This is a genomic window from Streptomyces sp. NPDC058246, from assembly GCF_042881985.1.
Lineage (GTDB): Bacteria > Actinomycetota > Actinomycetes > Streptomycetales > Streptomycetaceae > Streptomyces.
Genome location: NZ_JBHVWZ010000002.1, coordinates 340,178 through 397,848, shown reverse-complemented (window position 1 = coordinate 397,848; position 57,671 = coordinate 340,178). Strand labels below are relative to the sequence as shown.

At 71.4% G+C, this 57,671-nt stretch carries 43 protein-coding genes and 1 riboswitch (1 of these 44 cut by a window edge); of the genes, 19 read left to right on the top strand and 24 right to left on the bottom strand.

Features of this window, described 5'->3' with window-relative positions; translation table 11 throughout:
- A protein-coding gene (locus ACFVXA_RS04320) for an AAA family ATPase (RefSeq protein ID WP_389463268.1) crosses the window boundary here: on the bottom strand, positions 1-627 show its 5' portion. The gene continues 540 nt to the left of window position 1, outside the view; the window shows 627 of its 1,167 coding nt (coding positions 1-627); its start codon is at positions 625-627; its stop codon lies off the left edge, out of view.
- Positions 628-760: 133 nt separating this feature from the next.
- Between ACFVXA_RS04320 and ACFVXA_RS04315 the strand changes: the two genes are divergently transcribed.
- The gene (locus ACFVXA_RS04315; RefSeq protein ID WP_390023763.1) at positions 761-2,116 is read left to right on the top strand and encodes an SWIM zinc finger domain-containing protein; all 1,356 of its coding nucleotides are present in this window, start codon (positions 761-763) and stop codon (positions 2,114-2,116) included.
- A 51-nt stretch (positions 2,117-2,167) separates the two neighbouring features.
- A complete protein-coding gene (locus ACFVXA_RS04310; protein WP_390023761.1) occupies positions 2,168-3,790 on the top strand; it encodes a DUF5691 domain-containing protein in 1,623 nt (540 codons plus the stop codon).
- 203 nt (positions 3,791-3,993) lie between these two features.
- Here the strand turns inward: ACFVXA_RS04310 and ACFVXA_RS04305 are convergent, their stop codons facing one another.
- Positions 3,994-4,410, bottom strand: a complete 417-nt coding sequence (locus ACFVXA_RS04305; RefSeq protein WP_356131653.1) for a cobalamin B12-binding domain-containing protein — start codon at positions 4,408-4,410, stop codon at positions 3,994-3,996.
- 686 nt (positions 4,411-5,096) lie between these two features.
- On the opposite strand from ACFVXA_RS04305, the gene ACFVXA_RS04300 reads away from it, so the two are divergent.
- Together ACFVXA_RS04300 and ACFVXA_RS04295 are read left to right on the top strand one after the other, a co-directional pair.
- Positions 5,097-6,017 (top strand): alpha/beta fold hydrolase, encoded by a 921-nt coding sequence (locus ACFVXA_RS04300; RefSeq protein ID WP_362021826.1) that lies wholly within the window; start codon positions 5,097-5,099, stop codon positions 6,015-6,017.
- A gap of 231 nt (positions 6,018-6,248) precedes the next feature.
- Complete coding sequence (locus ACFVXA_RS04295) at positions 6,249-7,904, top strand: peptidoglycan DD-metalloendopeptidase family protein (RefSeq protein ID WP_390023759.1); 1,656 nt, start codon at positions 6,249-6,251, stop codon at positions 7,902-7,904.
- A gap of 52 nt (positions 7,905-7,956) precedes the next feature.
- On the opposite strand, the gene pcrA is transcribed toward ACFVXA_RS04295, so the two are convergent.
- Positions 7,957-10,446 carry a DNA helicase PcrA gene (gene pcrA / locus ACFVXA_RS04290; protein WP_390023757.1) on the bottom strand — a complete coding sequence of 830 codons (2,490 nt, stop codon included), beginning with the start codon at positions 10,444-10,446 and terminating at the stop codon, positions 7,957-7,959.
- A 392-nt stretch (positions 10,447-10,838) separates the two neighbouring features.
- Positions 10,839-11,011, top strand: a riboswitch (cyclic di-AMP (ydaO/yuaA leader).
- Between the two features lie 8 nt (positions 11,012-11,019).
- Here pcrA and ACFVXA_RS04285 point away from each other — a divergent pair.
- Both ACFVXA_RS04285 and ACFVXA_RS04280 read left to right on the top strand, forming a co-directional pair.
- Complete coding sequence (locus ACFVXA_RS04285) at positions 11,020-12,189, top strand: NlpC/P60 family protein (protein WP_383735855.1); 1,170 nt, start codon at positions 11,020-11,022, stop codon at positions 12,187-12,189.
- A gap of 282 nt (positions 12,190-12,471) precedes the next feature.
- Positions 12,472-13,452, top strand: a complete 981-nt coding sequence (locus ACFVXA_RS04280) for a tellurite resistance/C4-dicarboxylate transporter family protein (protein WP_390023755.1) — start codon at positions 12,472-12,474, stop codon at positions 13,450-13,452.
- A 4-nt stretch (positions 13,453-13,456) separates the two neighbouring features.
- Here ACFVXA_RS04280 and ACFVXA_RS04275 read toward each other — a convergent pair whose 3' ends face one another.
- Positions 13,457-13,810: a hypothetical protein gene (locus ACFVXA_RS04275; RefSeq protein ID WP_356801347.1), complete on the bottom strand. Its 354-nt coding sequence runs from the start codon at positions 13,808-13,810 to the stop codon at positions 13,457-13,459.
- Between the two features lie 397 nt (positions 13,811-14,207).
- On the opposite strand from ACFVXA_RS04275, the gene ACFVXA_RS04270 reads away from it, so the two are divergent.
- Positions 14,208-15,269: an NlpC/P60 family protein gene (locus ACFVXA_RS04270; protein ID WP_390023753.1), complete on the top strand. Its 1,062-nt coding sequence runs from the start codon at positions 14,208-14,210 to the stop codon at positions 15,267-15,269.
- A 150-nt stretch (positions 15,270-15,419) separates the two neighbouring features.
- On the opposite strand, the gene ACFVXA_RS04265 is transcribed toward ACFVXA_RS04270, so the two are convergent.
- Both ACFVXA_RS04265 and ACFVXA_RS04260 read right to left on the bottom strand, forming a co-directional pair.
- A complete protein-coding gene (locus tag ACFVXA_RS04265) occupies positions 15,420-16,193 on the bottom strand; it encodes a response regulator transcription factor (RefSeq protein ID WP_362021844.1) in 774 nt (257 codons plus the stop codon).
- Positions 16,190-17,479, bottom strand: a complete 1,290-nt coding sequence (locus tag ACFVXA_RS04260) for a PspC domain-containing protein (protein ID WP_362021847.1) — start codon at positions 17,477-17,479, stop codon at positions 16,190-16,192. Before ACFVXA_RS04260 ends, ACFVXA_RS04265 begins: the two co-directional genes overlap by 4 nt.
- Positions 17,480-17,775: 296 nt before the next feature.
- Here ACFVXA_RS04260 and ACFVXA_RS04255 point away from each other — a divergent pair, with 296 nt between their 5' ends.
- A complete protein-coding gene (locus ACFVXA_RS04255; RefSeq protein ID WP_390023751.1) occupies positions 17,776-19,263 on the top strand; it encodes a PspC domain-containing protein in 1,488 nt (495 codons plus the stop codon).
- Positions 19,250-19,474, top strand: a complete 225-nt coding sequence (locus tag ACFVXA_RS04250) for a hypothetical protein (protein WP_362021853.1) — start codon at positions 19,250-19,252, stop codon at positions 19,472-19,474. The genes ACFVXA_RS04255 and ACFVXA_RS04250 overlap by 14 nt, the downstream gene beginning before the upstream one ends.
- A 22-nt stretch (positions 19,475-19,496) precedes the next feature.
- Here ACFVXA_RS04250 and ACFVXA_RS04245 read toward each other — a convergent pair whose 3' ends face one another.
- Together ACFVXA_RS04245 and ACFVXA_RS04240 are read right to left on the bottom strand one after the other, a co-directional pair.
- Entirely contained in the window at positions 19,497-20,027 is a 531-nt protein-coding gene (locus ACFVXA_RS04245; protein WP_362021855.1) for a DoxX family membrane protein, read from the bottom strand.
- A 306-nt stretch (positions 20,028-20,333) separates the two neighbouring features.
- On the bottom strand, positions 20,334-21,659 hold the full coding sequence (locus ACFVXA_RS04240; protein WP_383735870.1) for a hypothetical protein: 1,326 nt from the start codon (positions 21,657-21,659) through the stop codon (positions 20,334-20,336).
- Between the two features lie 282 nt (positions 21,660-21,941).
- Here ACFVXA_RS04240 and ACFVXA_RS04235 point away from each other — a divergent pair, with 282 nt between their 5' ends.
- Entirely contained in the window at positions 21,942-22,814 is an 873-nt protein-coding gene (locus ACFVXA_RS04235) for a DUF4429 domain-containing protein (protein WP_390023749.1), read from the top strand.
- Between the two features lie 42 nt (positions 22,815-22,856).
- Here the strand turns inward: ACFVXA_RS04235 and ACFVXA_RS04230 are convergent, their stop codons facing one another.
- Positions 22,857-23,651, bottom strand: coding sequence for a class II aldolase/adducin family protein (locus tag ACFVXA_RS04230; RefSeq protein ID WP_362021862.1), 795 nt, complete (start codon positions 23,649-23,651; stop codon positions 22,857-22,859).
- Positions 23,652-23,815: 164 nt separating this feature from the next.
- Between ACFVXA_RS04230 and ACFVXA_RS04225 the strand changes: the two genes are divergently transcribed.
- Together ACFVXA_RS04225 and ACFVXA_RS04220 are read left to right on the top strand one after the other, a co-directional pair.
- A complete protein-coding gene (locus ACFVXA_RS04225; protein WP_383735874.1) occupies positions 23,816-24,334 on the top strand; it encodes a hypothetical protein in 519 nt (172 codons plus the stop codon).
- Positions 24,335-24,423: 89 nt separating this feature from the next.
- The gene (locus ACFVXA_RS04220) at positions 24,424-24,903 is read left to right on the top strand and encodes a pyridoxamine 5'-phosphate oxidase family protein (RefSeq protein ID WP_383735877.1); all 480 of its coding nucleotides are present in this window, start codon (positions 24,424-24,426) and stop codon (positions 24,901-24,903) included.
- Between the two features lie 18 nt (positions 24,904-24,921).
- On the opposite strand, the gene guaA is transcribed toward ACFVXA_RS04220, so the two are convergent.
- A complete protein-coding gene (gene guaA / locus ACFVXA_RS04215; protein ID WP_383735880.1) occupies positions 24,922-26,502 on the bottom strand; it encodes a glutamine-hydrolyzing GMP synthase in 1,581 nt (526 codons plus the stop codon).
- A gap of 448 nt (positions 26,503-26,950) precedes the next feature.
- Between guaA and ACFVXA_RS04210 the strand changes: the two genes are divergently transcribed.
- On the top strand, positions 26,951-27,235 hold the full coding sequence (locus ACFVXA_RS04210; protein ID WP_362021873.1) for a chorismate mutase: 285 nt from the start codon (positions 26,951-26,953) through the stop codon (positions 27,233-27,235).
- A 629-nt stretch (positions 27,236-27,864) separates the two neighbouring features.
- Here the strand turns inward: ACFVXA_RS04210 and ACFVXA_RS04205 are convergent.
- Positions 27,865-29,070, bottom strand: coding sequence for a hypothetical protein (locus tag ACFVXA_RS04205; RefSeq protein ID WP_390023746.1), 1,206 nt, complete (start codon positions 29,068-29,070; stop codon positions 27,865-27,867).
- Positions 29,071-29,277: 207 nt separating this feature from the next.
- Here ACFVXA_RS04205 and ACFVXA_RS04200 point away from each other — a divergent pair, with 207 nt between their 5' ends.
- Positions 29,278-30,273: an LAETG motif-containing sortase-dependent surface protein gene (locus ACFVXA_RS04200; protein ID WP_384399221.1), complete on the top strand. Its 996-nt coding sequence runs from the start codon at positions 29,278-29,280 to the stop codon at positions 30,271-30,273.
- An 85-nt stretch (positions 30,274-30,358) separates the two neighbouring features.
- On the opposite strand, the gene ACFVXA_RS04195 is transcribed toward ACFVXA_RS04200, so the two are convergent.
- The 7 genes from ACFVXA_RS04195 to ACFVXA_RS04165 form a co-directional block, all read right to left on the bottom strand.
- Positions 30,359-32,188: a GMC family oxidoreductase N-terminal domain-containing protein gene (locus ACFVXA_RS04195; RefSeq protein ID WP_383735888.1), complete on the bottom strand. Its 1,830-nt coding sequence runs from the start codon at positions 32,186-32,188 to the stop codon at positions 30,359-30,361.
- 34 nt (positions 32,189-32,222) lie between these two features.
- Positions 32,223-34,037: a succinic semialdehyde dehydrogenase gene (locus ACFVXA_RS04190; RefSeq protein ID WP_390023744.1), complete on the bottom strand. Its 1,815-nt coding sequence runs from the start codon at positions 34,035-34,037 to the stop codon at positions 32,223-32,225.
- 294 nt (positions 34,038-34,331) lie between these two features.
- Positions 34,332-36,104 (bottom strand): protein kinase, encoded by a 1,773-nt coding sequence (locus ACFVXA_RS04185; protein ID WP_390023742.1) that lies wholly within the window; start codon positions 36,102-36,104, stop codon positions 34,332-34,334.
- Between the two features lie 109 nt (positions 36,105-36,213).
- Positions 36,214-37,854, bottom strand: coding sequence for a serine/threonine-protein kinase (locus ACFVXA_RS04180; protein WP_390023740.1), 1,641 nt, complete (start codon positions 37,852-37,854; stop codon positions 36,214-36,216).
- Positions 37,855-37,930: 76 nt separating this feature from the next.
- Positions 37,931-39,580 carry a serine/threonine-protein kinase gene (locus tag ACFVXA_RS04175; protein WP_389463307.1) on the bottom strand — a complete coding sequence of 550 codons (1,650 nt, stop codon included), beginning with the start codon at positions 39,578-39,580 and terminating at the stop codon, positions 37,931-37,933.
- A 188-nt stretch (positions 39,581-39,768) separates the two neighbouring features.
- The gene (locus tag ACFVXA_RS04170) at positions 39,769-42,630 is read right to left on the bottom strand and encodes a protein kinase (RefSeq protein ID WP_390023738.1); all 2,862 of its coding nucleotides are present in this window, start codon (positions 42,628-42,630) and stop codon (positions 39,769-39,771) included.
- A gap of 170 nt (positions 42,631-42,800) precedes the next feature.
- Entirely contained in the window at positions 42,801-45,077 is a 2,277-nt protein-coding gene (locus tag ACFVXA_RS04165; protein ID WP_390023736.1) for a serine/threonine-protein kinase, read from the bottom strand.
- Positions 45,078-45,226: 149 nt separating this feature from the next.
- Between ACFVXA_RS04165 and ACFVXA_RS04160 the strand changes: the two genes are divergently transcribed.
- Positions 45,227-46,369 (top strand): serine hydrolase domain-containing protein, encoded by a 1,143-nt coding sequence (locus ACFVXA_RS04160; protein WP_389463245.1) that lies wholly within the window; start codon positions 45,227-45,229, stop codon positions 46,367-46,369.
- 184 nt (positions 46,370-46,553) lie between these two features.
- On the opposite strand, the gene ACFVXA_RS04155 is transcribed toward ACFVXA_RS04160, so the two are convergent.
- A complete protein-coding gene (locus ACFVXA_RS04155; protein ID WP_362021900.1) occupies positions 46,554-48,260 on the bottom strand; it encodes a glycerol-3-phosphate dehydrogenase/oxidase in 1,707 nt (568 codons plus the stop codon).
- A gap of 271 nt (positions 48,261-48,531) precedes the next feature.
- On the opposite strand from ACFVXA_RS04155, the gene ACFVXA_RS04150 reads away from it, so the two are divergent.
- Positions 48,532-49,740 (top strand): nucleotide sugar dehydrogenase, encoded by a 1,209-nt coding sequence (locus ACFVXA_RS04150; protein ID WP_362021903.1) that lies wholly within the window; start codon positions 48,532-48,534, stop codon positions 49,738-49,740.
- 162 nt (positions 49,741-49,902) lie between these two features.
- Positions 49,903-50,505, top strand: coding sequence for a hypothetical protein (locus ACFVXA_RS04145; protein ID WP_383735907.1), 603 nt, complete (start codon positions 49,903-49,905; stop codon positions 50,503-50,505).
- Positions 50,506-50,580: 75 nt separating this feature from the next.
- On the opposite strand, the gene ACFVXA_RS04140 is transcribed toward ACFVXA_RS04145, so the two are convergent.
- The 4 genes from ACFVXA_RS04140 to ACFVXA_RS04125 all read right to left on the bottom strand — a co-directional run bounded on the left by ACFVXA_RS04140 (position 50,581) and on the right by ACFVXA_RS04125 (position 55,163).
- The gene (locus ACFVXA_RS04140) at positions 50,581-51,705 is read right to left on the bottom strand and encodes a GuaB3 family IMP dehydrogenase-related protein (RefSeq protein WP_362021910.1); all 1,125 of its coding nucleotides are present in this window, start codon (positions 51,703-51,705) and stop codon (positions 50,581-50,583) included.
- A gap of 114 nt (positions 51,706-51,819) precedes the next feature.
- Positions 51,820-53,325, bottom strand: coding sequence for an IMP dehydrogenase (gene guaB, locus ACFVXA_RS04135; protein ID WP_362021913.1), 1,506 nt, complete (start codon positions 53,323-53,325; stop codon positions 51,820-51,822).
- Positions 53,326-53,719: 394 nt separating this feature from the next.
- Entirely contained in the window at positions 53,720-54,295 is a 576-nt protein-coding gene (locus ACFVXA_RS04130) for a sigma-70 family RNA polymerase sigma factor (protein WP_362021916.1), read from the bottom strand.
- A gap of 256 nt (positions 54,296-54,551) precedes the next feature.
- The gene (locus ACFVXA_RS04125) at positions 54,552-55,163 is read right to left on the bottom strand and encodes a response regulator transcription factor (RefSeq protein WP_003948568.1); all 612 of its coding nucleotides are present in this window, start codon (positions 55,161-55,163) and stop codon (positions 54,552-54,554) included.
- Between the two features lie 390 nt (positions 55,164-55,553).
- Between ACFVXA_RS04125 and ACFVXA_RS04120 the strand changes: the two genes are divergently transcribed.
- Entirely contained in the window at positions 55,554-55,883 is a 330-nt protein-coding gene (locus tag ACFVXA_RS04120; protein ID WP_362021918.1) for a WhiB family transcriptional regulator, read from the top strand.
- 133 nt (positions 55,884-56,016) lie between these two features.
- Here the strand turns inward: ACFVXA_RS04120 and ACFVXA_RS04115 are convergent, their stop codons facing one another.
- Positions 56,017-56,913, bottom strand: coding sequence for a LysR family transcriptional regulator (locus ACFVXA_RS04115; protein WP_362021922.1), 897 nt, complete (start codon positions 56,911-56,913; stop codon positions 56,017-56,019).
- Between the two features lie 80 nt (positions 56,914-56,993).
- On the opposite strand from ACFVXA_RS04115, the gene ACFVXA_RS04110 reads away from it, so the two are divergent.
- A complete protein-coding gene (locus tag ACFVXA_RS04110) occupies positions 56,994-57,662 on the top strand; it encodes an MOSC domain-containing protein (protein ID WP_383735914.1) in 669 nt (222 codons plus the stop codon).
- The last annotated feature ends 9 nt before the right edge of the window (positions 57,663-57,671 follow it).

Here is a 57,671-nt window from a genome sequence, read left to right as displayed (position 1 = left end):
CTCCGGTATCGGCAAGGTCTTTTCCGACAGGATCGTGATCAGCGTGTCCTGTACGTCGGCCGGGATGCGGGTCAGCTCCTCGACGCGGGCGGTCATGCCCTCGGCCATGGCCCGCATGACGGGACTCGGCACGAGCGCGTCGCGGCTGGGTCCGTGCGCGAGCAACTGCGCGTAGTTCCAGCCGTACCTGATGGCCTCCTCCGGCGTCCCGGCCGTGCCCTGCACGAGCAGCGTGGAGTCGCCGCTGACGGCCGCGGCCAGGTGCTCGGACACCCAGGTCTTCGCGGTGCCGGGCACACCGAGCAGGAGCAGTGCGCGGTCGGTGGCGAGCGTGGTGACGGCGACCTCGACGATGCGTCGCGGTCCCACGTACTTGGGTGTGATCACTGTGCCGTCCGGGAGGGTGCCGCCCAGCAGATAGGTCGCCACCGCCCACGGCGACAGCCGCCAGCGAGCCGGGCGGGGCCGGTCGTCCTGCGCGGCGAGCGCGGCGAGTTCGGCGGCGAAGGCGTCTTCGGCGTGCGGCCGCAGCACCTCGGCCGGCGTGTGGGCAGTCGCCCCCGCCCCCTGCCCCGCGGGCTCTCCCGCGGGCATGGGCACGGACGTCGGTTCAACGGACACGGTCATGGCTCGGTCCCCCTCCAGCTCGGCCGGTTCGGATCTGGTTCCACCGTGCACCACGCCACTGACAATGCGCTCTGACCTGCGCAAACGCCCCCACGAGGGCCGGTTGTCAGTGGCGGGATCTACCTTCGATGGCATGACTCAGCAGGCGGTGCGCTGGACAGCGGATCAGGTGCTGGCACTGGCCCCTGACGCCACGTCACGCAAGGCGGGGAGTGAACTGGGCGCGGCCGGGCCGTGGTCGGAGGCAGGCAGTTCCGAGGAGGGGACGGTATGGGGGCTGTGCAGGGGAAGCGGCGGCAAGCCGTATCGGACGGTCATCGACATCGCGGACTCCACCGGGCCCGCTTACCAGTGCAGTTGTCCGAGCCGGAAGTTCCCGTGCAAGCACGCGCTGGGGCTGTTCCTGCTCTGGGCGGGCGCGGACGGCACGGTGCCGCGGGGGCGGGCGCCGGACTGGGCGGAGCAGTGGATAGAGGGGAGAAAGCAGCGCGCGCAGGAGAAGAAAGCGGTGGGCGAGGCATCTGGAGCGGCGCCCTCGGGGGATCCGGCGGCGGCTCGGCGCAGGGCGGAGCGGCGGGCCGAGCGGATCACCGCGGGTGCGCTCGAGCTGGAGCAGCGGCTGGCGGACCTGCTGCGCGGCGGCCTCGCCTCGGCCGAGCAGGCGGGGTACGGGCTGTGGGAGGAGACGGCGGCCCGGATGGTCGACGCGCAGGCCCCCGGTCTGGCCGCGCGCGTAAGGGAATTGGGGGCGATCCCGTCGTCCGGTGCGGGCTGGCCGGTGCGGCTGCTTGAGGAGTGCGCGCTGCTCCACCTCCTCGTCCAGGGCTGGCTGCGCCGCGAGCGGCTGCCGGACGGCCTGGCCGCGACGGTCCGTACACGGGTCGGTCTCTCCGGCTCGGCGGACGGCCCGCCGACGCGCGACCGCTGGCTGGTCCTCGCCCAGTACGACACGTCGGACGCCCGCCTCACCACGCGCAGGATCTGGCTGTACGGCGCGGAGTCCGGCCGCACGGCCCTGCTCCTCTCCTACGGAGCGGCCGGCCGCGCACCGGAGCTTGCTTTGCCGGTGGGCCTGGCCGTCGAGGCGGAGGTGTCCTCGTACCCGGGCGCGGGACAGCTGCGGGCCGCGCTGGGCGAGCGGTTCGCGCCTCCCGCTCCCACCGAGATACGGCCACCAGGACTGACCACACCCCAGGCGGCCGCCCGCTACGGCGAGGCCCTGCGGGCCGACCCCTGGCTGGACTCCTGCCCGGTCACCCTGGAGAGGGTCGTCCCCGTCCCGGACGGCGACTCCTGGCAACTCGCCGACGCCGAAGGCGACTTCGCTCTGCCCCTGACATCCTCCGCCCGGTCCCGCCCCGACCTGTGGCGGCTCGTCGCCCTCTCCGGCGGCGCCCCCGTCACGGTCTTCGGCGAGTGCGGCCACCGCGGCTTCACCCCCCTGACGGCCTGGCCGGTGGGCACGGGGCACGCGGTGCCGCTGTGCTGAGCAGGCCGGCCACCACCCCATGACCACCTCCTCCGTACGGAAAGGACGCCCATGAACATGACCTCGGCCTCCGCAAGCGCGCCCGCGGGGGGCTCCTGGGAGGAACTCGTCACCGTGGCGATGCTCGGCACCGAGCGGCGTACGCCTCCGGGGTGGGCGCCGGGGCGAGAGGCACCGGTGGCACTGCTGGACGCGGCCGCCGTGGAGACGCTGCGGCGGCGGGCCGGAGTCCGGCCGGCACGGGCGGCGACCCCGCCGGAGCCGGCGGCGCGAGACCCCCGGGCCGCCCTGCCGCCGGCCGCGGCTCGCAGGCTGGCGATGCTGCTGGCGGACCGGCCCGGCACGGGAGGCGGGGGCCGCAGGGGGACGGCCCCGGACCTCATGGAGCTGCTGCCCCAGTGGCTCACCCTGGCGAACGCGCGCGGATTCGCCGCGCCCCCGGAGTCCCTGCCCGCGCTCCTCGACGCGGCCCGCGGGCGTACGGATCTGCGGGCCGCGGCGCTGGCCTTCGCGGGGCCACGGGCGCTCTGGCTGGCGCGGCTGAACCAGGAGTGGCGGTTCGCGCTGCGCTCCTCGCCGGGCGGTGGCTCCGCGCTGCCTGGTCCGGAGGATGCCGAGCGCGTACAGCAGCTGTGGCAGGAGGGGTTGTTCGCCGAGCGGGTCGCGCTGCTGTCGGCGATACGGGCCAAGGATCCGGACGCGGCACGCGAGTTGCTGGCCTCCACCTGGCCGACGGAGCGGGCCGAGGACCGGCTGATGTTTCTCGACTCGCTGCGGTCGGGGCTGTGCGCGGCGGACGAGCCGTTCCTGGAGCGGGCACTGGCCGACCGGAGCCGCAACGTACGGGCGACGGCGGCGGAGCTGCTGTCCGCACTGCCCGCTTCCGCGCTCGCGGCGCGGATGGCGGCGCGGGCCGGTTCGTGTGTGGCCGTCGACCGTACGCGGGACACGCCCACGATCGTGGTCGAGGCCCCGCACGAGTGCGACGGCGGCATGGAGCGGGACGGTGTGGTGCCGAAGGCTCCGGCGGGGCGGGGTGAACGGTCCTGGTGGCTCGGCCAGTTGGTCGAGGCGGCTCCGCTGGGGACCTGGCCGGAGCGGCTCGGGGGGCGTACGCCGGAGGAGGTGGTCGGGCTACCGGTGGCGGACGACTGGCGGGGCGAGCTGCATGCGGCGTGGTGCCGGGCGGCGGTGCGGCAGCGCGATCCCGGGTGGTCCCGGGCGCTCCTCGGGCCGCCCTCCGCGCCCGAGGCCGGGGGGCCGGGGGCGGTGTCACTGGCCGAGCGGTCCAAGCTGCTCGCCACCTTGAGCGCCGGGGAGCGGGCCGAGTGGGTGGCGGGGTTCATCGGGACGCACGGGTTGTCCGAGGCGTTTCAGCTGCTCGGGGTGTGTGCGGTGCCCTGGGCGGGCCCTTTGGGGCGGGCCGTGGTCGACGCGCTCAACATCGCTCGGGACGCCGGGAGTTACCCGTGGAGCTTCAGTGGGGTGATGGGGTTGGCCGAGCGGTGCCTCGATCCGGCGGAGGCCGGGCGATTGGATGGGCTGACATCCGTGCCCGACGAGTCGGAGGACGCGGCGCCGGGGGCCGGCGGCTACTGGGCCGAGGCCTTCCAGCGCCTGGTCACCACGTTGCGTCTGCGCGCGGCGATGGCCTCGGAGTTCGGGGAGTCGTAGGAGTTTCCCCCGCCGCCCCTACCCTCCGCGAACCCTCCCCGAAGCTCTCGGCTTCGTTCGAGCAGGGGCAACGCCATCGTCCCTGGGGGGGTCGGCCGCCCCCAGACCCCCCGCCTCGGCCTGGACGACCTCGTCCTCGAACGCCGTACGGGCTGAAAGTCTCCAGCCCCGGCCGGCGTTCGAGGAGTCCCGCCGGCCAGGTGTCACGCCCCCGCCGGCTGCCTCACATTCGCCCGCACCCAGTCGACGATCGAGGCCGTCGTGGCGCCCGGTGTGAAGATTTCCGCGACGCCCTTCTCCTTGAGGGGCGCGATGTCCGCCTCCGGGATGATGCCGCCGCCGAAGACCTTGATGTCCTCCGCGTCGCGCTCCTTGAGCAGGGCGATGACGGCCGCGAAGAGCGTGTTGTGGGCGCCGGAGAGGATCGAGAGCCCGATCGCGTCGGCGTCCTCCTGGATCGCCGTATCGACGATCTGCTCGGGCGTCTGGTGCAGGCCCGTGTAGATGACCTCCATACCGGCGTCGCGCAGCGCCCGCGCGATCACCTTGGCCCCGCGATCGTGGCCGTCGAGCCCCGGCTTGGCCACCACCACGCGGATCGGACCGGCTGCCACACCCATCACTGCCTCCATGAACCGACTACATCTACCTGTATCGACCACCGAACCACGGCCGTCGACGACGATTACGCCCTACGCATACAAATTCGACTACCGACACATATCGCACATTTCGCTGCTCACCGCACCGGATGTGCCGTGCGGCACGGGCGCCCCGCGCCATATCGGCCGGGGAAGTGAACGAACGTTATCGACAGCATCCCGCAACCGGCAGTTTCGCGGTGGACACCGAGGGGGAAATCACACACTGGGACAAGTTAACCGCGCTTCGCTCCGCGTCCCGCGGCCAGGCGCCGCGGGGAACCGCGGCACACGGGCCACGGCCGGAGCCTGCGCAAGGAGAGCCGCGATCAGGTGGCCGCACCACCGCGCCGTCCATGGGACACCGCGGCAGTGGGGCACATCGGCGACGGCACGACAGCGGGGAGCCACGCCAGCACGAGGACACCGGACGACGAGGACTCCACAAACGAAAGGACACGGCCGCCGCACAAGGCGCACCCCCGCGCAGACGGCCCGGAGCCGACATCGTCCTCGCCCCTCGACAGGGCGCCCGCCCCGTAGCGTCAACGGCGCATCACCCGCCGTAGGCGCACCGTCGGCCACCGCCGTCACCGCCACCGTGGCTGTCCGTGAGGGCACACGGGGGACAGAGCGGTCCTCCGCGTGCCGACTGGAGGTCGGCCATGAAGGTCACCAAGGCAGGGTTGCCCTTTCTCCCCCTCTGTCAGCGCCTGTTTCCGAGCAGTCTGGCGGGGCTCTCGGTGGCCCTCCTGAAGGCGACGGTCCTGGAGCTCGCGATCCTCGCCGGGCACCTCCTCCTCTACCCCTCCGGCATCACCTCCGAGCGCCGCGCCACGCTCGCGCTCCCCTCGCCCGACGCCACCAGGCTGCCCACCGAGGCCAAGCCCCCGGTCGTCCTGCTGCACGGCTTCATCGACAACCGCTCGGTCTTCGTCCTGCTGCGCCGCAACCTCGCCCAGCACGGCAGGCAGCATGTTGAATCGCTCAACTACTCGCCGCTGACGTGCGACATCCGCACCGCCGCCGAGCTGCTCGGCCGGCACATCGAGGAGATCTGCGAGCGCACGGGCCAGGACCAGGTGGACATCGTCGGCCACAGCCTCGGCGGACTGATCGCGCGCTATTACGTGCAGTGCCTGGGCGGCGACACGCACGTACGCACGCTGGTCACGCTCGGCACCCCGCACTCGGGCACCCGTGTCGCGCCACTGCTGAACGCGCACCCGATCGTCCGTCAGATGCGCCCGGGCTCCGAGGTGATCGAGGCCCTGCGGGGGCCCGCACCGGGCTGCCGCACCCAGTTCGTCAGCTTCTGGAGCGATCTCGACCACATCATGGACCCGCTGGAGACGGCCTGCGTCGACCACCCGGACCTGCTCGCGCAGAACGTGCGCGTGAGCGGCGTCGGCCATCTGGCCCTGCCCGTGCACCCCGCCGTCGCGGCGGGCATACGGCAGGCGCTCGACATGGACGAGTCGGATCTCCGGGCGGCCACACCGGACGCCGTCCAAAACGCCGTGGCGAACGCGGCGCAGAACGCCGTCCGGACCGGCCCCCAGACCGGCGGACTGACAGTGGCCTGACGGCGTCCTGGCAGCGGGGCAACAGGCGCCGCACAGCCGCCCAACACCCCCGCGACGTCGAACATTCATCGAACGCCAGGCCAAAGGCGTGCCTGTGCTCCCCCGAAACACGGCCGAATGCCCGTTTCCTGCGCCGGGGAAACCTGCCGAAGATTGTCGCGCCCGCGTACCGCCGGGTACAGTCACCGCACTGCTCTGCCAGCCCCTGTTGTCGAGGCGAAAGAGAAGTTGGTGAACGACCGTCACCCGTCGGGGACCGTGACTCCCCCGGCTCCGGCTTCCGATGCCGCCTCGACGCTCTACGCGTCGTACGGCGGGCAGGAAACCCAGTACGGCGACTTCACCACGTACGACGGCTACACCGCCACCGGTTTCGACACCGGGACCAACGGCACGGGTACGGGTACGGGCAGCTACGCGACCGCGAGCTTCGAGACCGACCCCCTCTTCGGCGACCTGCCGGGCAATGGCACGGGGGCGGCGCACGGCACCGGCTCGTACGACGCCACGCAATGGAGCACCGGCAGCCACCAGACGCTGAACTACGACCCGTACGCGGCGCAGCACCAGGCGGCGTACGACACCGGCAGCTACGGAACGACCCCGTGGGCGGCCGGTTATCAGCAGCTCGCCGACATCCCCGCGCAGCATCCGGGCCCCGACGGTTCGGGCCAGTGGGACGCGACCGCCTGGCTCCAGCCCGAGCAGCCGCTCGACGGGACCCAGCAGTGGAGCATGCCGACCCAGGAAACCGGCGCGTACGACGCCACGCAGTGGAATACCGCCGGCGCCCACGACCCGTACGAGGCCTACGAACACCCGCAGCCCGAGGCATACGAACAGCGGCAGCACCCGCAGCACGATGCCTACGAGCAGCAGCAGGCACAGCCGGATGCGTACGAGCGGCAGCATCCGCAGTCGGATGCCTACGAGCAGCAGCACTCGCAGCCGGATGCGTACGAGCAGCAGCCCGAGTCCTTCGACCAGCAGGCGACCGCCACCTTCGAGCAGGTCCCGTACGAGCAGACCGCCGCCGCGGAGGACGAGTTCGAGACCGCGGACGACGGCGGCGAGGACGACGGGCCGCCACTGCTCGAGGACAGGGAAGAGGTCGTCCCGGCCCCGCGCACCGCGTCGCGGTCCGCCTCCCGCTCCCGTCGCCGCACTCCCGCGAAACGTTCCGCTCTGCTGACCGTCGCCGTGCCCTCGGCCTGTGTGATGGGCGTCGCGGGGATCGCCGCCGCCTCGGTGGGCGGCATCGGCGGAAGCGACAGCAAGGACACCACGGCCAGCGCGGCCGACGCGAGCTCGGTGAAGCCGTCCGCCGCCAACAACAAGCTGGACACCCAGTTGCAGAGTCTCTCCGCGGGAGCGGACGACTTCGCGGACCGGGCCAGCCGGACGCAGGAACGTATCGACCTCAAGGCCCAGCAGGAGGCCGAGAAGCAGAAGGCGGCGGCGGAGGCGGCCCGCAAGGAGCGGCTGCGTCCGAAGTTCGTGCTGCCGGTCACGCAGAAGGGGCTCAGCGCCTACTTCGGCCAGGCGGGCATCAACTGGATGTCCGTGCACACGGGCATCGACTTCCCGGTCTCGTACGGTACGACGGTGATGGCCGCGACCGACGGGACCGTCCGCACGCAGTGGAACAGCGCGTACGGGAACATGGCGATCGTCACCGCGAAGGACGGCACGGAGACGTGGTACTGCCATCTCTCCAGCTACCGGGTCCCCTCCGGCACCACCGTGAAGGCCGGTGATCCCATCGCCTACTCCGGGAACTCCGGCAACTCCACCGGACCGCACCTGCACTTCGAGGTCCGGCCGGCCGGCGGCTCGGCGATCGACCCGCTGCCGTGGCTGCGCAGCCACGGCCTGGACCCGACGTAGGACGTCGGTCAGTCGCAAGGCGAACGCCGGGCCCCACCGTCCGCCGTAGCGGCTACAGCTTCTCCACCGGCGCGTACCGCAGCAGCAACCGCTTCGGCTTGGCCTCGCCGAAGTCGACCGTCGCCTCCGCGTTCGCCCCCGTCCCCTTCACGCCGACGACCGTGCCGAGGCCGAACTGGTCGTGCGTGACCCGGTCCCCCACGGCCAGCGAGACGACCGGCTTCTCGGAGACCCCGCGGCGCGTCGCGAATCCGGAGGCTCCCGAGGCGGCGGAACGCGCGCGGGAGGAGGACAGGGTGGCCGCGACACCCGAGGCCGGTCCGGACGGCATGGGAGCCGTCGCACCCGTGCGCTTCCAGTCCAGATGCGTGGCCGGGATCTCCTCCAGGAAGCGGGACGGCGGGTTGTACGAGGGCTGCCCCCACGCGCTGCGCATCGAGGACCGGGTGAGGTAGAGCCGCTCCCGCGCGCGCGTGATGCCGACATACGCCAGGCGCCGCTCCTCCTCCAGCTCCTTGACCTGTCCCAGCGCGCGCATGTGCGGGAAGACGCCGTCCTCCATGCCGGTCAGGAAGACCACCGGGAATTCGAGGCCCTTGGCGGTGTGCAGGGTCATCAGGGTGATGACGCCGTTGCCGTCCTCCTCGTCCGGGATCTGGTCGGAGTCGGCGACGAGCGCGACCCGCTCCAGGAACTCGGAAAGTCCGCCCGCACTCTCGCCCTCACCGGTCTCCTGCTCGAACTCCAGGGCCACCGCCGCGAGTTCCTGGAGGTTCTCGATACGGGTCTCGTCCTGTGGGTCGGTGGAGGCCTGCAGCTCGGCGAGATAGCCGGTGCGCTCCAGGACCGCCTCCAGGACGGTGGCCGGACCCGCGCCGGACTCGACGATCGTGCGGAGGTCCTCCATGAGCGTGTTGAACCGCTTGACCGCGTTCGTCGAGCGCGCCGCCATCCCGTACGCCTCGTCGACGCGGCGCAGGGCCTGCGGGAAGCTGATCTTCTCGCGCTGCGAGAGCGCGTCGATCATCGCTTCGGCGCGGTCGCCGATGCCGCGCTTGGGGACGTTCAGAATGCGGCGCAGCGGGACCGAGTCCTCGGGGTTGGCCAGCACCCTGAGGTAGGCCAGGACGTCCCGGACCTCCTTGCGCTCGTAGAAGCGGACGCCGCCGACGACCTTGTAGGGCAGGCCGACGCGGATGAAGATTTCTTCGAAGACACGGGACTGCGCGTTCGTACGGTAGAAGACGGCGACGTCGCCCGCCTTGGCCTCGCCCGCGTCGGTGAGACGGTCTATCTCTTCGGCGACGAACTGGGCCTCGTCGTGCTCGGTGTCGGCGACATAGCCCGTGATGTTCGAACCCGCGCCCGCGTTGGTCCACAGGTTCTTGGGGCGGCGGGATTCGTTGCGCTCGATGACCGCGTTGGCGGCGGACAGGATCGTCTGGGTGGAGCGGTAGTTCTGCTCCAGCAGGATCGTCGTCGCGTCCGGGTAGTCCTCCTCGAACTGGAGGATGTTGCGGATGGTCGCGCCGCGGAAGGCGTAGATCGACTGGTCGGCGTCACCCACGACACACAGCTCGGCGGGGCCGAGGTCGCCCTCGCGGGGCGGCTCGTCCTCGGCGCGGCCGCCGTGCGCGGGGCCGACGAGCTCCCTGACCAGGGCGTACTGCGCGTGGTTCGTGTCCTGGTACTCGTCGACCATGACGTGCCGGAAGCGGCGGTGGTAGTGCTCGGCGACGTCCGGGAAGGCGCGCAGCAGGTTGACCGTCGTCATGATCAGGTCGTCGAAGTCGAGCGCGTTGGCCTCGCGCAGGCGGGACTGGTACATCGCGTACGCCTGGGCGAGGGTCTTCTCGAAGCCGTCGGCGGCCTGGGCGGCGAAGTCCTCCTCGTCGATCAGCTCGTTCTTCAGGTTCGAGATCTTGGCGCTGAACGACTTCGGCGGGAAGCGCTTGGGGTCGAGGTCGAGATCACGGCAGACGAGCGCCATCAGACGCTTGGAGTCGGCGGCGTCGTAGATCGAGAAGGACGACGTGAAGCCGAGCTTCTTGCTCTCGCGGCGCAGGATGCGCACGCACGCGCTGTGGAAGGTCATCACCCACATCGCGCCCGCCCGCGGGCCGACGAGGTGCTCGACGCGCTCCTTCATCTCGCCCGCGGCCTTGTTCGTGAAGGTGATCGCGAGGATCTGGCCCGGGTGGACATCGCGCTCGGCCAGCAGATACGCGATCCGGTGCGTGAGTACGCGCGTCTTGCCGGAGCCCGCGCCGGCCACGATGAGCAGCGGGGAGCCGGAGTGCACCACGGCCGCGCGCTGGTTCTCGTTCAACCCGTCCAGCAGCGCCGCCGCGTCCACGGCGGGCCGGTGCGCGCCGTCGCGGTAGTACGCGTCCCGGTCCGGGGGCACGTCGAACTTCCCGCCGAACAGATCGTCCGGAACCGGCTCCGGTACGTGATCGTCCTCGGGCGGCGGGGGCTCTTCCTCATGGGCCCGGGAGGGCTTGAGGTCCGCCAGGAAGCTGTCATCAAAGAGGCTGCTCATCGCTCTCCGAGTCTAGAGCGCCCCACTGACACCCCGCCGCCACCCCGAAAACTCCGCACGTGCACGAGACGCGTACGAGCGCCGGTGACGCCGCCGGTGACGCCGCCGGTGTCCGCCGGCGACACCGGCGGACACCGGCCTCACCCTCCGAAATCGGCGCGTAACGGTCGGCGATCGAGCGGGAAGCGCCTCTCGATGAACAGCATCAACCAGGTCAATTCACTACAGAACACACCGGTCCACTCGCTCCGAGGGGTGCGCGGGGCCGGGGTCGCGAAAAAGGTCACGAAAATGTATCGGGCATATCGCACATCAACCTTCACAGGAGCCACACGAGTTGGCTAGCGTTCCGGTCAGGCCGCTCGACAGCAACCGGCGAACGTCGCCGGGCCGTGCGGCCTCCGCCGAGTTCGGCGTGCCCTCGCGGCAGCCGGAGCCGGGGACCCACCGACCTTGGGGTGAATCGGTCCAACTGCCTTGAGGGGCAAGGACCGTAGGGCAAACCTTCCGGAACCACCCGCCCGAACCCGACAGCTAACTCGGTAGGCGGATGACGGAAGGAGTCGCCCCCTCGTGGCGTCGCATCGCACATCGCGTCCTACGGGTACGCGCGTAGCAGGCATACGGACCCCCGCCGCCCTGGCGACGGCGGCCCTCACCTCGGTGGCCCTGCTTTCCCAGACGGCGAACGCCGCACCCTCGGCCGATCCCAAGCCGAGCCTCGAAGAAGTCGAGAAGAAGGTCAACGACCTCTACCACCAGGCCGAGACGGCCACCGAGAAGTACAACGCGACCAGGGAGAAGGCCGCCAAGCAGCGGCAGCGTGTCGACACGCTCCTCGACGACGTCGCGCAGCGCACCGAGAAGCTCAACACCGCGCGCGAGGAACTGGGTACGTTCGCGGCGGCGCAGTACCGCACCGGGGCCGCCGCCCCCGACACCGCGACCCTGCTGCTCGCCGACGATCCGCAGGACTACTTCGACCAGACCCAGCTGATGAGCCGTCTGACCACCCGCCAGAAGGCGGCCGTCGACGACTACGTCACGGAACAGGCCGCCACCACGAAGAAGCGTGCGGAGGCGTCCAAGAGCCTTCAGACGCTGACCACTTCGCAGAACGCGCTCAAGACGTCCAAGGCCGACGTCCAGCGCAAGCTCTCCGAGGCCCGCGAACTGCTCTCGGAGCTGACCGCCGAGGAGAAGGCGCGGCTCGCGGCGATCGAGAAGAAGAAGCAGGAGGCCGCCGAGCGCAAGGCGGCGGAGCTGGCGCAGCAGCAGGCCGCGGCCGCCGCGAAGAAGGCGGCCCAGGAGTCGTCGCCGTCGCCGGGCACCACGACCGGCTCGTCCGGCTCCACCGGCTCGACCGCCACCGACTCCTCGTACGCGACCAAGGCGGCGAAGGCGCTCGCGTTCGCCCGCGCACAGGTCGGCAAGCCGTACGTCTGGGGCGCGACCGGCCCGGACTCGTACGACTGCTCGGGCTTCACCCAGGCCGCCTGGAAGGCCGCCGGCGTCACGCTCCCGCGCGTCACCTACGACCAGGTGAACGCCGGCACGACCGTCTCCCTCGCCGACGCCCAGCCCGGTGACCTCGTCTTCTTCTACGACGACGTCAGCCACGTCGGCCTCTACATCGGCAACGGCATGATGATCCACGCGCCGAAGCCGGGGGCGTACGTCCGCGAGGAGTCGATCTACTACGACGGCACGTCGGCGATCCACAGCGTGGTGCGCCCGGCGTAGGCCACCTGGGCCGGTCGCGGGGCACGCGCGCGTGGGGCACATCGCGCTTCACGCGCGCGTGCGCCGGTGACTTCGTGGCCCATGCGCGCGGCGGTCGGCGTTTCGTGCCCCACGCGCGCGTGTCGGCGTTATCATGCCCACGCGCGCGCGTCGGCGTTATCGTGCCCACGCGCGCGTCGGCGTTTTCGTGCCCCACGCGCGGCGCGCGGCGGTCGGCGTTTTCGCGCCCCACGCGCGCGTGCCCCGCGGGTGACGCGATCGGAGATCCCTAGCATCGGGCGCATGTCAGCGATCTCCCAGCTCCGCGTCTGGTGGGCGCAGCGGCCGCCCGCCGCCGGTGCCGCCGTCATGGCCACCGGCATCGTCTCGGTCGGGCTGCAGATGACCGGCTACGAGACGCTGTCCCGTATCGCGCTGGCCATGGCGTCCGTCGCCTGGCTCGGGCTCGCCGCGGACTTCGTCGTCCGGCTGGCGCGGGATCGGGCCCGCTGGGTGCAGGAGGCGGGTACGCCGGCCGGGCTCACGGCCGTCGCGGCGACCACCGTGCTCGGGACGCGGCTGTCCGCGCTGGGCCGGCAGGAGCTCGCCGAGGCGCTGCTCGCGCTGTCGACCGCGCTCTGGCCGGTGCTGCTCTTCGTCGTCGTACGGCGCTGGAGGCGTCGTATGGCGGGAGGAGTGTTCCTCGTGTGTGTGGCGACGGAGGGCCTCGCGGTGCTGGGCGCCACGCTCGCCCCGGCCGTGGGCGCGCAGTGGCTCGCGCACACCGCGCTGGTGCTGTTCTGGCTGGGGATCCCGCTGTACGGGCTGGCGTTCGTGCACTTCGACGTGCGGGAGGTGGTCCGGGGCGCCGGGGACCACTGGGTCGCGGGCGGCGCGCTCTCCATCTCGGCGCTCGCCGGGGCGAAACTCGTCACCGCGCACCACGTGAACCCGTACCTGTGGAACAACGACGACCAGGGTGTCCTGCGTGACCTGACTGTCCTGCTGCTCGTGCTCGACCTCGTCTGGTACCTGCTCCTCGCCGTCGCGGAGCTGGTCCGGCGGCGCCCGCGCTACGACGTACTGCGCTGGGCCACCGTCTTCCCGATGGGGATGACGGCGGCGGCGACCCTGTCGGTCGCGACCGCCCTCGACGTGCCCTGGCTCGAGGGGCCGGGGCAGGTGCTGCTCTGGCTGGCGGTGGCGGCGTGGCTGGCCGTCGCGGCCGGAGCCGTCCGGTCCACGGCGGCGAACCGGTCCGCGGCGGCCGTCTCGTCCGGGTGAGGACTCAGGTCCAGAGGACCGCGATGAAGATATTCGCGGTCGTCAGCAGACCGACGAGCCCGAAGAGGCCCTTGTCCACCTTCTCGTCGTCCCGCTTCACATAGACGAGCCCCAGGATCACGATCAGCAGGGCCAGCTTCACGCCGATCTTGACCGTGTTGACCGCGTGGTCGTCCGCCTGGTTGAGGCCAACCAGTACGACCCCGGTGACCAGCATGGTCAGCGCGCCGTGCAGCATCGCGGGGACGAAGCGAGCGGTGCCTCGGCCCATCGCCTTCATCTGGGTGAGGAAGCCGCCGAGGAGTGAGGCGATGCCGATGATGTGCAGGCCCACGAAGAGATGGATGAGTACGTCCATGACGCCGGAGCCTAATCGGACGCCTCGGCCCCTCTTGTCACCGGGCCACCCCTTGTCACCCATAGCACCGGAGCAACCCCGGTTGTCCTGGAATCGCCGCATCGGTCATCGCACTGTGTGAAGTCGGCGGCGCCAGGCGGGGATCACGGTCACATACGGTCATTGAACGGTCCAGTGAGGCCAGTTCCATACATGGCGTTACCAACCCCGTACGCCCAGGTTTAGCGTCCTCCACCAGGTGACCGGCTCCCCACCGCCGCCCGGGCCAGGGGCGGCAGTCGGTCACCACCGCCGAGAAGGTCCGGCGGCGGCTCGCTCCCCCTGTGTGGGCCGCCGCCGGACGCGTCACCGCTTGACCGCGCTCCCCTCGCGGTCGTACGGAAGGATGTGGGCCCTCGTGGCAGCGCACCGCAAGCCCAGACAGCGCTCACTCGGCCCAGGAACGGCCCGCACAGCCGCCACGATCGCCCTGGCGGGCGCGGCGACGGCGACCGGCTTCGACGGGACCGGGCACGCCGATCCGCAGCTGTCCGCGGCGCAGGTGAAGGCCAAGGTCGACAAGTTGTACGAGGAGGCGGAGGTCGCCACCGAGAAGTACAACGGCACCAAGGAGAAGGCCGACAAGGCGGAGGAACGGTTGAGTGCGCTGCGCGACGAGGCGGCACGCAAGGAGGACCGGCTCAACTCGGAGCGGGAGGCGCTGGGTTCGATAGCGGCGGCGCAGTACCGCAGCGGCGGTCTCGACCCCGCGCTGCAACTCGCGCTCTCCGACGACCCCGACCAGTACCTGGACGGGGCCGCGTTCGCCGAACGGGCGGGCAGCCGGCAGGCGGCGGCCGTGGATCGCGTACGCAAGCAGCTGCGGGAGATCGAGCAGTTGCGCGGCGCCGCGCATGTGGAACTCGCCTCGCTCAGGTCGCACCAGGCGGAACTGAAGCGGACCAAGAAGACCATCACCGGGAAACTGGACGCGGCACGGCAGATGCTGACCCAGCTCAGCCCCGATCAGCGCGCGCGGCTCGGGCAGGGCGGTGGCACCGGGCAGCGCGCCTCCCGCTCCTCGGCACGCGACCTGAATCCGGTGTCGTCCGGCAGCGTCGCCGCCCACAGCTCCCGTGCGGCGGCGGCCGTCGCGTACGCCTACGGGAAGCTCGGCAGCCCCTACGTCTGGGGCGCCACGGGGCCCGACGCCTTCGACTGCTCGGGCCTGGCGCAGGCCGCCTACCGCTCGGCGGGCATCTCCCTGCCGCGGACGACCTACGCCCAGATCAACGCCGGCCGGCGCATCTCGCGCTCCGAACTCCTCCCCGGCGACCTGGTGTTCTTCTACTCCGGCATCAGCCATGTGGGCATCTACGTGGGCAACGGCCAGATGATCCACGCACCGAATCCGACTGCGCCGGTGCGGCTGGCTCCGGTCGACGAGATGCCGTTCGCGGGGGCGACCCGGGTGGTGTGACCCGGTAGGCCCTCAGCGGAGGTCTCGCAGCGCGTCGCCGGCCGCTGCCCCTCCCCCGGTGATGGCCGTGGCCGGAGACGCCGCATAGCCGGGGAGCAGGCCGGGCGGTGCCGGGCGTCGACGGTGCCGGGAGAAGGGAAGGCGGATCGGCTAGACCAGCCGTCGCGCCGTCGCCCATCGCGTCAGCTCGTGCCGGTTCGACAGCTGGAGCTTGCGCAGTACGGCCGAGACATGGGACTCGACCGTCTTGACGGAGATGAACAGCTGCTTGGCGATCTCCTTGTACGCATAGCCGCGGGCGATGAGGCGCAGCACCTCGCGCTCGCGCTGGGTGAGGCGGTCGAGGTCCTCGTCGACGGGCGGGGCGTCGGTCGAGGCGAACGCGTCGAGGACGAATCCGGCGAGGCGGGGGGAGAAGACCGCGTCGCCGTCCTGGACGCGGAAGATCGAGTCCACGAGGTCCGTGCCGGTGATCGTCTTGGTGACGTACCCGCGGGCGCCGCCGCGGATCACCCCGATGACGTCCTCCGCGGCGTCCGACACGGACAGCGCGAGGAAGCGCACCGGCCGCTCGGCGTCGCCCATCAACGGGGCGCAGCGGCGCAGCACTTCGACACCGCCGCCGCCCGGCAGATGGACGTCGAGCAGGACGACCTCGGGCCGGGTGGCCGTGATGACCGTGACCGCCTGGTCGACGTCGGCGGCCTCGCCGACCACCTCGACGCCGGTCCGCTCCGTCTCCCCGATCTCGGCCTGGACGCCCGTACGGAACATCCGGTGGTCGTCGACGAGCACGACCCGCACGCGACGCCCGTCCCCGGCACCGGCCGGCTCGGTCGTGCCCGCGGCCTCTGCGGATGCGGCGACCGAAGGGGTCTCCTCAGCAGAACTGCCGGACTCCACAGGCCCGTTCGCGTCGCTCATGACGTCTTCTCCGCCCTCTCCATCTCCAGCTCGACCTCCGTGCCGCCGTCCGGCACCGCGCGCAGTCGCGCCGTGCCGCCGTTGCGCTCCATGCGGCCGATGATCGATTCTCTAACGCCCATGCGGTCGGCGGGTATCGCGTCGAGGTCGAAGCCGGGGCCGCGGTCACGGACGGACACGAAGACCGTCCTGCCCTCGACTTCGGCGAAGACCTGTACGGCGCCGCCCTCGCCACCGTACTTGGCCGCGTTCACCATCGCTTCCCGCGCGGCCTGCATCTGTGCGGTCAGGCCCTCGTCGAGCGGGCAGTCGCCGACGACGACTACCTCGATGGGGACGCCGTGTTTGTCCTCGACCTCCGCGGCATGGCGGCGGACCGCCTCGGCGAGGGTGTCGGGCTCGTCGGCCTCGTCCTTCCCCGTCCCCTCCGGCTTGTAGAGCCAGGCGCGCAGGTCGCGCTCCTGGGCGCGGGCCAGCCGTCGTACCTCATTGCCGTTGTCAGCGTTGCGCTGGATCAGGGTCAGGGTGTGCAGCACGGAGTCGTGGACATGGGCGGCGACCTCGGCCCGCTCCTGCGCGCGGATGCGCATCAGGCGCTCCTCGGAGAGGTCCTGGGTCATACGCACGAGATAGGGGCCGGCGAGCAGCGCTATGCCGACCAGGACCGCGAGGGCGGCCTGGAGGACCGAGCCGAGGTGGGCGGCCGAGCCCTGGAGGACGAATATTCCGGTGACTCCGGCCGTGACCAGCAGAACGCCCGCCGCGGAACGCAGCAGCGTGAGCGTACGGCGGCGGCGGCCGACCTCCACCCAGCGGGCCCGCCGCGCGTTGTCCGCCTGGCGCCAGACCAGGGCGACGCCCGCGCCGACGAGGACCGTCGGCCACAGATACGCCTTGGCTCCCCCGCCGAGATTCACATTGCCGACGAAGACCAGGGCCACGACGACCATGAGCAGCAGCGCGACGATCTGGCCCTTGTCCGGCTTGCGGGCCACGAGTCTGCGGCGGCCGTCGGGGGCCGTCTCGGTCGTGAAGGCGGGCGTACGACCGGAGTCGACGCCGCCTACGCCGAGCGGCACGAAGAACCAGAACGCGGCGTAGAGCAGCGCTCCCAGCCCGTCCGCCATGAACAGGCCGACGAAGACGAGCCGCACCCAGATCACGGGCAGCCCGAGATGCCCGGCGAGCCCTCGCGCCACGCCTCCGAGCCAGCGTCCGTCGCTGCTGCGGTAGAGCTTGCGCGGGGGCCGCGGGTCGTCCAGGGGCAGGGCAGCGGCTTCCGGCATGCCATCGATGTTCACATGCCCGGCGGGCCGGGGCATCAGGGGCGACCCCCGAGACGCCCCTGATCTTCAAAGACCCGGCAAGGCCCGGCGAGGGATCCTTGTTGCCGGGCCGGAAGCCGGTGCCCGAACGGTTCCCTCCGCCTCCGAACGGTCCCCTCCCCCTCCGTCCGCTTCCCTCCCCCTCCGCTTCCCTCAGCTTCCCTCCGCTTCCGTCCGCTTCCGTCAGGGCCGATATCAGGGTTCGGCCAGGGTCATCCCGACTGCCATCGCGCTTCCCCGCCCGTCACCATGGACGCATGACAGATCAGCAGCACGCGGCAGCGGAGCCGGACCCCGGCCCCGGCCCGGGCGCCCCGCCACCGGGCGCCGGGCCGCGGGACGCCGTGCCGCCCGCCGCGGGCCCCGCCGGAGGTGAGGAGCCGCGCGCGCACGAGGAACCGGGCACAGCCGAGGAACCGGTCACCGCCGAGGAACCGGTCACGGCCGAGGCCCTGCGCAAGCTGCGGCGGGACCCGCGGCAGAAGATGCTGGGCGGAGTGTGCGCCGGGCTCGGCCGGCAGTGCGACATGGACCCGGTGATCTTCCGGATCGTGCTCGCGGTGCTCGCCGCGACCGGCGGCATCGGCCTCATCTTCTACGGCTTCGCCTGGCTGTTCGTCCCGTCCGACGACGAGGAGGAGAACGAGGTACGCAAGCTGCTCACCGGCCGCGTCGACGGCCAGGCGCTGACGGCCGTGCTCTTCGCCCTGGTCGGCTGCGGAGTGTTCCTCTCCATGCTCAACAACGGCGGAGTGCTGACCTTCGCCGTCGTCCTCTCCCTCCTCCTGGCAGGCGCCGGGTACTGGTCGAAGCACCGCGGCGCCCCCGACCCGGACCCTTCCCCGAGCGCTCGGCCGCGCTCGGGCAGGGGAAGCCCCATAGCCGCCCAGGCCGTCGCCGACGCCCCGCCCGAGGCACAGGCACCGCCCGTGCCCGACTCCTACCCCTCCTGGTGGCGCGACCCGATCGTCAAGGACGGGTCGCACGTGGGCGGCACCGGCTATCTGTGGGGCCCGAAGGATGCCCGGGACCGTGATGTCGCCGCCGCGGTCAACATCGCGCGCGTCACGTCCCGCCCGGACGTCCGTACGGCGCGGGTGCCGAAGCCGCGCGGCCCCCGCTGGATCGGCGGCTGGGTGTTCCTGTTCGCGCTCCTCGCGGGCGGCCTCGGTACCGGCCTGACCTGGCACGACCACGCGCTCGGCACCAGTCTGCAGACGGGCCTGGCCTGCGCGCTGATCGTGTTCGGCCTGGGCATAGCGATCAGCTCCTTCGCCGGACGCACGGGCGCGGGATCCATCTTCCTGGCCGTGATCACGGCGGGCCTGCTGGCCGCTTCCACCGCCCTGCCGAAGGACATCAGCACCCACTGGGTCCGCACGGACTGGACACCCGCCGCCGTGGCCGACGTCAAGAAGAGCTACGACCTCGGCACGGGCGTCGGCACCCTGGACCTCACCCACCTCGACCTCGCCAAGGGCCGGACGCTGACGACCAGTGCCGAAGTGGGCGTGGGCCGGCTCAAGGTGGTCATCCCCAAGGACGCGACCGTGCGACTGAACGTGGACGTGGGCGTCGGAGACATCCAGCTGCCCGGCGACGGCAAGAAGGACGTGGACGTGGCACCGGGCAAGAGCAAGCAGGTGACGCTGTCGCCCCCGACCGACGGTCGGCACGGCGGCACGCTGGACCTCGATCTGCATGTCGGCGTCGGACAGGCGGAGGTGACCCGTGCTACGTCATGAGTTCCAGCCGGGAAAGCTGGTGGCGGGTGTCTTCCTCACCGTCGCGGGCGTCGTCTACGCCGGTGACGCGGCCGGTGCCTGGGAGACCCCGTGGTTCGTGGTGATCCCCGTCGTCACGGGCGGCCTCTGCCTGGCCGGGGCGGTGGCGTTGCTGACCCACGCCCTGCGCGGACGCCGACCCGAGCCCCGGCCGCCCGAGGTGAACGTCTAGGGCCTGATCCGCCGGACCGGTCCTAGCGGTAGCCCCCGGTGCGTTGCCTGCGCCGGGCGCGCAGGGCCGCGTCCAAGGAGAGGACCGAGGCACCGGCGAGGACGAGAGGTAGCCAAGCCATCAGATAGGCGAGGTCGTTGCCGTAGTAGTACGGGCTGGAGGTCCAGCTCACCGTCAGCCACAGGCTGAGGGAGATCAGCGCACCGCCCAGCGCGGCGAGGCGGGCCAGCAGGCCGAGCAAGGTGCCGATGCCGACGGCCAGCTCGCCGAGGGCGATCGCGTAGCCGAAGCCGACGGGGTTCTTCAGGGCCAGGTCGACCAGGGCCGGGATCGCCGAGGAGTCGCGCACCGAGCGCATCAGGTCGCCGATCGAGCCCGAGCCGGAGTCGTGCATGAAGGTGCTGCTGGTGAGTTTGTCCAGGCCGGCGTAGATGAAGGTGACGCCGAGGAAGACGCGCAGGGGCAACAGGGCGTAACGGGTGGCGGAGTCCCGCCAGTTCCGCCTCTCGTCGAGATAAGGGGGGTGGGTGTCCGTCCGCATACCGTGAGTCATCGTTCTCCGCCGCCTTTCGCCCGCGTGCCGTTGACCCCTCAAACAGACCATACGTACGACGGTTGGCCCCCGCTCAATCCTCGGGAGGCCCGTTTTCCTGGCTTCGGCCTAGCGGGCGCCTCTTTGCCACCACCCCCGCGCCCGTGCCACCCCAGGCTTCTTTCGCCCCCTCCGCCCCTACCCGTCCCTTGTTCCTGGGGGCTGCCGCCCCCAGACCCCCGCATCGGCCTGAACGGCCTCGTCCTCAAACGCCGGACGGGCTGTGGATACCCACCGGCCGACAGAGACCGTCAGTCCGTCAGTCCGTCAGTCCGTCACATCGATCACGCAGCGGTTGGTTTCCACGCCTGCCGCCGTGACCACCTGCACCTCCACCCGGCCGGGCTCCACATCCACCGGCACCGGCACGGTGAGCACCGCGTCCGTGGGATTGCTGAACCCCCCGGCCACCGGCACCAACGGCACATGCACATGGACCGCCCCGATCCGGACCACCATCCGCGACAGCCGGTCGGCCGTCGTGGCGCCGGGCGGCACGAACCCGGCGCCGCGGATCTCGATGTCGTCGCCGGTACGGATCGGAGCGTCCAGGTCGCCCGCCTCGCGGGAGCGGACGACGGAGAGGATCACGGGACGACCGCCCTCGGCGTACTTCCCGGCGAGGTAGGTGGCTGCCGAGACCAGCACCAGCAGCGCCAGCCCCCAGGGCAGGTCCGGCAGTTGAGAGGGGTGCCGGGCGAGCCGTACCACCGCGAAGGCGAGAGCGGCCGCGCCGATCACGACGTACTGGATGTCCGCGAAGCTGCCCCGCCCGGAGTCGTCGGTCAGGAGGTCGGCGGCGCGCGGCCGGTCCGCGCGGACCTTCTGGAGTCGCTGCCCCACCACCCGCAGCCCCACCACCCGCCGCACCAGCACCGCGATCCCGCACACCACGGCGACGACGGTCACCACACCCGCGCCCCGGGCGAGTTCGAGACCGGAGATCAGTTCGTCGCGCGAGCTGTGCGCGGAGGCCGCCGCGAGTTGTCCGACCAGTACGAGCACCGCGTACACCACGAGGAGCACCCACCCGGCGGCCACGGCACGGGAGGTGGAGAGACGGTTGTCCTCACCGATGACGGGGGCGAGGGCGCCGCCGCGAGACCGGTGCAGCCAGGCCGCGCCGGTCAGCAGTCCGGCCAAAACCACCGCGGCGAGCAGCCCGGACGTCCGCGCGGCCGTCCACCCCGCACCGATCGCGGTGAGCGCCTGCGTCAGCAGGAGCACCCCCACGGCTCCCCACACCGCACAGGCCGTACGCAGCCACAGCCGCCCCAGCCACGCCTCGCCGTCGACCCGCCCGCGCTCGGCGACGGCATCGGCGGACTGGGTCAGTTCGTCGGAGACCCACTGCCGGGACGCGGACGCGGAGTGCGCGACGGCGGCCGGCAGCCCCTGCCCGGACGCCAACTCGTCGCGCTTGGCGAGGAATGCGGCGACGGCCCGCCGGTGCCCTTCGCGTGCCCCGTGCGGACAGTCCCCACAGGTGCAGCCGCCCTCGTGCGCACCCCGCCCGGACCCCGGCCCCGACCCGGCTCCCGGGCCGCGCCCGGACCCGGGCTCCGCACCGTGTCTCGCCTCCTGCACCGCCACGCCCGCTGCCGCCTTCCCCGCGCCAAGTACTCCCGTTCGGCCGGCCGCCCGTACGTCTTCCACGCCTTCGTACGCCTCCGTGCGCTTCCACACGACTGCGTACGACTCCGCAGGACCCCGCACGTCTGACCGCCGTACAACTGCCTTGCCGTACAACTGCCTTACTACTGCCTCGCGATGACAGCGCATTGTGCCGTACGGAACACCGCCCGCATCCGGCAGGTCTGGTCAGCGCGGGTGGAGCACCGGACCCCGTGTTGACCGGGCTGCGAGAATTTCCCTATGGCCGAGATCATCCAGCGCGACGGGACCTGGGCCTTCGACGGCAACACGGTCAGGATCACGCCGGGACTCCACCGCTCCGTGCCGCTGTTCCGGCAGACGTACGGAGAGATCGCCGTTCCCCTGGAGGCGGTATCAGGCATCGTCTACGAACCCGAACGCAAGCGCGGCCGGCTGCGTCTCAGGCTCCGCGAGGGCGCCGACCCCCTGCTCCAGGCGACCGGCGGCCGGCTGCCCGAGGCGGCGGATCCCTACAGACTCACCGTCGACATCGACCGATCCGGGGTCGCCGAGTACGTCGCCGAGGAGATCCGCCGCGCGCTGCTCCTGGACCAGATCCCCAAGGAACCGGCGAAGACCTATCTCCTCTCCGGGCCGCCCGTCCCGGTGTCGGTCCGCTCCAGCGACGGCACGGTCTCCTTCGACGGCGCTCAGGTGCGGATCGACTGGGCGGACACCTCCGACCGGGTCAAGCGGGCGACGGGACCGCGGATCATCGGCGTGAGCGACCTCGTCCAGGTCGAATGGCTGCCCAACTCCGGTTACGAGGACGGCTTTCTGCGTTTCGTGACACGCGAGACGGTGTTCTCCAAACTGCCGCCCGAGAAGGACCCGTACGCCCTCGATCTGTGGGGCAGCGCCCGCCGCGACCTGCTCACGGCGCTCGTCGCCGCCGCGGTGACCGCGCGCCTGCCGCACCCGTCCACCCGCACCCCTGCGGACCGCCCTCAACTCGCTGCCGTACCACCGCAGTCCGACCATCACGACGTACTCCTGCGCCGTCTGCGGGAGCTGGGCGAGCTGCATCGCGACGGCGTGCTGACGGACGAGGAGTTCGCGACGACGAAGGCGGCCGTACTCCGGGGTTTCTAGCGGCCGCACTCCGGGGCTTCCGGCGGCCGTACTCCGGGGCTTCTAACTGAGGAGATCGGGTTCGCTGCGGCTGATGTCCTGCCACAGCGGCTGGTAGTTGATCCATGCCACCAGGTCGCCACCGAGCTGCTCCCGGGTGGCGACCGCCTGCTTGTGGTCGATGAGGATCGGCCGGCCGGCGGCCTTCGCGGTGAGCTGGACCTGGCTGGAGCGCTCCATCGACAGGAACCACCAGGCCGCCGCGTCCACCGAGTCGCCCACTGTCAGCAGTCCGTGGTTGCGCAGCACGAGCGCCTTGCGGGTGTCGAGCGCGGCGGCGATCCGGCGGCCCTCCTCGGCGTCGACGGCGACACCGCTGTACGCGTCGTACAGGGCGTGGTCCTCGTAGAAGGCGCAGCTCTCCTGGGTGATCGGGTCGAGCAGATCGCCGAGCGCGGACAGGGCACGGCCGTGCACGGAGTGGCAGTGGGCCACGGCGACGACGTCGGGGCGGGCGGCGTGGACCTGGGCGTGCACGGTGAACGCCGCCTGGTTCACGTGGTAGCTGCCCTCGATCACCTGCCCGTCCTGGTTGGCCATGACCAGGTCGCTCACGGTGACGTGCTTGAACGGCATCCCGAAGGGGTTCACCCAGAAGCAGTCGCTGTACTCGGGGTCGCGCGCCGTGATGTGCCCGGAGACGCCGTCCTCGAAGCCGAGCCGTCCGAACAGCCGCAGCGCCCCGGCCAGCCGCTCCTTGCGGTGCCGCCGCTCGTCCTCCGGCGTCTCGTGCATCGGCGGCATGGCGAACCGCAGCCGGTCGGTGGGCAGGGGCAGCGGCGGGGTGGGCCCGTGCATGTGTCCTCCAGCACTGGCGGGTTCGGTACGGAGCGGAAGTTACCCGCGGTCAGCGCAGGAGAACAGAGGAGTTCGGTGAAGAGATGAGCACAACCGTGGCCCGGGGCCGCTGGTCTGCCTGGATGGAGGCTTGCCCGACACCCGGTGAAACCCAGGAGGCGCGTATGAACCGCGCAGAGCGGCGGTTGCTCGCCCTGCTCCGGCAGCTCGCGGAGCGGGACTTCGTCGTCCTCAGCGATCTCGGCGGCTCCCCGCGTCGGCTCGCCGTACTGACGTACGTCGCCGAGCAGCATGGTTTCCGATACGCGGAGGCGCACCGGGTGGGCCGGGCGCTCCAGGTCCAGCTGGTACGCGCCGAGCGGGCGGACCCGCGGCCGCCGGAGTCCGTCTCGGTCCCGGGGCTGCGGCCCGGCACGCTGAGACCGGGTCCGGAGGCGGCGGCGACGGTCCGCAGGCTGAGGGACCGGATCGAGCTGGAGGTGATGGCCGAGGATCCGAGCATGCGGTCCCGAGCGGTGATCATGACCGTCTGCTCCCTCTTCATGGGTCTGTGTCTTCTCCTCTCGGGCTGGCAGACGGCGCTCGCCGGCTTCGCCGGCGCGGAGGCGTTCTTCCTGGGCTTCCTCTATCTGGAGGTCGTCCGCCGCCGGAAACTCGCGCGCCGTGTCCACGCGGCCGCCTGACCTTCGGTGACCGCGGTCCGGGAAACCGGACAGAAGATGGTCCAGGAAACCAGACAAAAGATGTCGGGTATCCGCGTCACACTCCCCGTATGACGTCGAACTGGGCAGCCCTCACCACCGCCGAACCCGACCTGGCCAAGACGGTCGAGGACCGCTTCGGAAGTTTCACGCACCACGTCCTCGCGACCCTCCGCAAGGACGGTTCGCCTCGCACCACCGGCATCGAGGTGCGCTTTCTGCACGGCGAACTGTGGCTCGGCATGATGCCGGACTCGCTCAAGGCCCTCGACCTGCGCCGCGACCCGCGCTTCGCGCTCCAGGCGAATCCGGGGGCGGGGACCGGCATGGGGGGCGGGGACGTCCGGATCAGCGGCCGGGCGATCGAGGTCGGCGACGACGAGAGGGCGGCGAAGGCCACGTACGTGAAAGAGGTGGAACCGCCGCAGCCGTTCCACCTCTTCCGCACCGAGCTGACGGAGGTCGTACGGACCTACGTCGAGGACGACACGTATCTGGTCGTCGAGATCTGGCGGCCCGGAGAGCCGGTGCGGACTCTCAAGCGGACATGACCTGCGAGAACGGGAGGGTCACTCCCACTCGATGGTGCCCGGCGGCTTCGACGTCACGTCGAGGACGACCCGGTTGACGTCGGCGACCTCGTTCGTGATGCGGGTCGAGATCTTCGCGAGGACGTCGTACGGCAGACGCGACCAGTCGGCCGTCATGGCGTCCTCGGAGGAGACCGGACGCAGCACGATCGGGTGGCCGTACGTCCGGCCGTCGCCCTGGACGCCCACGCTGCGGACGTCCGCGAGCAGGACCACCGGGCACTGCCAGATGTCGCGGTCGAGGCCGGCGGCCGTCAGCTCCTCGCGGGCGATGGCGTCCGCCTCGCGGAGCAGGTCGAGCCGCTCCTTGGTGACCTCGCCGACGATACGGATACCGAGACCGGGGCCGGGGAACGGCTGGCGCTGGACGATCTCGTCCGGCAGGCCGAGCTCCTGGCCGACCATCCGGACCTCGTCCTTGAACAGCTTGCGCAGCGGCTCGACGAGCTGGAACTCGATGTCCTCGGGGAGGCCGCCCACGTTGTGGTGGGACTTGATGTTGGCCGTGCCGGTGCCGCCGCCGGACTCGACCACGTCCGGGTAGAGCGTGCCCTGCACCAGGAAGGCGACGTCCTCGCCCGTGGCGGCCTCGGCGATGATCTCGGCCTGGGCCTGCTCGAAGACCCGGATGAACTCCCGGCCGATGATCTTCCGCTTCTCCTCGGGGTCCGAGACACCCTTGAGCGCGTCGAGGAACCGCTCCTGCGCGTCGACGACCTTCAGCTGCACGCCGGTGGCCGCGACGAAGTCCTTCTCGACCTGCTCCGTCTCGCCCTTGCGCATCAGACCGTGGTCGACGTACACGCAGGTCAGCTGGGAGCCGATGGCCTTCTGGACGAGGGCGGCGGCGACGGCGGAGTCCACGCCCCCGGACAGACCGCAGATGGCGCGCTTGGTGCCGACCTGCTCGCGGATCAGGGCGACCTGCTCGTCGATGACGTTGCCGGTGGTCCAGGAGGGGGTGAGGCCCGCGCCGCGGTACAGGAAGTGCTCCAGCACCTGCTGGCCGTGCGTGGAGTGCATGACCTCCGGGTGGTACTGGACGCCGTACAGCTTCTTCTCGTCGTTCTCGAAGGCGGCGACCGGGACGACGTCCGTGGACGCGGTGACGGTGAAGCCCTCGGGGGCGGCGGAGCAGGCGTCGCCGTGCGACATCCACACCGGCTGCTCGTCCGGGGTGCCTTCGAAGAGGGTGGAGCCGGACTTCGAGACGTGCAGCGGCGTACGGCCGTACTCGCGGGCGCCGGTGTTGTCGACCGTGCCGCCGAGGGTCGTGGCCATCAGCTGGAAGCCGTAGCACATGCCGAAGACGGGGACGCCGGACTCGAAGATCTGGCGGTCGAGGCGGGGGGCGCCCTCCGCGTACACCGACGAGGGGCCGCCGGAGAGGATGATCGCCGCCGGGTTCTTGGCGAGCATCTCCGCGACCGGCATGGTGCTCGGCACGATCTCGCTGTAGACCCGGGCCTCGCGGACACGACGGGCGATGAGCTGGGCGTACTGCGCACCGAAGTCGACGACCAGGACGGTGTCGGGGGCGGCGGGGGACGCTTCTGGCACGGTTTGCCTTCCGGCGGTGAGCAAGGGGTGTGTGTGCTGCCGATTCTACCGGGGGCTGGAGCGGGGGTGCCTACGCCCGTTTTTTCGCCCCCTCCGCCCCTGCCCGTCCCGTACCTGGGGCCGCGCCCCAGCCCCCCGGGTTGCCTTTTGGCTGCGGGTGGGTGAGGGCTTGTCGCGCAGTTCCCCGCGCCCCTTACGGGGCGCAGCCCCGCATCTCAATATCCGAACCCGCTTGGACCCCGTCCGCCCCCACGGGCATACTGCTTCCATGCTCATGCACCAGACCTTCGCGTTTACCTATGGCACCCGGCCCGCCGGCTGCCATGGTCGTGCTGCTTGAGCAACTGACAAGCGACTTCCCAGGCGCCCCGGGCCGACAAGGCCCGGGGCGCCTGTCGTTTCCGGACCGTGTCGCTCCGGGGTACCCCTTCCACCGAGGAGCCCCACCATGGCCGACGTACTGGACAAGACCGGCGCCCGCACCGACGAGGCCGCCGACGTGATCACCGGTGCCCGTGAACGCATCGACGCCCTCGACGACCGGATCATCGGTCTCGTCCAGGAACGGATGGCGGTGTCGGCGGTGATCCAGGAGGCCCGGGTCTCCTCCGGTGGCCGCCGGGTGAACCTCTCGCGCGAGATGGAGATCCTCGGCCACTTCCGGGACGCGCTGGGCAAGCCGGGCACCGCGCTGGCGATGACACTGCTGGAGCTGTGCCGGGGCCGTATCTGAGCCCCGTAGCCGGCGTACGGACGTACGCACGTACGCATCCGCTCTCACCCGTACGGCGCGTGACCGGCGCGCGGCGGCCTTCGTTGGTCCCGGTGTCCGTGTCAGCCAGGGGCGGGCCCGAAAGAACCACGCGTGGCTCCGCTGGAGCGATGAGACGTACGCCTCGTGCTGTGCGTCGTGGGACCTCGCTCCAGGGTTGTGACCGGACGGCAGGGGACAGCAGCCCGGTCACTCAAGAGAACGGCCGGCTCCGGGGACGCCCGGGGCCGACCGGCGGAATCCGTTCGAGGCGGTCACGACGGTTGCGGAGGCCGTCGCCCGTCGAGCACGATGCGAGAACAGCCCACCAAGCGGGAACGGCCCCACGTCCCGTCGCAGACAACCCCCGTACGTGTCCCGCCCAGCAGACAACCGCATCCGTCTCCGTACGACCTGACCGCCAATGGTCGACACCATGTGCGCGCCCCCAGCGCACCGGGGCGCACGACCGGCGGTCACCCCCGACCAGCGGCGCAACCCCCCGGCGCCGCTCCCCAGGCACCGGCGCTGCCCTGACGTCGGTGCTGACCGAGAAGGGCCCCGCGGCTCCGCCCCGCGGGGCCCTTCGCCATGCCCGTCACCGGGCGGAATCAGGTGCGGGACGCCGTCCCGCAGGTGTCGGTGGCGGAGTGCCCTATGTCGCGGCTGCGGTCGTACGGGTCGGTGGTCGGGCCGGTCGGCGGCGCGCCCGTGGGGGCGTCGGAGGGGAACTGCGGGTGCAGGAAGCCGTCGTAGACGTCGCAGGCCGAATTGCCGAACTCCTCGTCGTACCGCACGATCCACAACTTGCCCGGCGTGGCCCGGTACCTGCCCGGGTCGACGACCCGCACGTCGAGGACGCGGCGCACGATCGTGCGGGTCACCTCGGTCGAGGTGTGGTCGGCGGGGGTGAGCGGATAGACGAAGGTGTAGTCGGCGTGGATGACGGCGGACGCGTTCTTGCCCGGCTCGAAGGTCATCCGGCCGCGGGTCTTGACCACGTCCCCGACCACATGGGCCTCGTCGGGGTCGAACCGGCTGAAGAGCGACAGCGGATCGTGTTTTCTGCCCGGTTCACGCAGCCGGCTCTTCAGGTCGTCGAGCATCCCGGGCTGCTTCGGGTCGAGGGTGGCGAGCGCGGCCTCGGGGCTTTTGCCGCCCAGGGTCGCCGGGTCGAGGTTCGCGTCGACGAGGAGGGTCTTGGTCTGCCGCAGCGCGTCGGCCACCTGGGCCCGCGTCAGTGAGCCGACCGCCGTGGCCTCCGGGACGGCTATGCCGGCCGCGCCGTCCGCCCAGCGTTCGGCCGGCGATCCGGCGAACGGCCTGTCCAGGGTGGGTGTGGCGGCCGCGGCGGAGGACGGGGGCGCGGTCGGCTGCGCGGTTTCGGCGGGCAGCGGGGAGGCGGCCGCGGGGCCGCCGGACGACGTGCCGAAGGGATCGCCGGGTAGGAGCGAGGGCTTCATCGCCACGACCGCCACGGCTGTCGCGAGCGGGACGCCGATGATCGCCCAGAGGCGACGGCGCCGGGCCGCGCGGCCGTCGATTTCGCGCCACTCGGGGCCCGCCCTCCAGCCCTCCGGCTGGGCGTTCCGCCGGGCACCCCGCCCTTCGCCCTGCCGAGCGCCGCGCGCGTCCTGTTGCCGCAGCCGCTCCGTCACCATGCGCGCCCGTGCGGACGGCTCTTTCGGAGCCGAGGTGCGGATGTCGCGCTCGCTGTCGCGGGCGAACTGTTCCCACACGTCGTCAGGGACGGAAGGTTCCCCGGTCTCCCCCGTTTCCCCGGTTTCCCCGGGGTGCTTGTCAGACACGAGGGTCATTTCTAGGCGGATCGAAAGACCGTGCACAAGGCGCACCCAGGTGTGACTCAGCACACATAAAAATTATGTGAGGGAACGGACAACCCTTCTCAGGTTTCACCGGTCACACCTGCAGAACCAACGGCCACACCCGCGCCCCACACGCGGAGGCCTCACCCATTCGAAGCGCCGCGACGTCGCGGCGCGACCGGACTTTCCGAGGTCTTCATGAAGCTTCGTCGTGCCATGGCCGTTGCGGCCGCAACGGCCGTCATAGCCCCGCTGGCGCTGCTGTCGGCGCCGGTCGCGTTCGCGACGGACGAGAGCCCCACGCCGACCGCGACCGCGCCCGCCACCGAGACTCCGGGCGAGTCGACGTCCCCGACGCCGACCCAGACGGAGACCACTCCCGCGCCCGACACCTCTCCGACCGCGACCGAGAGCGCGACCACGACGCCTCCGGCTTCGGGCACTCCGACCCCCAGCGACACCGCGACCAGCCCGGCGCCGAGCACCTCCGCGCCCGAGGAGTCTCCGTCGCCGGACCCGGAGCCGTCCGAGTGCCAGGACTCCAAGGTCGACGTGTCGATCACGGGCCTGCCCGGCAAGATCGCGGCCGGCAGCGGCTGGCACAAGTTCTCCCTGAACGTGCTGAACAACTCCGACTCCACCCTCACCGAGCTGGGCTTCTTCGCCGGCGCGTCCTCCGACAAGGCCGGTGACAACCTCTTCCAGAGCAAGAAGGTCCAGCTCCAGGCCTACAACCCGGACGACAAGGTCTGGGAGGACGTCGACTCCGGGGGGTACGCGGTCGGCTTCGTCGGCTACACCGACGAGCTCAAGCCCGACTACGAGGTCGACATCCCGCTCCGTATCAACGTGAAGTCCAGCGCCCCGGTCGGCGCCGGCTTCTCCCTCGGCGCCAGCATCTACGGCGACGCCGACGGCGAGTGCACGGGCTTCGGCGAGGTGGCGTACAAGTTCCAGATCGTCGCCGCCGGCACGGACACCGACGGCACCAAGCCGCAGGAAGGCGGCAAGGTTCCGGTCTCGGACAAGCCGGCCGACAAGAGCAACACGCCCCAGGTCGACGGCAGCCTCGCGGAGACCGGCTCCAGCTCCGCCCTGCCGATCATCGGTCTCGTCGGCGGCCTCGCCGTCGTCGCCGGTGCCGGTGCGGTGTTCGTGGTGCGCCGCCGCAAGTCGGGTGACGTGACCGCGTAAGCGGCTCACCAGTCAACCGAAGAAGGACCTGCGCTCGGAGGGGGGCGCAGGTCCTTCTTCGTCCGTACCGCGATGGGGTACGGGACTACGGCTTCGGCGGCACCGTCGGCATCCCCAGGAACGGCAGCTTCAGCGCGCCGAACGCGTCCGCGGGGACGGCGGGGTGGCGCGGCTCGACCGGCTTGAGACGTTCGTACGCCGCGCCCGGCGCCGGGCGCGGATCGGCCTCGCCCTTGTTGGGCCAGTACGACATCGCCCGCTCGGCCTGGGCGGTGATGGTCAGCGACGGGTTGACGCCGAGGTTCGCGGAGACCGCGGCGCCGTCGACGACCGAGATCCCGGGGTGCCCGTACAGCCGGTGGTACGGGTCGATGACGCCCTCCTCGGCGGTGGCGCCGATCGGGCAGCCGCCCAGGAAGTGCGCGGTCAGCGGCGTCCCCATCAGCTCGCCCACGTTGCTGCCCGCGAAGCCGTTGATCTCGGCGGCGATCGCGGAGGCGCCCTCCGAAGCCGCCCTGATCTGCTTGGGGTTGGGTGAGCCATGCCCCTGACGTGCCGTCAACAGACCCTTGCCCGCGCCGTTCGGCTTCAGATAGGTCGTCAGGGAGTTGTCGAGCGACTGCATGACCAGCCCGATGATGGTCCGCTCGGACCAGCGGCGGTTGGAGAGCGAGCGGGCCACGAGAAGCGGGTGCCGCACCGCGTTGGCGAGCCACCCGAGCACCCTGGACGAGCCCTCCGCGTACGGCACTTGGAGGATGGAGAGGCCGCCCATCGAGTTGGATCCCCTGCCGTAGCGGACCGGCTCGATATGGGTGTTCTCGTCGGGATGGATCGAGGACGTGATGGCGACACCGCGGGTGAAGTCGACCCTGGGCTCGCCGGTGACCTTGCGGTAGCGCCGGTTGTCGGTCTGCGCGCCCACCAGCGCTTCGGAGTTGGTGCGGGTCAGCTCGCCCAGCTTCTTCGAGAGGTAGGGCAGTTGGCGGCCCTCCTTCATGCGGTGCAGCAGGGTCTGCGTGCCGTAGGTACCGGCCGCGAGGACGACCCGGCGCGCCTTGAAGGTCCGCCCCTTGCCCTTGCGCTTCTGGTCGGTGGGGAGGGTGGCGACGGCGTATCCGCCCTGCGAGTCGTCGGTGACGGACACGACGGTCGTCATGGGATGGACCACGGCGCCCGCCTTCTCGGCGAGGTGGAGGTAGTTCTCGTTGAGGGTGTTCTTCGCGCCGTGCCGGCAGCCGGTCATGCACTCGCCGCACTCGGTGCAGGCCTTGCGGGCGGGCCCGACACCGCCGAAGTAGGGGTCGTCGACCTGCTGCCCGGGCGCGGCCTTCGCTCCGCCGTCGGCGTCCTCCCCGTCCCCGAAGAAGACGCCCACCGGTGCCATGTGGAACGTGTCGCCGACGCCCATCCGCTCGGCGGCCGCCTTGAGATGCACGTCCGACGGCGTCATGGTCGGGTTGAGCCGCACGCCCAGCATGCGCCGGGCCTGGTCGTAGTACGGCTTCAACTCCCCTTCCCAGTCGGTGATGTCCTTCCACTGCGGGTCCTCGAAGAAGGGCTTCGGGGGTACGTAGAGGGTGTTGGCGTAGTTGAGGGAACCGCCGCCGACGCCGGCGCCCGCCAGCACCATCACGTTGCCCAGCAGATGGATGCGCTGGATGCCGTACATGCCGAGCTTCGGGGCCCAGAGGTAGTTCTTGATGTCCCAGGAGTTCTTGGGCAGCGTGTCGGGGGTGAAGCGACGGCCGGCCTCCAGCACCCCCACGCGATAGCCCTTTTCGGTGAGCCGGAGGGCGGTCACCGATCCGCCGAAGCCGGAGCCGACGACGATGACGTCGTAGTCGTACGTGGAGTCGCCGGGCTCCGGGGTGCCGTCCGTGTCCTGATTCTGGACAGAGTTCTCCTGTGACACGTGCTGCTCTCCTCGTCGAGAACGGTGTTGAGGCCTAGCGGAGGCGCAGCGCCTTCATGACCTTGAGGCTCGTGCTCATGAACGCCGCGTACTTCTCGTCGTCCATCCCCAGCGACGGTGCCATCGGCAGGAGCCGCTGCTGGGCGACGGTCTGCGCCTCGGTGTACTTGAGGATGCCCTCGGAGCCATGACGGCGGCCGAGGCCGGAGTCCTTCATGCCGCCCATGGGCGACTGGACACTGCCGTACGCGGGCGCGTAGCCCTCGTTGACGTTGACGGTGCCGGTGCGCAGCCGCGCCGCGACCGCCCGCCCCTTGCGCCCGTCCTTGGTCCAGACGGACGAATTGAGGCCGTACGGGGTGGAGTTGGCGAGCTCGACGACCTCGTCCTCGGTCTTGAACCGGTAGAGGGAGACGACGGGCCCGAAGGTCTCCTCGGCGCAGACGGCCATGGGGGCTGCCACCCCGTCGAGGATGGTCGGCTCGAAGAAGTAGGGGCCGATGTCGGGCCGGGCGACGCCACCGGCGACGACCGTGGCGCCCTTCGCGACGGCCTCCTCCACGTGCCGGGTCACGGTCTCCAGCTGCCGCTCCCCGACGAGCGAGCCCATGTCGGCGCCGTACGCGAGGGACGTGCCGAGCCGCATGGCCCTGGTGCGCTGCGCGAACCGTTCCACGAACGCGTCGGCGACGGACTCGTGGACGTACAACCGCTCGATGGAGATGCAGAGTTGGCCGGCGGAGGAGAAGCAGGCGCGGACGGCACCGGCGGCGGCCTTGTCGATGTCCGCGTCGTCGAGGACCACCATGGCGTTCTTGCCGCCGAGTTCGAGGGAGACGCCCACGAGGCGGGCGGCGGCGCCCTGCGCGACCTCGCGCCCGGTGCGGGTGGACCCGGTGAAGGAGACGTAGTCGGCGTGCTTGACGACCTCGGGGCCGACCACAGGCCCGTCCCCGATGACGACCTGGAACACCTCGGCGGGCAGCCCGGCCTCGATGAGCAGGTCGCGCGCCCACAGGGCCGTCAGGCACGTCTCCGTATCGGGCTTCATCACGACGGCGTTGCCCGCGACGAAGGCGGGGAGCGCGTCGCCCACCGACAGTTCCAGGGGGTAGTTCCAGGGCGCGATCTGGCCGACGACGCCGCGCGGGTGGCGCAGTTCGGTGACCTTGGTGAGGGTGGGGACGGCGCCGGTGTGCCGCTTGGGGCGCAGGTACGCGGGGGCCTTGCGGCCGTAGTGCCGGGCGGCCACGACGACCGCCTGCACTTCCTCGTGCGCGTGCAGCCGGGCCTTGCCGGTCTCCAGCTGGATCAGGTCGAGCACCTCGGCCTGGCGGGCGAGCACGAGGTCGTGGAAGCGGAGGAGCACGGCGGCGCGCTGCCGTACGGGGGTGGCGCCCCAGGCGACCTGAGCCTTCCGGGCCCGCTCGAAGGCGGTCGCGACGTCCTCGGGCGTGGACTCGGGCAGGTCGGCCAGCTTCTCGCCGGTGAACGGCGTGTGGTTGGCGGTCCGGGCGGACCCGACGACACCCTTGGTGAGCTGGGCGACCAGCTCGGGTGTCACGACGTCGGCGGCGGTGCGGGCGCCGGTGGGGGCGGGCGCGAGGGGGTTGGTACCGGCCGTGACGGAACCGGTCACCGGCGTGGCCGCGCCGGCCGAGGCCGCACCTGTCTCGGCCGCACCGGTCGAGGCCGCACCCGTCTCGGCCGCACCCGTCGAGGCCGTCCCCGTCTCGGCCGTACCAGCCTCTTCCGCGCCGGTCGTTTCCCCGGTCGTTTCCCCGGTCGAGTCGCCGGTCGTGTCGCCGGTCGTTTCCGTGGCCTGCTCCGCAGCCTGCGAGTCCGTCATGAGCCGCAGGGTATGCCCGGCTGCGCCCTTTGGGTACCCGTCGGTAATCGGCTTTCACGGAGTACTCACACGGCGCCAGTGATCGCTGGCAACAAATGCGCTGATCAGGGGGTTGTCGGTCCGACGATCGCGACGATCACGGGTTGATCACTCCGGAACGGTCGCGACCGTCACCTGTCCGCCCATCAGGCACTCGACGAGCACCGTGCCGTCCGGCGGGTAGATGGCCGGCGCTGACGGTGGGTCGTGCGACGCCCTTCCTCCCGGCCGCCGCCGTCCACACCATGGGGCCCTTCAGAGCTTGTCGATGCCCAGGTTCGCGATCGCCGTCCTGGCGACTTCACGGCCCCGAGCCGTGAAGTCACCCTTGCCCGGATAGCTGACCGTGAGCTTGTACATGTCGCCCGCCGAGGACTTGTAGTAGAAGATCTTCAGCTCGCGGGGACGGGGGTTCTGGCTGTCGGTGGTCGTGTAGACCACCGTGTTCTCGGCGGCCTTCTTGCCGTGGTACGTCGTGTCCCCCTGGGTGTCCGTCCTCGGCCCCTCGGGCATGCCCAGCTCGTACTCGCCGCTGTCCTTGAACTCACCGTTGTCGGCGTACATTTCGGCCGCCGCGGAGTCCTTGATCTGCTTGTTGTCGTCCTCGGACTTCCTGGCGAGGGTCAGGCCGATCCAGATGCCGCCGCTCGGGTCGGTGTACGTGACCCAGTGGCCCTTGTCCGACGAGCGGTCGGGCGTCGACTTCTCGTAGCCCGCGGGCGCCGCAACCGTCGCGGCGACATCCGTGACGTGGTGCTTCGCCCAGCCGTCCGGCAGCGGCCCCGCGAACGGGTTCGCGACCACCAGGTACGCCGCCACCGCGGCCGCGACGACCGCCGCGCCGAGGCCGAACAACGCCCTGCGGCCGACGCGCAGGCCCTTGCCGCCCGGTACGGCGATCTGCTGCACGACGCGCGTCGGCTCCGGCGCCGGCGGATTCGCCGCCTCCTCCAGGAGCCGGCGGACCCGCGCCGCGGCGGGGCGGCGCGACGGGTCCTTGTCCAGGAGGCCGTTGATGACCTGGGCGAGCGGGCCGGCCGCCGAAGCGGGCACGGCGGGCGTGGCGTTGAGGACCGACTGGAGCGTGGCGGGCGTGTTGCTGCGACGGAAGGGCGAGACGCCCTCCGTGGCCGTGTACAGGACCACGCCGAGCGACCAGAGGTCGGAGGCGGGCCCCGGCCGCTGGCCCAACACCCGCTCCGGGGCGATGTATTCGGGCGAGCCGACAAAACCGCCGGTGTCCGTCAGATTCGTCTCGCCCTCGATCTGGGCGATCCCGAAGTCGGTGAGCACGACACGGTCGTGGCGGCCCAGCAGGACGTTGTCGGGCTTGACGTCGCGATGCAGGACGCCCGCCGCATGGGCGGCCTCCAGGGCGCCGAGAACCTCCAGGCCGACCCGCGCGGCCTCGCGGACGCCGAGCGTGCCCTCCTGGAGGGCGTCGCCCAGCGAGCGGCCCCGCACCAACTCCATGACGATCCAGGGCTGTCCGTCCACGACCGCGACGTCGTGCACGTTCACGACCGCCGGGTGGTCGAGCCGCGCTGCCGCGCGCGCCTCGCGGCGCATCCGCTCGAAGGCGTTGGCCCGTTCGCGCTCGGAAAGATGGTCCGGAACGCGCAGCTCCTTGACGGCGACCTCGCGGTCCACCGTCTCGTCCTTGGCCCGCCAGACCGTGCCCATACCGCCGTGCCCGAGCTTGGCGAGGAGCCGGTAACGGCCGGCGATCAACCGCCCGGCACCCGGGTCCTGTTCCTGTTGCTCAGGTGCCGCCTGCGCCGACTGTCCAGGCACGGCCCGCGCTTGCCGCCCATGTACGACCTGTGCTTGCTGCCCAGGCCCGTCCTGCACTTGCTGCCCAAGCCCGTCCTGTGCTTGCTGCCCGGGTACGACCTGGGTGGGCGCGGCGTACGGATTGCCCGGGTACGGGACGCCCGGCTGCTGCGCCGGTACCGCCGGCCGCGGCGGTTGCAGACCAAAACTCGTTGGTTCGTCGGACCCGTGAGGGACTCCCCCGTTGCTGCTCATGGCTTCATGCATATCGCGGCGGGCGCCCCTGCTACCACCCTCGTCGCTTTCCGGTCACAGACCCGTGACGTGCATCAGCCCTTATCTCCCGTTTGCGGGAATCGCCCGTTCACGAGGGTAGGAACGTATCCACCGCCACGTCGAAGTACTCCTTCGCCTCCGTCACCTTGCCGACCGGTGCCGACACCCACACGTCGTACATCCGGCCGCCCTCCTCCCAGCACAGGTCGTACGTGTGCCGCGCGCCCTCCGCCTCGGTGAAGCCGTTCCAGGTGAATTCCCAGAGAGCGGCGGGCTGTCCGTCGTGCGTGGTCCGCGTGACCGTGCCGTCGCGATAGCCCGGGTTCGTGGAGGACCCCCTGGCGTCCGCCGCCCGCATCACGGCGACCGGGCCGCCCGCCGCGGGCTCGGTGACCTTGATGCCGAGGCGGAAGACCTGCCCCGGTGACAGGTAGAAGACCCGCTCGCCCTGCGGATCCCGCGTGAAGTCGTCCGGCACGGCGAGGGAGAAGCCGTTCGGATCCGGCGCGATGCGGTAACCCGAGGGCGCGGTGCGCGCGCTGGAGGTCGGCGCCTGCTGCCGGGTCACGGTGACGGTGGGCGCGGGGCTCGCGGACGCCGGCTGCGAGGTGCGCGACGGCGAGCTCGGCCGCGTACTCGATGAACCGGATGCACTCGACGTACTCGTCGTACGCGACGGGGACGGCCCACCGCCCCCACCGTCGTTCATCAGCAGCGCGGCGGCCGACACCCCCGCCCCCGCCATCGCGGCGACCAGCGCCGCGGCGACGAGGATGCCCCGCGTGGAGTGCTTCGGCGGCCGCTCCGCCGCGGCGGCGGGGGTCCGTGACGGCGTGGGCGCGAGCTTCGGTACGTCCCGCTGCGTGGGCGTGTAGGGGGTCATCAGCCGCGGCGTACGCCCCGTGTCCCGGAAGGCGCGCAGCATCCGCTCCGCCTCCGCCGCGTCGAGCCGCCGTTCGGGATCGCGCTCCAGCAGCCCCCGTACGACGGGCAGCAGCGGCGCGGCCTGGGCGGGCGGACGGATCTCGTCGACGACGACCGCGTGCAGGATGCCGCCCAGCGAGTCGCGGCGGAACGGAGACTCGCCGCTCAGGATGGTGCACAGCAGCGCGCCGAGCGACCACAGGTCGGACTCCGGGCCGGTCCTGACCCCGGACATCCGCTCGGGAGCGGTGTACTCGGGCGAGCCGACGAACGCCCCGCTCTCGGTGAGCGTCGTCGCGCCCGCCACCTGTGCGATGCCGAAGTCGGTGAGGACGACGCGGTCGGTGTCCGCCTCCATCAGCACGTTGGCGGGCTTGAGGTCCCGGTGCAGGATGCCCGCCTCGTGGGCGCGGCGCAGCGCGCCGAGCAGGCCGATGCCGATGCGGGCGGCCTCCCGCGCGTCGACCGGGCCGTCGGCGGAAATCCGCTCGGCGAGCGAGCTGCCGGAGATCAACTCCATGACGATGTACGGGCGTTCGTCGTCCACGACCACGTCGTGCACGACGATGATGTGCGGGTGGTGCAGCTGCGCGACGGCGCGGGCCTCGCGCAGGGTGCGCTCGCGCTGCTGCCGGGCCTCGTCCTCCGAGAGCGAGTCGTCGACCGACAGTTCCTTCACCGCGACCTGGCGGCCGAGCAGTTGGTCGGTGGCGCGCCATACGACGCCCATGCCGCCCCGCCCGATCCTGGCCTCCAGCCGGTAACGGCCGGCGATCACACGGACGTTCTCCCCCTCGGTCCCCATGGGCCCCATCATGCCGCACCGGACGGAGACCCTCCGGGCCCCCGCACGTCCGTGGCTGTTATCCGCCCCAGCCGGCTCAGGGCTGCCAGCCGCGCAGGATCACGTCGAACTGCTGACGAGCGGTGTCCCAGTCCGCCGCGGGCGCCGACATGTAGATCGCGTACTCGACGCCGTCACGGGAGTCATACGTCTGCTCGATCGCCCGGCGCGGTCCCGGGAACGGCATCTGCTTCGGCAGCGCGGTCCAGGTGAAGTCCCACAGGGAACCGCGGCAGTCCCGGAAGGTGTTGGCCTGCAGACTCACCCGGCGGTAGTCCTCCAGCTTCGTCAACTGCTCTTCCAGATCCAGCTGATGCATGTAGGGGTTCTCGAAGTCCGGCTTGGGGTCCACCGCGATGCGTACGAAGTGCTTGCCGCCGTCGGGCGTGTAGTCGACCTGGCTGCCGTTGGCCTGGCGCTTCCAGCTCTTGCTGGGCAGGGCGAGGCTGAAGCCCTCGGCGTCGTCGACGCGCACCCAGCTGCTGGGGACGGCACCCGCGGGCGTCGACCGCCCGCTCTTCTTCCCGTCCTGCGCGTCCTTCTGGCCGGTCGTGCCGGTGGTGGCGGTGGAGGAATCGGAGCCCTTCCGCCAGTCGTCCGCGTACCGCATGGCCGCGGCGCCGCCGGCGCCGATGAGCGCGGCCATGACCACGACGAGGGCGATCGTGCGCCCACGGCGGCGTTTCGGAGGGACGTAGGCATCCGGCGGGACGGGCTGGTGAAGCGTCACAACCGGGCCGCCAGGGCCACCATGGGGCGCCGGCACATGTGCGGTCGACCAATGGCCCTGGCCTTGTCCGTCCTGGGCCGGTCCCTGCGCCACTCCGGTGTCCACATGTTGCGTCGGCACATACGCCTGCGCCGCCTGAGGCCGCCGACCCTCCGCGGCCTCCGCGAGCATCTGCTCGGCCTCCGCCGCGTCCGGCCGCGCGGCGGGATCCTTGCGCAGCAGCGCGGTGATGACGGGCTCCAGCGGACCGGCGTACCGCGACGGCGTCGGCTCCTCGTCGACCACGGCCTGCATGGTGGACAGCGGCGAGGTGCGCCGGAACGGCGAGCGCCCCTCCACCGCCGTGTACAGCGTGGCCCCGAGGGCCCACAGATCGGAGGCGGGCCCGGGATCGTGGCCGCGCACCCGCTCGGGCGCGAGGTAGTCGACCGAGCCGACGATCTCGCCGGTGCGCGTGATGGTCGTATCACCCTCGACCTGCGCGATCCCGAAGTCGGTGAGCAGCACGCGCCGGTCGGCGGACAGCAGCACGTTGCCGGGCTTCACGTCGCGGTGCAGCACACCGGCGGTGTGCGCGGCCCGCAGCGCGCGCAGCACCCATACGCCGATCCGCGCCGCCTCGGCCGGTTCGACGCGCCCCCGCTCCTTGACCTCGTCGGCCAGCGAGTTGCCCTCGACCAGCTCCATGACGATCCACGGCCGGTTGTCGTGCTCCAGCACGTCGTGCACCGTGACGACGGCCGAGTGGTTGATCCGGGCGGCGGCCCGCGCCTCGGCATGGGTACGGGCGAGCAGCCGGGCCAGGTCGCCCTCGGCGACGTACAACGCGGCGGTCAGCTCCTTGACCGCCACCGCGCGGTGCAGCACCTCGTCGTGTGCGCGCCATACGCGGCCCATGCCACCGCTGCCGATGATGTCGACAAGCCGGTAGCGGCCCGCGAGGAGCAGGCCCTGCATCTGATTCACGTTTCCCCGCAATGGTCTTGACAGGGGTCAGACTAAAGAGCGGTCCCCGCGCAGGGAACCGGCGGGGTCGTACGGAGACCGCACTGTGACGGTTCTCCCTTCCAGGTACGGGAGGGAACCATTCGGCGTTCAGGGCGACATGAGCCCTGACGGGCGCTCAGGCGGGGTCCCCCACCGGCTCAGCCCGTGACCTGATATGTCGCCGACGCCTGCTCGTACAGCCGCGTCACCTCGTCCCGTTCCGCCTCCGGGCCGCGCACCTGCACCACGTGGTAGTGCCCGCCGACGAGGATCGCGAGATTGCGTACGTAGAGCGAATGGCCCGTGGAGTCCTGCCAGGTGAACTGCCCCTCGGCCATGGTCCGTCCGCCGACGTCGATCTGCCGCATCCCGCTGGACGTCGCCCAGGTCGAGTCCCGGAACGGCTGGAGCTCCTTCTCACTCTCCCGCTGGTACGTCATGGGGTCGCCGCCGTACGTCGCCGTGCTGTCCCGGCCGGGTACGACGATGAGCTCGAAGTCCCCGTGCGCGTAGACGACCTGGCCGCTTGCGTTCTTCGGCGAACGGTCCCAGCCGTCGGCCACCGCGACACGGAAGCCCTCGGGATCCTTGCGGAGCCTGAACCCCTGGGCCACGTTCGGATCGGTGGTCTGCGACTTCGTCGAACTCGACGACCCCGAGGGACTCCTGTCCGCTCCCGGAGACGTCTGGTCGGGCCGCGGCTCGCTGCTCGCCTTCCCGTCCGCGCCGGTGTCGGGCGCGGGGCTGACGTCTCCGGCTGCACCGGTCCGCTCACCGGCCGTACCGCTGCCGCTGCCGCTGCCCTGATCGGCCTTCGGCATGAAGACCATGGCGTACGTGATCGCCGCGGCCAGCAGGAGCAGCACCAGCAGGAGCAGATTCCGGCCCAGCCGACGGGGCCCCGCCGACTTCTCCTGCTTGGCACGCTTGTGGCGGGCGTGCGGGCTGGTCGCGGGGAGCCCGGCCCGTCGCCTGCGGACGAGCTCGCCCCGCCGCCGTACGATCGGCAGCCGGCTCGGGTCGACGGGCGGCGCCGCCACGACATGCGCCCCCGCCTCGGGCTCCGGCGCGGACCGCACGAGGGAACGCAGCCAGCCGCGCAACTCCTCGAAGTCCAGCCGCTCGGTGGGGTCCTGACGCAGCAGCGACTCCACGACGGGCCTGAGCGGCCCGCACTCCTCGGCGAAGGCGGGTGGCTCCGCGCACACCAACTGCACCAGCTCGGCGGTGTTCTCCTCCGGGTAGGGCGCGTGCCCCTGTACGGCACGGAAGAGCAGCGCGCCCAGCGCCCACAGGTCGGTCGCGGGCCCGATCGGCGCCGCCAACTGCCAGTTCTCGTGCACCGGGCCGGCCTGCTCCGGCGCCCATCGCTCGGTCACGGGACCGACCACGGTCATCCGCGCCTGCCGGGCCCGCTCCGCGGCGAGCGCGGTGGCAGGACCCCGACGTGGGGGCGGCCCGGCGACGAGCTCGTCCCAACGACCGCCCTGACCTCGAGCGTTGTAGGGAGCTTGGGAGGGATGGAGGGACTGGGTGTGGTCCGGCGTACGGGTGGTGCCGCTGTCGGGAGCCCACGTGTTGCCGGCGGCTCGGGCGGGAGCCGGAGAACCGGGGCCCCCGCCACGCCCGGCCCCGGACGGCTGCCGCCCGGGCGCGTGCCCGGGGCCCCCGTGCCCCGCGGCGGACGCGCCTCCGGGGAGCGCCGCGCGTCCCTGGCCCACGCCACCGGCGCTGGTCCCGGGACGCGGCTGGGCACCGTGCCAGGCGTTGGCGCCACCGACCCCGTACGGGTCGGCTATCTGTCCGGGAGGGATGTGGGAGCGCTGCTCGAGACCCTGGCCGGGGAGCCCCGACCCCTGGGCCGGGGCCGCCGAGGCATCGGCGGCGTGTTCGGCCGGTGTCGACGGCCGGGGCGCGGGAAGCGCGACCTGGCTGCCCCGTTGCTCTTCCTGTACGCGGGCGGCGGCGCGCGCTCCGGCGCGGTACGCGGCGATGGCCCCGGCGCGCGCCGCACGAATGTCGCCCTCCGCTCCTCCGGCTCCCCCAGGCCCCCCTGGTCCTTCGGCTCCGGCAGCTCCTCCTGCTCCGCTCGCCTCGAGCGCGCGTCGGCCGGCGCCCTGCGCGCCCCCCGGGGGCGCACCAGGAACGGGTGTCCCCTGCTCCGCCCGAGCCTCGATCGCGGCCCGGCGCGCGGCTTCGGGATCGGCACCGGCCGCCGTCGCCGCCACGGCGACGCCGTGCGCACCGCCGCCGAAGCGGGTCCCGCCCGGACCACTCGGCCGGACCGGCGTACCGGGCCCGGCACCGCGCGGGGCACCCCGGCCCGCCGCGCCGGCCGAACCGCCGTTCCCCGCCGGCCCGGTGCCGCCACCGGAGCCGGAGCCGGGCTCGGTCTCCGCGTCCTCCCGGACCGGCACGGGGTCGTATCCGCACAGCGCCTCCTCCGCGGCCCCGGCCGCCAGGCCGGTCAGCATCACGCGGCCGTCGTCGCAGACGAGCACGGTGCGCACGGTGATGTTGCGGTGCACCCACCCGTGCGCGTGCAGCGCCCGCAGCGCGGTGAGGACGTCGGAGGCGACCTCGGCGGCCCGATAGGGGCTCAGCGGCTTCTCGGCGAGCAGCGCGGCCAGCGGCCTCGCGGGCACCAACTCGCTCACTATCCACAGTGACCCGCCCTCGGCGAACACGTCGAAGACCTGGTCGAGCCGGGGATGGTCGGGGATCTGCGCGGCGGCCTGCGCGGCCTCGATCGCCCGTCGCACGGCGGGCTCGGTGGGCCGGCGCGTGGTCCGCGCGGACGGTCGGCGCACCCCGCCGTCCCGCGCCACGAACCCCTCCGGCAGCCCGTCCGCGTCGAGCACCTCGGCCTCGACGACCTCCGGCAACGGCACCTGCCGTACCAGGACTTCCTGCCCGCTGTAGGTGTCGAAGGCCCGGGTCTCGGCGAGTTCGTACTCGTCGGACGGCGGCAGCGGCAGGCGGTAGCGGTCGGCCAGTACCCGTCCCGCATAGTCGTCCACGATGCCTCCCCCGGCCGACCGGTTGGTCAATTCCGTTCGCCTTGCGTCCCGTTACGGCTTCGTACGGTCCGCAACCACTCACGATACGTGCCGGAGGCAACCCGCAAAGCGGGGATGCGAGATCTCAGGGCCACCATCCGTGGCGGAACGTCACATCGGCGAGCGGTACGTCACGACTTCGGCTGGAACGTCTTGGTCAGCGTCTGCCATGTGTCCTTGCGCAGCCGACTGTCCCAGTTGGACGCTTTCGCCGTGTACATCAGGGCGTATCCCTGATGCGAGTTGACGACGAACCCCCGGTCGATCGACCGGTACTTCGTGCCACCGTCCGTGTAGGTGAACTCCCAGTCGGCCGTGTTCCAGTCGCGGTAGTCCACCTTCTCTATGCGGATCCGCTTGTACTGCGAGCGCGTCATGTACCGCTCTTGGTTCTTCCAGTCCGCGACCGGATCGTCCTTGGGCGTGGTGGTCCAGCCGACCAGGAGCTTCTGGCCGTCAGGACCGGTGAACCGGGCACCCGCGGCGTCCGTGGACTGGTACTTCCACCCCTTCGGCAGCCCGATCGAGAACCCCTGACCGGCCTTGTACGTCGACACCGCGGTGGAGCCCGACGCCTTGCCGCCGCTGTCCGCACCGCCCGAGACGCTCGCACTGGCGGTCGCGCCCGACGTGGCGTTCGCGGTCTCCTCCAGGCCGGAACCCGTGGCCGCGCCCGTCTTGTCACCGCTGTCGGTGTGGGCGCTGTCGCCGCCGTTCTTGCTGCCGCCGCCGCTGCCACTGCCGGCGCTGCCACTGCCCCTGCTCGCGCCGCTGGACGCGACCGCCTTGGTGCCGCCGCTCTTGCTGTCCTTGGACCCGCCGTCGTCCCCGCCGAGCGTGAGCGCCAGCACGGTCCCGAGCACGGCCAGCGCCACGACCACCGCGATGATCACCAGCGTCCGGCGCGGCACCACATCCGTGATGGGCGCCCGAGGCACCGGCCGCGGCGGCCGCTCCGGAGCCACCGGCCACCCCGACCCGGAGCCCCGCCCCGCACCCCCGGCGGAACCCACGGCACCCGCGGACCCCGCAGCACTCGCCGAACTGGAGTTCACCGTCGCAGTGTCACGAACCTCCGCCTTCCGGGAGGAACCGGAGGAAGCCGCGCCGGCACCCGAGGCCTTCCGCAACGACGGCGCCGAAGAGGACGAAGTCGTAGGCGCCGAAGACATCGACGACGAAGTCGTAGGCGCCGAAGCCGAAGGCGACACGGCGGTGGACGCCCCAGCACCGGCGGAAGGACCTGAACCGCCACCGGAACCGGACCCACCACCGGTGGAAGCCGACCCCTCTCCCGCCGCCGACCCGGAGCTCTCCGTTCCCACGGCCTTCGCGCGTGCGGTCGCCGCCGCGGTGGCCGCCGCCGTCGCGGCCCCGGCCGCCGACGCGGCCTTGCGCACGGAACGCAGCGCCCCGCGCAGTCGATCCGCCGCCTCCTCGCCCCGCTTGGCCCCGGAACCACCCGAACTCCCCTTGCCCGGGCTCTCGTCCGGCACCGGCGGCAAGGCCACGACCTTCGTCGCGTCCACCGACTCCGGCACCGACTCCTTGGGGTCGGGGGCGTGCAGCACTTCGTTGAGCATCGCCCGCGCGCCCGCGTCGTCGAGCCGCTGCTCGGGGTCCTTGGCGAGCAGGCCGTAAATCACGTTCTCCAGCGGCCCCGCGTTCTTCGGCTGCTCCACCGGCTCGGTCATCACCGCGGTGAGCGTCGCGATCGCGGAACCCTTGTCGTACGGCGGGACGCCCTCCACCGACGCGTACAGCAGACCGCCCAGCGACCACAGGTCGGCCGCGGGTCCGGGCTTGTGCCCGCGCGCCCGCTCCGGCGAGATGTACGAGGGCGCGCCGACGAGCATGCCGGTCGAGGTGATGGACGGGTCGCCCTCGACCTGCGCGATGCCGAAGTCGGTCAGCACGACTCGGCCGTCGTCGGAGATCAGCACGTTCGACGGCTTCACGTCCCGGTGCAGGATGCCCTGACGGTGCGCCGAACGCAGCACGTCGAGGATGGCAAGGCCCACCTCGGCCGCGCGCTTCGGCGTGAGCAGGCCGTCCTCACGGATGACCTCGGCGAGCGACTTGCCCTCGACGAGCTCCATCACGATCCACGGCCGGTTGTCCTCGTCGACCACGTCGAAGACCGTCACCGCGGCGTTGTTGCGGATCCGCGCGATCGCCTTGGCCTCACGCAGGGTGCGCGTGATCAGCCGCCGCTTCTCGTCCTCGTCGATGCTCGACGGGAACCGCAGCTCCTTGACCGCGACCGTACGGCCCAGGGTCTCGTCCTCGGCCCGCCACACGGTGCCCATGCCGCCGCGGCCGAGAACATCCCCCAGCCGGTACCGCCCGGCGAGGAGACGTTCGCTCTTGTCCTGACGGGATGCTCCCGCCCGCTCCGCCTCCGACATGCGTCCCCTCATGCAACCCGCCCTGACAGAGCCTCCATTGTCCCTCACCCGACAAGTACTCCACGCCCAGGGGCCCCCTCAGGCCGGTACCGGCCGGCTCCCGCACAGGTCCGTCCCGCATGATGGCCCGCAACAAGGAAGGACCGCCGATGTCTTCGCCCAGGACACCTCGGACACTTCTGGCCATACCCGTGTCCCTGGCGCTGCTCGGCCTGGCCCCGAGCGGCCCCTCGGGCCTGATCTCGATCCACTCCCCTTCCCGCGTCTCGATGGCCACGGCCGACTCCCTCATCCGCGTCTCCGCGGCCCCGGCGGTCTCACCCGCCCTCACCTCTCCGGCGACGGACGCCGCCCTCGCCCGCCTCGTCACCCGTGGCGAGGCCCCGGCCGCGGCCATGCTGGCCCGTGACGAATCCGGCTCCCGCTTCGCCCGCGCCGGTGACGGAATCGCCCGCTCCGACCACTTCCGCGCCGGCAGCATCACCAAGACGTTCCTCGCGACGGTGGTCCTGCAACTCGTCGCCGAGCACCGTCTTTCCCTGTCCGACTCCGTGGACGATCACCTGCCCGGCCTGGTGCGCGGCGCCGGCAACGACGGCCGCCGACTGACCCTGCGCGCCCTGCTCACCCACACCAGCGGTCTGTACGACTTCACCGCGGACACCAAGGGCGCCGTCCCCGTGACCCCGCTTCAGGCCGTACACATCGCACTCACCCACCCCCCGGCCCACCGCGGCCGCTTCGCCTACTCCAACACCAACTACGTACTGCTCGGCATGGTCGTCGAGCAGGTCACCGGCGACTCGTACGCCACCGAGGCCGAGCGCCGCATCATCACTCCCCTCCGCCTGACCGGCACCTCGTTCCCGGGAACCGGCACCTCTCTGCCCTCGCCGCACGGCCGGGCTTACTCCGCCGACGGCTCGGACGTCACCGCACTCGACCCGCGCGTGGCCGGCGCGGCGGGTGAGCTGATCAGCACGCTGGACGACCTGGACCGCTTCTACTCCGCCCTGCTGAGCGGTGAGCTGCTGCCCTCGCACTGGCTGCGCGAGATGCTCGACACCCGTACCGCACATGGCTCGTACGGCATGGGGCTGTTTCCCGTGAAGCTTCCGTGCGGCACCACGGTGTGGGGGCACAACGGCCGCATCTCCGGCAGCTACGTGCGCACCGCGGCCACCGTGGACGGTCGTCGTGTCCTCACCTTCCGGGTGAACACGGACGGGCCGGCAGACCAGGACCGCGAACCCGCCCTGCTCGCCGCCGAGTTCTGCCCCCGCACCTCGTAGAACGGACGGGTTCCGAGCAAAGATCCCAGCTCACGACACTCGTTCGAGTGACATCCGCGGGAACCCCCGGCCAGTCTGTCCAGACCAGCGAGAGGGCCGGAGCGTTCGAGCGGTCAGGGCCGGCCAAACGGGCAGGACGGCCAGAACAGTCAGAGGCGTCAAGCCGTCAGAGCCGTCAGAGCCGTCAGAGCGGCACGATGTCCGGCGCTCCCAGCCGCGCCGCGTCCGCCGTCAGGTCGTCCGGCTGGCGCTGGGACTCTCGTTCGGCCTCGACCCGCTTCTCGTAGTGCTCGACCTCGCGCTCGATCTGGTCCTTGTCCCATCCGAGGACCGGCGACATGAGTTCGGCTGCCTCGCGGGCACTGCGCGTACCGCGGTCGAAGGTCTCGATCGAGATGCGGGTGCGCCGGGTCAGCACGTCGTCCAGGTGGCGCGCGCCCTCGTGCGAGGCGGCGTAGACGATCTCGGCCCGGAGGTAGTCCTCGGCGGCGGGCAGCGGCTCGCCCAGGGACGGGTTCTCGGTGATGAGGTCGAGGAGCTCCTCGGCGAGCGAGCCGTACCGGTTCAACAGGTGCTCCACGCGCACCACATGGAGTCCGGTGCGCTGGGCTATCCGCGCCCGGGCGTTCCACAGCGCTCGGTATCCCTCGGCGCCCAGGAGCGGGATGTCCTCGGTGACACAGTCGGCGACGCGCTGGTCGAGGCCGTGCACCGCCTCGTCCACCGCGTCCTTGGCCATCACCCGGTAGGTCGTGTATTTGCCGCCCGCCACGACCACGAGCCCCGGCACCGGATGGGCCACGGTGTGCTCGCGCGACAGCTTGCTGGTGGCCTCGGACTCGCCGGCCAGCAGCGGGCGCAGCCCCGCGTACACACCCTGTACGTCGTCGCGAGTGAGCGGCACGTTGAGCACCGAGTTCACATGCTCCAGCAGATAGTCGATGTCCGCGCTGGACGCCGCCGGGTGAGCCTTGTCGAGGTTCCACTCGGTGTCGGTGGTGCCGACGATCCAGTGCCGTCCCCACGGGATCACGAACAGCACGGACTTCTCGGTGCGCAGGATCAGGCCCGTGGAGGAGTTGATCCGGTCCTTCGGCACGACCAGGTGGATGCCCTTGGAGGCCCGAACGTGGAACTGGCCCCGCTCTCCCACCATCGCCTGGGTGTCGTCGGTCCACACACCCGTGGCGTTGACGATCTGCTTGGCGCGGATCTCGTACTCCCCGCCGCCTTCGACGTCCTGCACCTTGGCGCCGACGACCCGTTCGCCCTCGCGCAGGAAGCCGGTCACGCGTGCGCGGTTGGCGACCTTCGCGCCGTACGCCGCCGCCGTGCGCACCAGCGTGGCCACATAGCGGGCGTCGTCCATCTGCGCGTCGTAGTACTGCAACGCGCCGACCAGCGTGTCCTTCTTCAGGGCGGGGGCGACGCGCAGGGCGTGGCCGCGGGTCAGGTGACGGTGTGTGGGCAGGCCGCGGCCGTGGCCGCTCGAAATCGACATGGCGTCATAGAGGGCGACGCCCGAACCCGCGTACAGCCGCTCCCAGCCCTTGTGCTGGAGGGGGTAGAGGAACGGGACGGGCTTGACCAGGTGCGGTGCGAGCCGTTCGAGGAGCAGGCCGCGCTCCTTGAGGGCCTCACGGACCAGCGCGAAGTCGAGCATCTCCAGATAGCGCAGGCCGCCGTGGATCAGTTTGCTGGACCTGCTCGACGTGCCCGACGCCCAGTCACGCGCTTCGACCAGGCCCGTGGACAGACCGCGTGTCACGGCGTCGAGCGCGGTGCCCGCGCCGACCACACCGCCGCCCACGACCAGCACATCCAGCTCGCGCTCGGCCATTCCCGCCAGTGACTCGGCGCGCTCCGCCGGCCCCAGTGTCGCTGTCCTCACCGCTGCCTCCCGCTGTCTGTCGCGCCGGTCGTGCCTGTCCGGCTGGACCCGGCTCGCATCCCCCTGTCCCAAAGTCTGACCGTCATGCGCGGGTTCGGCCACCGCCCGCCCGCAGCCTGTGGACAACTCTCGGCGACGCGCAAGGAATCACGGTCGAACAATCCAGCAAATCGGTCATATTTACTCCTAGTCTGACATTGCGCTCGCCCATCCTGTCCACAGGGCTTGCGCACCTGTCCCGCTTCGGTTACTGGGAAGGACGGCCCACGCCATGCCCGCAGATCTCGCCGTGATCGGACTCGGTCATCTCGGCCTGCCCCTGGCCCAGGCAGCCGTTGCCGCCGGCATCCCCACGCTCGGCTACAAAACGGGGCCGGAAGGCGGCTCCCTCACCCCCGCCGAACTGCGCCGGATGCTCTCGGGGGGCTTCCGGCCGACCACCAACCCCGCCGAACTCGGCCGCGTCCGCACCGCGGTCATCTGCGCGCCGACCCCACGGGACGCGGACGGCGGCCTGGACCTGAGCCAGGTGGAGGGCGCCGCCCGCACGCTGGCCGCCCGGCTGCGCCCGCACACCACGGTGATCCTGGAATCGCCCGTGCACCCCGGCACCACGGAGGATTTCCTCCGCCCGCTCCTCGAAGAGGGCTCCGGGCTGCGCGCGGGGCGCGATTTCCATCTCGCCTACTCACCCAGTCGGGTCGATCCCGGCAACCGCGACTTCGTCCCCGCCAACACTCCGAAGGTCATCGGCGGTCTGACCCCCGCCTGCACCGAGTCGGCCGCCGCCTTCTACGGGCGCCTCACCGACAAGGTGGTACGCGCGCGTGGACCACGCGAAGCGGAAACCGTGCAGCTCCTGGAGACCAATTACCGGCACGTCAACATCGCCCTCGTCAACGAGATGGCCGTGCTCTGCCACGACCTGGGCGTCGACCTGTGGGACGTCATCCGCTGCGCCGAGACCAAGCCGTTCGGCTTCCAGGCGTTCCGGCCGGGGCCCGGTGTCGGCGGCCACGGCATCCCCCAGGACCTGACCGGCCCCACGAGCCGCCCGCTCCGGATGGTCGAACTGGCCCAGCAGGTCAACGACTACATGCCGCGGTACGTCATCCAGCGCGCGGCCACGCTCCTCAACGAGCACGGGAAATCGGCCCGCGCCGCACGTGTGCTCCTGCTCGGCGTCACCTACAAGCCCGATCTCGCCGACCTCCAGGGCACCCCCGCGCACGAGATCGCGCTGCGCCTGATGGAACTCGGCGCGTCCGTCAGCTACCACGACCCGCTCGTCCCGGCCTGGAGCGTCCTCGGCCGCCCCGTCCCGCGCGCGGACTCCCTCTACGAGGCCGCCGCCGACGCCGACCTCACGATCCTGCTCCAGCAGCACCGCACGTACGACCTGCAAGGACTGTCCGTGAAGGCCCAGCTGCTGCTGGACACCCGGGGGGCGACCCCCACCGGAGCGGCGCACCGGCTCTGACCTCCCCGAAATCCCCTCACAGGTTGTCACTCCGGCCTGCTAATGTGCGGCAGCTCTCGCACACAAGTGCGCCCGCGTCCCGGGTGCCTCAGATGTGCGCGTACATCCGCTTACATCCCTGGCGTACCCACACGTGCGCCGACGTCCCTGGGGGGAACCACCATGAGTCAGTCGTCTCCGCCGCCGTCCGGTCCTCCGGTCGACAACCCGTACGCGGGCGAGAACCCGTACGCCGGCCAGCCCGGCCAGCCTCCTGTCCCGCAGCAGGGTGCCGGCGAGGCCGGCTTCCCGCAGCAGGCCGGCCCGCAGGGCGCTCCCCAGCCCGGCTTCCCGATGGCCCCCGTCGCCCCGGCCGCTCCGGCGCGCGACAACCTCGTGCTCGGCCTCGCAGCCGCCGTCGGCGCCGCCCTGGTCGCGGCGGGCGTCTACGGCGTCATCATCGGCCTCACCAAGCACGAGATCGGCTGGGCCGCCGTCGGCGTCGGCTTCCTGATCGGCCTCGCCGCGGGCCGCTTCGGCGGACGCAACCCGATCCTGCCGATCGTCAGCGTGATCCTGTCGGTGGCCTCGGTCTACCTCGGCCAGCTGGTCGGCGAGGCCATGATCGGCGCCAAGGAGATCGGCCTCAGCTTCAACGAGCTCTTCTTCGACCACTTCAGCGTGGTCCAGGAGGCCTGGAAGGCCGAGGCCGACCCGCTGACCTTCGTCTTCTTCGCGATCGCCGCGTACGTGGCGTTCCAGGGCACCCGCAAGGCCGGTCAGTAACCGCAAGCGGCACGCGAAAGGGCCCGTCCACCGTCCGGTGGGCGGGCCCTTCGCAGGTGTACGGAAGGGGTCGGGTCAGCGCTTGTGCTGGGCGTCCGCGACCGTGACCTCGACGCGCTGGAACTCCTTGAGCTCGCTGTAGCCGGTGGTGGCCATGGCGCGGCGCAGGGCACCGAAGATGTTCATCGAGCCGTCCGGGATGTGCGAGGGGCCGGTGAGGATCTCCTCGATGGTGCCGACGGTGCCGAGATCGACCTTCTTGCCGCGCGGCAGCTCCTCGTTGACCGCCTCCATGCCCCAGTGGTGGCCGCGGCCGGGCGCGTCGGTGGCGCGGGCCAGCGGGGAGCCCATCATCACCGAGTCGGCGCCGCAGGCGATGGCCTTGGGGAGGTCGCCGGACCAGCCGACACCGCCGTCGGCGATCACGTGCACGTACCGGCCGCCGGACTCGTCCATGTAGTCGCGGCGGGCCGCGGCGACGTCCGCGACGGCCGTGGCCATCGGGACCTGGATGCCCAGCACATTGCGCGTGGTGTGCGCGGCACCGCCGCCGAAGCCGACGAGGACGCCGGCCGCGCCGGTGCGCATGAGGTGCAGGGCGGCGGTGTACGTGGCGCAGCCGCCGACGATCACCGGGACGTCCAGCTCGTAGATGAACTGCTTCAGGTTCAGCGGCTCGGCGGCGCCGGAGACGTGCTCGGCAGAAACCGTCGTACCGCGGATGACGAAGATGTCCACGCCCGCGTCCACGACGGCCTTGGAGAACTGCGCCGTGCGCTGCGGGGACAGGGCAGCGGCCGTGACCACGCCCGAGTCGCGCACCTCCTTGATGCGCTGCCCGATCAACTCCTCCTTGATGGGAGCGGCGTAGATCTCCTGGAGGCGGCGGGTCGCGGTGTCCACGTCCAGCCCGGCGATCTCGTCGAGCAGCGGCTGCGGGTCCTCGTACCGCGTCCACAGGCCTTCGAGGTTGAGGACGCCGAGGCCGCCCAGCTCGCCGATGCGGATCGCGGTGGCCGGGGAGACGACCGAGTCCATCGGGGCGGCCAGGAAGGGCAGCTCGAAGCGGTAGGCGTCGATCTGCCAGGCGATCGAGACCTCCTTCGGGTCTCGCGTACGGCGGCTCGGGACGACGGCGATGTCGTCGAAGGCGTACGCCCGGCGGCCGCGCTTGCCGCGCCCGATCTCGATCTCAGTCACGTGTGTGGCCTTTCCCTCTTCGTTTCTGCGCCTCCCAGTATCCCCGACGCCCACGACAAGGGCGGCCCCGGAACCTCCGGGACCGCCCTCGAGCCGTACGGCTACCGCTGACGACTACTGGTTACGGCTGTAGTTCGGCGCCTCGACCGTCATCTGGATGTCGTGCGGGTGGCTCTCCTTGAGGCCCGCCGAGGTGATGCGGACGAAGCGGCCCTTGGACTCCATCTCGTCGATGGTGGCGGCGCCCACGTAGCCCATGGTCTGGCGCAGACCGCCGACGAGCTGGTGCAGCACGTTGGCCAGCGGGCCGCGGTAGGGCACCTGGCCCTCGATGCCCTCGGGGACGAGCTTGTCGTCGGAGGCCACTTCGGCCTGGAAGTAGCGGTCCTTCGAGTACGACCTGCCCTGGCCGCGCGACTGCATGGCACCGAGCGAGCCCATGCCGCGGTACGACTTGAACTGCTTGCCGTTGATGAAGAGCAGCTCGCCGGGCGACTCCTCGCAGCCCGCGAGGAGGCTGCCGAGCATCACCGTGTCGGCGCCGGCCGCGAGGGCCTTGCCGATGTCGCCGGAGTACTGCAGGCCGCCGTCGCCGATCACCGGGACGCCTGCGGCGCGGGCCGCGAGGGCCGCTTCGTAGATGGCGGTGACCTGGGGGACGCCGATGCCGGCGACCACTCGGGTGGTACAGATCGAGCCGGGGCCCACGCCGACCTTGACGCCGTCGACACCGGCGTCGATGAGCGCCTGGGCGCCGTCACGGGTGGCGACGTTGCCGCCGATCACGTCGACGCCCACGCTCGACTTGATCTTCGCCATCCAGTTGAGGGCGTTGCTGTTGTGCCCGTGCGAGGTGTCGACGATCAGGAAGTCCGCACCGGCCTCGGCCAGGGCCTGCGCCCGCTCCAGCGCCTCGGGGCTGGCTCCGACGGCGGCACCCACCAGCAGGCGGCCCTCGGCGTCCTTCGCGGCGTTCGGGTACTTCTCGGCCTTCACGAAGTCCTTGACCGTGATGAGGCCCTTGAGGACACCCGCGTCGTCGACCAGCGGAAGCTTCTCGATCTTGTGACGGCGCAGCAGCTCCATCGCGTCGTTGCCCGAGATGCCGACCTTGCCGGTGACCAGGGGCATCGGCGTCATGACCTCGCGGACCTGGCGCGAGCGGTCGGTCTCGAAGGCCATGTCGCGGTTGGTGACGATGCCGAGCAGCTTGCCGCCGCCGTCGGTGACGGGGACGCCGCTGATGCGGAACTTGGCGCACAGCGCGTCGGCCTCGGCCAGCGTGGCGTCCGGGTGGACCGTGATCGGGTCGGTGACCATGCCGGACTCGGAACGCTTCACGAGGTCGACCTGGTTGACCTGGTCCTCGATGGAGAGGTTGCGGTGCAGCACGCCCACGCCGCCCTGCCGGGCCATGGCGATGGCCATGCGCGACTCGGTCACCTTGTCCATCGCGGCCGAGAGCAGCGGGATGTTCACACGCACGTTGCGGGAGATGCGGGACGAGGTGTCGACCGCGTTGGGCAGCACTTCGGAAGCGCCCGGCAGCAGCAGCACGTCGTCGTAGGTCAGCCCGAGTGTCGCGAATTTGGCGGGCACTCCGTCGACGTTGGCAGTCATGACACCTTCCCCAAATGGCCTTGATCGGTGCGGATGTCCATGCTAACGGGAAGCATGGCTCTCTCATTCCACGGTTGAGGGTGGGCTTCGGCTTCGTATGTTCGTACGGGGCTGGTGTCATCCCCGTTCAGGCCCGCGCCCGGGGCGTCGGATCCCCCGCCGGGGACGGTCCGCCCGGCAGGTCCTCACCGGCCGGGTCCCCACCGCAGTGGGGGCGGAGAAGGGCTCTGGCGGAGCACCGGTGTGACGGAGACAACCAGCCGTCCCGACCGAGCCCGGCTCGGCACCGCCGGATCGCACCGCCCCGCTTGTCACCGTCTGTCACCGTCGCGGCGGGGAAAACCCCTGCCGCCCTGGCGGAGTGGCCGCGCCGCAGCTACTGCTACTGCTACTGCTACTGCTCCGCCAACGCCCGCAAACGGCTCAGCGCCCTGTGCTGGGCCACCCGTACGGCGCCTGGTGACATTCCCAACATTTGGCCGGTTTCCTCGGCCGTGAGGCCCACCGCGATGCGGAGGAGCAGGAGCTCGCGCTGGTTTTCGGGGAGGTTGGCCAGGAGTTTCTTGGCCCATTCGGCGTCGCTGCTGAGCAGGGCGCGCTCCTCCGGGCCGAGGGAGTCGTCGGGGCGCTCGGGCATCTCGTCCGAGGGCACCGCCGTCGAGCCGGGGTGGCGCATCGCGGCGCGCTGCAGGTCGGCGACCTTGTGCGCGGCGATGGCGAAGACGAACGCCTCGAAGGGGCGCCCGGTGTCCTTGTAGCGCGGCAGCGCGAGCAGCACCGCTACGCAGACCTCCTGGGCCAGGTCCTCGACGAAGTGCCGCGCGTCGCCCGGAAGTCGGGAGAGGCGGGTGCGGCAGTAGCGCAACGCCAAGGGATGTACACGTGCGAGCAGGTCGTGCGTGGCCTGCTCGTCGCCGTCGACCGCGCGATGGACGAGCGCACCGATCACCGTCGTCTCGTCGCCGCGCATCGGTCCATGGTGCCTTGGCGTCGTGCGATCCGTGGCACCGCGTCCATCGTTGTGCACCGAAGCGTTATGAGTAGGTGCGCCGGAACTCATCTCCTGCGCCCTCCCCTTCCGCTCGACCGATCCGTCCCCGAGAGACTCCACACCTCAAGGATGCGGCATCCGCGGCGAAACGAGCAGCAGACACCCGGCGGGTCCCTTTGCCAACCCCGCCCACCGTAAGGTAGGCGGGGATTCTCGTACCCCCGCTGGAACCCACCTAGCGAACCAGGCCCCACCGGAATCCGAGCGCCACGGCGTGCGCCCGGTCCGAGGCGCCGAGCTTCTTGAACAGCCGCCTGGCGTGCGTCTTCACGGTGTCCTCGGAGAGGAACAGCTCACGGCCGATCTCCGCGTTCGAGCGGCCGTGACTCATGCCTTCCAGCACCTGGATCTCCCGCGCGGTGAGCGTGGGGGCGGCGCCCATCTCGGCCGACCGCAGTCTGCGCGGGGCGAGCCGCCAGGTGGGGTCGGCCAGCGCCTGCGTGACGGTCGCCCGCAGCTCCGCGCGGGAGGCGTCCTTGTGCAGATAGCCGCGGGCACCGGCGGCGACGGCGAGCGCCACGCCGTCCAGGTCCTCGGCGACGGTGAGCATGATGATGCGCGCACCGGGGTCGGCGGACAGCAGCCGCCTGACCGTCTCCACGCCGCCCAGTCCGGGCATGCGTACGTCCATCAGAATGAGGTCCGAACGGTCGGCACCCCAGCGGCGGAGGACTTCCTCGCCGTTGGCCGCCGTCGTCACACGCTCGACGCCGGGCACGGTCGCGACCGCGCGGCGGAGCGCCTCTCGGGCAAGCGGGGAGTCGTCGCAGACGAGGACGGATGTCATGGCCGCCCTCCGCAGCTGATGCGCGTCACCTTGAGCCTCCAGGCTGGTACGAATCGTCACCTGTGCGGTCGACACTCGCCGACGGATACTGCCGCCTGCCCGAGCGCTTGTTCCTTCAACCGCCTCCGCCCTCTCAACGATGGTCACTCGAAAGAGTTACGGGGCAGTCAGTCGTCATCGGCACTGTACGTGAGGGCACGGACACGGTGCAGACATGCACGACGGACCCTCAACGTTTCATCACAACCTATGCCCCATTTAGCCTGTTTTCTTCCCCTTTGCTGGTGTCTGCGGCTAGATTCGCAATGAGTCATATTTTCATCTCCTTAGATCGTAGATGTACGGTCGATGGGCACATAGCAGCCCAGAACGGCAACAAGGGGACACGCAATGGCAGATTTCTCCCGCCTTCCCGGTCCGAACGCGGACCTCTGGGACTGGCAGCTCCTCGCGGCCTGCCGCGGGGTCGACAGCTCGCTCTTCTTCCACCCGGAGGGCGAGCGCGGTGCGGCACGGAGCGCTCGTGAGAACTCGGCCAAGGAGGTCTGCATGAGGTGCCCGGTACGCGCGGAGTGCGCGGCGCACGCGCTGGCGGTGCGCGAGCCGTACGGCGTGTGGGGCGGGTTGACCGAGGACGAGCGCGAAGAGCTCATGGGACGGGCACGCAACCGGCTGGTCTCGGCGTCGACCACCGGAAGCGGTCACGTTTCGAACAACTGAAGGAACGTTTCTGCGCTTTGGGCGCACACGGGCACGCTCGCGCGTGCCCCTACTTTTCGCCGCGACAGGGACGCTTCCCGGGCTTCAGGGCCGCCGAGGGGCCGCCGAGACGGACGCCCTTATCGCGCCGCGGCTATCGCGCCGCGGCCCGCGCCAGCCGGTCCAGCGTCGCCGCCACCGCCGGCACCTGTGCCAGATCCGGCAGCGTGAGCGCGACGATCTCCCTGCGCACCGCGGGCTCGACCGTGACCGTGCGCGCCCCCATGGGACGTACGGACTCGATGGCCAGTTCGGGGAGGACTGCGACCCCCAGACCCGCGCCGACCAGGCCGACCACGGCCGGGTAGTCGTCGGTGGCGAAGTCGATACGGGGCTCGAAGCCGGCGGCACGGCAGACCTCGACCAGTTGCCCACGGCAACGCGGACAGCCCGCGATCCACGACTCCCCTGCGAACTCGCCGATCGCGACCGACTCGGCCCGGGCGAGGCGGTGCCGCTCGGGCACCAGACCGACGAGCCGGTCCGTCAGCAGCGGCCGTACGACCAGGTCGTCCCACTCCTCGACGCCCGCCGCGCCCGCGTACCGGAAGGCGAGCGCGATGTCGCAGTCGCCCGCCCGGAGCTTCTCGACGGACTGGGGCGGTTCGGCCTCCTCCAGGGAGACCCGGGTGCCGGGGTGTGCGGCGCGCAGCGCGGCGAGCGCTGTCGGGACGAGCGTGGAGCTGCCGCTGGGGAAGGAGACGAGCCGGACGCGCCCCGCGCGCAGGCCCGCGATCGCGGCGACCTCCTCCTCGGCGGCGGTGAGTCCGGAGAGGATGCCCGCCGCGTGCCGGACCAGGGCCTCGCCGGCCTGGGTGAGGCGCATCTCGCGGCCTGTGCGGATCAGCAGCGGGGTGCCGACGGACGCCTCCAGGGCCTTCATCTGCTGGCTGATGGCGGGCTGGGTGCAGCCCAGCTCGCGCCCCGCCGCCGAGAAGGAACCGGTGGTGGCGACGGCGCGCAGCACGCGGAGATGACGGGCCTCGATCACCTATTGAGCATAAGCGAGTCTTGGGTACAACTGCGAATATTGCGTCGACGCTTTGGCTCATATCGCTTAGCGTGAGGGCCATGCAGCTTCTTTCCCTGAACGTGGGCCGTGCGCGCGCCGTCCCGTACACGGACCAGCCGGAGGGCCTGACCGCCATCGACAAGCGGCCGGTGGACGGTTCGGTGCGGGTCGCGCCGCCCGGGCCGAAGGGGGTCGGCGCGAGCGGCCTCGCCGGGGACACGGTGTGCGACACGCGCCATCACGGCGGGGACGACCAGGCCGTGTACGCGGTCGCGCGCGAGGACCTCGACGCCTGGGAGCGCGAGCTGGGCCGGACGCTGCCGAACGGCGTGTTCGGCGAGAACCTCACGACCGAGGGGCTCGACGTGTCCGGTGCCCGGATCGGCGAGCGCTGGCGCATCGGCCCTGAGGTCGTCCTGGAGGTCACCTGCGGGCGCATCCCGTGCCGGACCTTCCAGGAGCACCTCGGCGAGAAGGGCTGGGTCAGGCGCTTCACGCAGCAGGGCGCGCCCGGGGCGTATCTGCGGGTGATCGAGCCCGGTGAGATCCGCTCCGGCGACCGCATCGAGATCGCGCACCGGCCGGACCACGACGTCACCGTCGCTCTCCAGTTCCGTGCCACCACGCTCGAACGGGAGCTGCTGCCAAGGCTGTTGGCAGCGGCCGAGGCCCTGCATCCGGAGTCACTGGCGACGGCACGGAAGTACGTGGCGACATACGGCGTCTAGGTCCACGTG

What these genes read in the sequence shown, in the direction of transcription:
- ACFVXA_RS04235 (WP_390023749.1), top strand. Translation starts at nt 21,942, where the DNA reads ATGGCCGAGATCATCCAGCGCGACGGGACCTGGGCCTTCGACGGCAAC.
- ACFVXA_RS04265 (WP_362021844.1), bottom strand. Translation starts at nt 16,193, where the DNA reads ATGAGCGACGCGAACGGGCCTGTGGAGTCCGGCAGTTCTGCTGAGGAG.
- ACFVXA_RS04280 (WP_390023755.1), top strand. Translation starts at nt 12,472, where the DNA reads ATGTCAGCGATCTCCCAGCTCCGCGTCTGGTGGGCGCAGCGGCCGCCC.
- ACFVXA_RS04190 (WP_390023744.1), bottom strand. Translation starts at nt 34,037, where the DNA reads ATGACGGACTCGCAGGCTGCGGAGCAGGCCACGGAAACGACCGGCGAC.
- ACFVXA_RS04130 (WP_362021916.1), bottom strand. Translation starts at nt 54,295, where the DNA reads ATGCGCGGCGACGAGACGACGGTGATCGGTGCGCTCGTCCATCGCGCG.
- ACFVXA_RS04305 (WP_356131653.1), bottom strand. Translation starts at nt 4,410, where the DNA reads ATGGGTGTGGCAGCCGGTCCGATCCGCGTGGTGGTGGCCAAGCCGGGG.
- guaB (WP_362021913.1), bottom strand. Translation starts at nt 53,325, where the DNA reads ATGACTGCCAACGTCGACGGAGTGCCCGCCAAATTCGCGACACTCGGG.
- ACFVXA_RS04300 (WP_362021826.1), top strand. Translation starts at nt 5,097, where the DNA reads ATGAAGGTCACCAAGGCAGGGTTGCCCTTTCTCCCCCTCTGTCAGCGC.
- ACFVXA_RS04230 (WP_362021862.1), bottom strand. Translation starts at nt 23,651, where the DNA reads ATGCACGGGCCCACCCCGCCGCTGCCCCTGCCCACCGACCGGCTGCGG.
- ACFVXA_RS04275 (WP_356801347.1), bottom strand. Translation starts at nt 13,810, where the DNA reads ATGGACGTACTCATCCATCTCTTCGTGGGCCTGCACATCATCGGCATC.
- ACFVXA_RS04165 (WP_390023736.1), bottom strand. Translation starts at nt 45,077, where the DNA reads ATGTCGGAGGCGGAGCGGGCGGGAGCATCCCGTCAGGACAAGAGCGAA.
- ACFVXA_RS04120 (WP_362021918.1), top strand. Translation starts at nt 55,554, where the DNA reads ATGGCAGATTTCTCCCGCCTTCCCGGTCCGAACGCGGACCTCTGGGAC.
- ACFVXA_RS04220 (WP_383735877.1), top strand. Translation starts at nt 24,424, where the DNA reads ATGACGTCGAACTGGGCAGCCCTCACCACCGCCGAACCCGACCTGGCC.
- ACFVXA_RS04315 (WP_390023763.1), top strand. Translation starts at nt 761, where the DNA reads ATGACTCAGCAGGCGGTGCGCTGGACAGCGGATCAGGTGCTGGCACTG.
- ACFVXA_RS04245 (WP_362021855.1), bottom strand. Translation starts at nt 20,027, where the DNA reads ATGACTCACGGTATGCGGACGGACACCCACCCCCCTTATCTCGACGAG.
- ACFVXA_RS04180 (WP_390023740.1), bottom strand. Translation starts at nt 37,854, where the DNA reads ATGGGGACCGAGGGGGAGAACGTCCGTGTGATCGCCGGCCGTTACCGG.
- pcrA (WP_390023757.1), bottom strand. Translation starts at nt 10,446, where the DNA reads ATGAGCAGCCTCTTTGATGACAGCTTCCTGGCGGACCTCAAGCCCTCC.
- ACFVXA_RS04210 (WP_362021873.1), top strand. Translation starts at nt 26,951, where the DNA reads ATGGCCGACGTACTGGACAAGACCGGCGCCCGCACCGACGAGGCCGCC.
- ACFVXA_RS04205 (WP_390023746.1), bottom strand. Translation starts at nt 29,070, where the DNA reads ATGACCCTCGTGTCTGACAAGCACCCCGGGGAAACCGGGGAAACGGGG.
- ACFVXA_RS04185 (WP_390023742.1), bottom strand. Translation starts at nt 36,104, where the DNA reads ATGAGCAGCAACGGGGGAGTCCCTCACGGGTCCGACGAACCAACGAGT.
- ACFVXA_RS04125 (WP_003948568.1), bottom strand. Translation starts at nt 55,163, where the DNA reads ATGACATCCGTCCTCGTCTGCGACGACTCCCCGCTTGCCCGAGAGGCG.
- ACFVXA_RS04200 (WP_384399221.1), top strand. Translation starts at nt 29,278, where the DNA reads ATGAAGCTTCGTCGTGCCATGGCCGTTGCGGCCGCAACGGCCGTCATA.
- ACFVXA_RS04255 (WP_390023751.1), top strand. Translation starts at nt 17,776, where the DNA reads ATGACAGATCAGCAGCACGCGGCAGCGGAGCCGGACCCCGGCCCCGGC.
- ACFVXA_RS04160 (WP_389463245.1), top strand. Translation starts at nt 45,227, where the DNA reads ATGTCTTCGCCCAGGACACCTCGGACACTTCTGGCCATACCCGTGTCC.
- ACFVXA_RS04150 (WP_362021903.1), top strand. Translation starts at nt 48,532, where the DNA reads ATGCCCGCAGATCTCGCCGTGATCGGACTCGGTCATCTCGGCCTGCCC.
- ACFVXA_RS04310 (WP_390023761.1), top strand. Translation starts at nt 2,168, where the DNA reads ATGAACATGACCTCGGCCTCCGCAAGCGCGCCCGCGGGGGGCTCCTGG.
- ACFVXA_RS04145 (WP_383735907.1), top strand. Translation starts at nt 49,903, where the DNA reads ATGAGTCAGTCGTCTCCGCCGCCGTCCGGTCCTCCGGTCGACAACCCG.
- ACFVXA_RS04260 (WP_362021847.1), bottom strand. Translation starts at nt 17,479, where the DNA reads ATGCCGGAAGCCGCTGCCCTGCCCCTGGACGACCCGCGGCCCCCGCGC.
- ACFVXA_RS04110 (WP_383735914.1), top strand. Translation starts at nt 56,994, where the DNA reads ATGCAGCTTCTTTCCCTGAACGTGGGCCGTGCGCGCGCCGTCCCGTAC.
- ACFVXA_RS04225 (WP_383735874.1), top strand. Translation starts at nt 23,816, where the DNA reads ATGAACCGCGCAGAGCGGCGGTTGCTCGCCCTGCTCCGGCAGCTCGCG.
- ACFVXA_RS04175 (WP_389463307.1), bottom strand. Translation starts at nt 39,580, where the DNA reads ATGCAGGGCCTGCTCCTCGCGGGCCGCTACCGGCTTGTCGACATCATC.